The 56,827-nt window shown below is 71.8% G+C and carries 50 protein-coding genes, 1 tRNA gene, 1 pseudogene and 1 riboswitch; of the genes and pseudogenes, 33 read left to right on the top strand and 19 right to left on the bottom strand.

Annotated features, from left to right (window positions below):
• Positions 1 to 69: 69 nt before the first annotated feature.
• On the top strand, positions 70 to 783 hold the full coding sequence (locus SRB17_RS29010) for an HNH endonuclease family protein (protein ID WP_323376382.1): 714 nt from the start codon (positions 70 to 72) through the stop codon (positions 781 to 783).
• Positions 784 to 1,046: 263 nt separating this feature from the next.
• Positions 1,047 to 1,790: a GNAT family N-acetyltransferase gene (locus SRB17_RS29005; RefSeq protein ID WP_153543133.1), complete on the top strand. Its 744-nt coding sequence runs from the start codon at positions 1,047 to 1,049 to the stop codon at positions 1,788 to 1,790.
• A gap of 25 nt (positions 1,791 to 1,815) precedes the next feature.
• Here SRB17_RS29005 and SRB17_RS29000 read toward each other — a convergent pair whose 3' ends face one another.
• Both SRB17_RS29000 and SRB17_RS28995 read right to left on the bottom strand, forming a co-directional pair.
• Complete coding sequence (locus SRB17_RS29000; RefSeq protein WP_153543132.1) at positions 1,816 to 2,535, bottom strand: hypothetical protein; 720 nt, start codon at positions 2,533 to 2,535, stop codon at positions 1,816 to 1,818.
• 202 nt (positions 2,536 to 2,737) lie between these two features.
• Entirely contained in the window at positions 2,738 to 3,439 is a 702-nt protein-coding gene (locus tag SRB17_RS28995) for a hypothetical protein (RefSeq protein ID WP_153543131.1), read from the bottom strand.
• Between the two features lie 187 nt (positions 3,440 to 3,626).
• Here SRB17_RS28995 and SRB17_RS28990 point away from each other — a divergent pair, with 187 nt between their 5' ends.
• The 7 genes from SRB17_RS28990 (at position 3,627) to SRB17_RS28960 (ending at position 12,613) form a co-directional block, all read left to right on the top strand.
• Positions 3,627 to 6,053, top strand: a complete 2,427-nt coding sequence (locus SRB17_RS28990) for an N-6 DNA methylase (protein WP_323376381.1) — start codon at positions 3,627 to 3,629, stop codon at positions 6,051 to 6,053.
• Between the two features lie 111 nt (positions 6,054 to 6,164).
• Positions 6,165 to 6,794, top strand: a complete 630-nt coding sequence (locus tag SRB17_RS28985; protein ID WP_153543129.1) for a hypothetical protein — start codon at positions 6,165 to 6,167, stop codon at positions 6,792 to 6,794.
• A 38-nt stretch (positions 6,795 to 6,832) separates the two neighbouring features.
• The gene (locus SRB17_RS28980; RefSeq protein ID WP_153543500.1) at positions 6,833 to 8,323 is read left to right on the top strand and encodes a serine/threonine-protein kinase; all 1,491 of its coding nucleotides are present in this window, start codon (positions 6,833 to 6,835) and stop codon (positions 8,321 to 8,323) included.
• Positions 8,324 to 8,444: 121 nt separating this feature from the next.
• Positions 8,445 to 9,272 carry a glycoside hydrolase domain-containing protein gene (locus SRB17_RS28975; protein WP_153543128.1) on the top strand — a complete coding sequence of 276 codons (828 nt, stop codon included), beginning with the start codon at positions 8,445 to 8,447 and terminating at the stop codon, positions 9,270 to 9,272.
• Positions 9,273 to 9,408: 136 nt separating this feature from the next.
• Entirely contained in the window at positions 9,409 to 10,062 is a 654-nt protein-coding gene (locus SRB17_RS28970; RefSeq protein WP_153543127.1) for a SurA N-terminal domain-containing protein, read from the top strand.
• Between the two features lie 140 nt (positions 10,063 to 10,202).
• Positions 10,203 to 11,282, top strand: a complete 1,080-nt coding sequence (locus SRB17_RS28965; protein WP_416237098.1) for a nucleoside triphosphate pyrophosphohydrolase — start codon at positions 10,203 to 10,205, stop codon at positions 11,280 to 11,282.
• Positions 11,279 to 12,613: a cytochrome P450 family protein gene (locus SRB17_RS28960; protein WP_416237097.1), complete on the top strand. Its 1,335-nt coding sequence runs from the start codon at positions 11,279 to 11,281 to the stop codon at positions 12,611 to 12,613. The genes SRB17_RS28965 and SRB17_RS28960 overlap by 4 nt, the downstream gene beginning before the upstream one ends.
• Positions 12,614 to 12,714: 101 nt before the next feature.
• Here SRB17_RS28960 and SRB17_RS28955 read toward each other — a convergent pair whose 3' ends face one another.
• Positions 12,715 to 13,401, bottom strand: coding sequence for a DUF899 family protein (locus SRB17_RS28955; RefSeq protein ID WP_153543126.1), 687 nt, complete (start codon positions 13,399 to 13,401; stop codon positions 12,715 to 12,717).
• Positions 13,402 to 13,689: 288 nt separating this feature from the next.
• Between SRB17_RS28955 and SRB17_RS28950 the strand changes: the two genes are divergently transcribed.
• The 8 genes and pseudogenes from SRB17_RS28950 (at position 13,690) to SRB17_RS28920 (ending at position 23,030) form a co-directional block, all read left to right on the top strand.
• Positions 13,690 to 14,748: a transglycosylase family protein gene (locus SRB17_RS28950; protein WP_153543125.1), complete on the top strand. Its 1,059-nt coding sequence runs from the start codon at positions 13,690 to 13,692 to the stop codon at positions 14,746 to 14,748.
• Between the two features lie 194 nt (positions 14,749 to 14,942).
• Positions 14,943 to 15,117: riboswitch (cyclic di-AMP (ydaO/yuaA leader) on the top strand.
• A gap of 4 nt (positions 15,118 to 15,121) precedes the next feature.
• Positions 15,122 to 15,835, top strand: coding sequence for a transglycosylase family protein (locus tag SRB17_RS28945; RefSeq protein WP_153543124.1), 714 nt, complete (start codon positions 15,122 to 15,124; stop codon positions 15,833 to 15,835).
• Between the two features lie 348 nt (positions 15,836 to 16,183).
• Positions 16,184 to 17,491, top strand: a complete 1,308-nt coding sequence (gene eno / locus SRB17_RS28940) for a phosphopyruvate hydratase (protein ID WP_153543123.1) — start codon at positions 16,184 to 16,186, stop codon at positions 17,489 to 17,491.
• A 116-nt stretch (positions 17,492 to 17,607) separates the two neighbouring features.
• Positions 17,608 to 18,084, top strand: a complete 477-nt coding sequence (locus tag SRB17_RS28935) for an FtsB family cell division protein (RefSeq protein WP_153543122.1) — start codon at positions 17,608 to 17,610, stop codon at positions 18,082 to 18,084.
• A 29-nt stretch (positions 18,085 to 18,113) separates the two neighbouring features.
• A pseudogene (locus tag SRB17_RS46700) lies at positions 18,114 to 18,515 on the top strand (DUF501 domain-containing protein); the annotation flags it as partial.
• 204 nt (positions 18,516 to 18,719) lie between these two features.
• Positions 18,720 to 19,676, top strand: a complete 957-nt coding sequence (locus SRB17_RS46695; protein ID WP_228396367.1) for a Ppx/GppA phosphatase family protein — start codon at positions 18,720 to 18,722, stop codon at positions 19,674 to 19,676.
• Between the two features lie 444 nt (positions 19,677 to 20,120).
• Positions 20,121 to 21,503, top strand: coding sequence for an NAD(P)/FAD-dependent oxidoreductase (locus tag SRB17_RS28925; RefSeq protein ID WP_153543120.1), 1,383 nt, complete (start codon positions 20,121 to 20,123; stop codon positions 21,501 to 21,503).
• Between the two features lie 234 nt (positions 21,504 to 21,737).
• Positions 21,738 to 23,030 (top strand): SAM-dependent methyltransferase, encoded by a 1,293-nt coding sequence (locus tag SRB17_RS28920; protein WP_153543119.1) that lies wholly within the window; start codon positions 21,738 to 21,740, stop codon positions 23,028 to 23,030.
• Between the two features lie 58 nt (positions 23,031 to 23,088).
• On the opposite strand, the gene SRB17_RS28915 is transcribed toward SRB17_RS28920, so the two are convergent.
• Both SRB17_RS28915 and SRB17_RS28910 read right to left on the bottom strand, forming a co-directional pair.
• Positions 23,089 to 25,617, bottom strand: coding sequence for an ABC transporter permease (locus SRB17_RS28915; RefSeq protein ID WP_153543118.1), 2,529 nt, complete (start codon positions 25,615 to 25,617; stop codon positions 23,089 to 23,091).
• Positions 25,617 to 26,387: an ABC transporter ATP-binding protein gene (locus SRB17_RS28910; protein ID WP_323376379.1), complete on the bottom strand. Its 771-nt coding sequence runs from the start codon at positions 26,385 to 26,387 to the stop codon at positions 25,617 to 25,619. The genes SRB17_RS28915 and SRB17_RS28910 overlap by 1 nt, the downstream gene beginning before the upstream one ends.
• 423 nt (positions 26,388 to 26,810) lie before the next feature.
• Here SRB17_RS28910 and SRB17_RS28905 point away from each other — a divergent pair.
• Positions 26,811 to 26,897 (top strand) — tRNA-Leu (locus tag SRB17_RS28905).
• Between the two features lie 37 nt (positions 26,898 to 26,934).
• Here the strand turns inward: SRB17_RS28905 and SRB17_RS28900 are convergent.
• Positions 26,935 to 27,186, bottom strand: a complete 252-nt coding sequence (locus SRB17_RS28900; protein WP_323376378.1) for a hypothetical protein — start codon at positions 27,184 to 27,186, stop codon at positions 26,935 to 26,937.
• A 187-nt stretch (positions 27,187 to 27,373) separates the two neighbouring features.
• On the bottom strand, positions 27,374 to 27,781 hold the full coding sequence (locus SRB17_RS28895) for a helix-turn-helix transcriptional regulator (protein ID WP_323376377.1): 408 nt from the start codon (positions 27,779 to 27,781) through the stop codon (positions 27,374 to 27,376).
• A 232-nt stretch (positions 27,782 to 28,013) separates the two neighbouring features.
• Here SRB17_RS28895 and SRB17_RS28890 point away from each other — a divergent pair, with 232 nt between their 5' ends.
• The 6 genes from SRB17_RS28890 to SRB17_RS28865 all read left to right on the top strand — a co-directional run bounded on the left by SRB17_RS28890 (position 28,014) and on the right by SRB17_RS28865 (position 33,607).
• On the top strand, positions 28,014 to 28,229 hold the full coding sequence (locus SRB17_RS28890; RefSeq protein WP_153543116.1) for a hypothetical protein: 216 nt from the start codon (positions 28,014 to 28,016) through the stop codon (positions 28,227 to 28,229).
• Between the two features lie 42 nt (positions 28,230 to 28,271).
• Entirely contained in the window at positions 28,272 to 28,490 is a 219-nt protein-coding gene (locus tag SRB17_RS28885; protein ID WP_153543115.1) for a hypothetical protein, read from the top strand.
• A gap of 89 nt (positions 28,491 to 28,579) precedes the next feature.
• A complete protein-coding gene (locus tag SRB17_RS28880) occupies positions 28,580 to 30,502 on the top strand; it encodes a hypothetical protein (protein WP_153543114.1) in 1,923 nt (640 codons plus the stop codon).
• A 56-nt stretch (positions 30,503 to 30,558) separates the two neighbouring features.
• A complete protein-coding gene (locus SRB17_RS28875; RefSeq protein WP_153543113.1) occupies positions 30,559 to 31,233 on the top strand; it encodes a hypothetical protein in 675 nt (224 codons plus the stop codon).
• A 151-nt stretch (positions 31,234 to 31,384) separates the two neighbouring features.
• Entirely contained in the window at positions 31,385 to 32,560 is a 1,176-nt protein-coding gene (locus SRB17_RS28870; protein WP_153543112.1) for a 4-hydroxybenzoate 3-monooxygenase, read from the top strand.
• Between the two features lie 186 nt (positions 32,561 to 32,746).
• Positions 32,747 to 33,607, top strand: a complete 861-nt coding sequence (locus SRB17_RS28865) for a Bax inhibitor-1/YccA family membrane protein (protein ID WP_153543111.1) — start codon at positions 32,747 to 32,749, stop codon at positions 33,605 to 33,607.
• Positions 33,608 to 33,671: 64 nt separating this feature from the next.
• On the opposite strand, the gene SRB17_RS28860 is transcribed toward SRB17_RS28865, so the two are convergent.
• On the bottom strand, positions 33,672 to 33,902 hold the full coding sequence (locus SRB17_RS28860; protein ID WP_020940491.1) for a DUF4287 domain-containing protein: 231 nt from the start codon (positions 33,900 to 33,902) through the stop codon (positions 33,672 to 33,674).
• A 99-nt stretch (positions 33,903 to 34,001) separates the two neighbouring features.
• Here SRB17_RS28860 and SRB17_RS28855 point away from each other — a divergent pair, with 99 nt between their 5' ends.
• Positions 34,002 to 34,313: a hypothetical protein gene (locus SRB17_RS28855; protein WP_323376376.1), complete on the top strand. Its 312-nt coding sequence runs from the start codon at positions 34,002 to 34,004 to the stop codon at positions 34,311 to 34,313.
• A gap of 10 nt (positions 34,314 to 34,323) precedes the next feature.
• On the opposite strand, the gene SRB17_RS28850 is transcribed toward SRB17_RS28855, so the two are convergent.
• The 3 genes from SRB17_RS28850 to SRB17_RS28840 form a co-directional block, all read right to left on the bottom strand.
• Positions 34,324 to 35,115 (bottom strand): hypothetical protein, encoded by a 792-nt coding sequence (locus SRB17_RS28850; protein WP_323376375.1) that lies wholly within the window; start codon positions 35,113 to 35,115, stop codon positions 34,324 to 34,326.
• A gap of 283 nt (positions 35,116 to 35,398) precedes the next feature.
• Positions 35,399 to 36,619, bottom strand: coding sequence for an acetyl-CoA C-acetyltransferase (locus SRB17_RS28845; RefSeq protein WP_153543109.1), 1,221 nt, complete (start codon positions 36,617 to 36,619; stop codon positions 35,399 to 35,401).
• A gap of 208 nt (positions 36,620 to 36,827) precedes the next feature.
• On the bottom strand, positions 36,828 to 37,847 hold the full coding sequence (locus SRB17_RS28840; RefSeq protein ID WP_153543108.1) for an SGNH/GDSL hydrolase family protein: 1,020 nt from the start codon (positions 37,845 to 37,847) through the stop codon (positions 36,828 to 36,830).
• Positions 37,848 to 38,006: 159 nt separating this feature from the next.
• Here SRB17_RS28840 and SRB17_RS28835 point away from each other — a divergent pair, with 159 nt between their 5' ends.
• Positions 38,007 to 39,398, top strand: a complete 1,392-nt coding sequence (locus SRB17_RS28835) for a cystathionine beta-synthase (RefSeq protein ID WP_323376374.1) — start codon at positions 38,007 to 38,009, stop codon at positions 39,396 to 39,398.
• A 386-nt stretch (positions 39,399 to 39,784) separates the two neighbouring features.
• Here the strand turns inward: SRB17_RS28835 and SRB17_RS28830 are convergent, their stop codons facing one another.
• From SRB17_RS28830 to SRB17_RS28810, 5 genes are all read right to left on the bottom strand, one after another.
• On the bottom strand, positions 39,785 to 40,207 hold the full coding sequence (locus SRB17_RS28830) for a hypothetical protein (RefSeq protein WP_153543107.1): 423 nt from the start codon (positions 40,205 to 40,207) through the stop codon (positions 39,785 to 39,787).
• 81 nt (positions 40,208 to 40,288) lie between these two features.
• Entirely contained in the window at positions 40,289 to 41,221 is a 933-nt protein-coding gene (locus SRB17_RS28825) for an ABC transporter substrate-binding protein (protein WP_153543106.1), read from the bottom strand.
• 13 nt (positions 41,222 to 41,234) lie between these two features.
• Positions 41,235 to 41,897: an ABC transporter permease gene (locus tag SRB17_RS28820; RefSeq protein WP_153543105.1), complete on the bottom strand. Its 663-nt coding sequence runs from the start codon at positions 41,895 to 41,897 to the stop codon at positions 41,235 to 41,237.
• Entirely contained in the window at positions 41,897 to 42,538 is a 642-nt protein-coding gene (locus SRB17_RS28815) for an ABC transporter permease (RefSeq protein ID WP_153543104.1), read from the bottom strand. Before SRB17_RS28815 ends, SRB17_RS28820 begins: the two co-directional genes overlap by 1 nt.
• A complete protein-coding gene (locus SRB17_RS28810; protein WP_153543103.1) occupies positions 42,535 to 43,569 on the bottom strand; it encodes an ABC transporter ATP-binding protein in 1,035 nt (344 codons plus the stop codon). Before SRB17_RS28810 ends, SRB17_RS28815 begins: the two co-directional genes overlap by 4 nt.
• Before the next feature lie 141 nt (positions 43,570 to 43,710).
• Between SRB17_RS28810 and SRB17_RS28805 the strand changes: the two genes are divergently transcribed.
• From SRB17_RS28805 to SRB17_RS28795, 3 genes are all read left to right on the top strand, one after another.
• On the top strand, positions 43,711 to 45,219 hold the full coding sequence (locus SRB17_RS28805; protein ID WP_194294173.1) for an aromatic amino acid ammonia-lyase: 1,509 nt from the start codon (positions 43,711 to 43,713) through the stop codon (positions 45,217 to 45,219).
• Entirely contained in the window at positions 45,216 to 46,088 is an 873-nt protein-coding gene (locus SRB17_RS28800) for a MurR/RpiR family transcriptional regulator (RefSeq protein WP_153543101.1), read from the top strand. The genes SRB17_RS28805 and SRB17_RS28800 overlap by 4 nt, the downstream gene beginning before the upstream one ends.
• Positions 46,089 to 46,194: 106 nt before the next feature.
• A complete protein-coding gene (locus SRB17_RS28795) occupies positions 46,195 to 46,779 on the top strand; it encodes a hypothetical protein (protein ID WP_323376373.1) in 585 nt (194 codons plus the stop codon).
• 28 nt (positions 46,780 to 46,807) lie between these two features.
• Here the strand turns inward: SRB17_RS28795 and SRB17_RS28790 are convergent, their stop codons facing one another.
• A complete protein-coding gene (locus SRB17_RS28790; RefSeq protein WP_153543100.1) occupies positions 46,808 to 48,208 on the bottom strand; it encodes a diaminopimelate decarboxylase in 1,401 nt (466 codons plus the stop codon).
• A 121-nt stretch (positions 48,209 to 48,329) separates the two neighbouring features.
• Here SRB17_RS28790 and hutU point away from each other — a divergent pair, with 121 nt between their 5' ends.
• The 4 genes from hutU to hutI all read left to right on the top strand — a co-directional run bounded on the left by hutU (position 48,330) and on the right by hutI (position 53,966).
• Positions 48,330 to 49,994, top strand: coding sequence for a urocanate hydratase (gene hutU / locus SRB17_RS28785; RefSeq protein WP_153543099.1), 1,665 nt, complete (start codon positions 48,330 to 48,332; stop codon positions 49,992 to 49,994).
• Between the two features lie 215 nt (positions 49,995 to 50,209).
• On the top strand, positions 50,210 to 51,412 hold the full coding sequence (locus SRB17_RS28780) for an allantoate amidohydrolase (protein ID WP_194294172.1): 1,203 nt from the start codon (positions 50,210 to 50,212) through the stop codon (positions 51,410 to 51,412).
• A complete protein-coding gene (locus tag SRB17_RS28775; RefSeq protein WP_323376372.1) occupies positions 51,409 to 52,761 on the top strand; it encodes a formimidoylglutamate deiminase in 1,353 nt (450 codons plus the stop codon). The genes SRB17_RS28780 and SRB17_RS28775 overlap by 4 nt, the downstream gene beginning before the upstream one ends.
• Positions 52,762 to 52,790: 29 nt before the next feature.
• The gene (gene hutI, locus SRB17_RS28770; protein WP_153543097.1) at positions 52,791 to 53,966 is read left to right on the top strand and encodes an imidazolonepropionase; all 1,176 of its coding nucleotides are present in this window, start codon (positions 52,791 to 52,793) and stop codon (positions 53,964 to 53,966) included.
• 48 nt (positions 53,967 to 54,014) lie between these two features.
• Here hutI and SRB17_RS28765 read toward each other — a convergent pair whose 3' ends face one another.
• Complete coding sequence (locus SRB17_RS28765; protein WP_153543096.1) at positions 54,015 to 55,589, bottom strand: RICIN domain-containing protein; 1,575 nt, start codon at positions 55,587 to 55,589, stop codon at positions 54,015 to 54,017.
• Positions 55,590 to 55,902: 313 nt separating this feature from the next.
• Complete coding sequence (locus tag SRB17_RS28760) at positions 55,903 to 56,799, bottom strand: RNA polymerase sigma factor SigF (protein ID WP_153543095.1); 897 nt, start codon at positions 56,797 to 56,799, stop codon at positions 55,903 to 55,905.
• Positions 56,800 to 56,827: the final 28 nt, after the last annotated feature.

The following is a 56,827-nucleotide window of genomic DNA, read 5'->3' as shown; positions in this document are numbered from 1 at the left end:
CCGTTAAGGACGGAACGATTCCGCCGGCTGAACGACCGGCGGACCCGGGCGAGTGAGGGGGGACGCACCGTGGCGCGTCTGAGGGGTGGGGCGGTCACCGCCGTCGTCGTACTGGTCGCCGTGGCCGGCTGCAAGTCCGGGCAGAGCGGAGGGGCGTCCGGGCCCCAGGGCGGCGGCCACGGCGCAGTCCTGGCCGCCGTCGACTCACTGACCGTCAAGGGTCGTGCGCCGAAGACCGGTTACTCGCGGGACCGGTTCGGCACCGCGTGGGCGGACACCGACTCCAACTCCTGCGACACCCGCGACGACATACTCAAACGCGACCTGAAGGACGTGAGATTCACCGGCGGCAGCTGCAAGGTCTCCTACGGCCTGCTCGAGCCCGACCCCTACTCCGGCCAGGACATCACCTACCGGCGCGGCCGCAGCCAGGTCGACATCGACCATGTCGTCCCCCTCTCCGATGCCTGGCAGAAGGGCGCCCGGTACTGGGACGCGAGCAAGCGCATAGCGCTGGCCAACGACCCCCTCAACCTCATCGCGGTCGACGCGAGCACCAACCGCGGCAAGGGCGACGGCGACGCGGCCACCTGGCTGCCGCCCAACAAGAAGTACCGCTGCACCTATGTGGCCGACCAGGTCGCGGTGAAGAAGAAGTACGGCCTGTGGGTCACCGCCGCCGAGAAGGCCGCCATGAAGAAGGTCCTCACCGGCTGCCCCGCCCAGAAACTCCCCGCTGGCGGCAACCCCACCAAGGCACCGTCCCGTTTCCGGGCGCGCTGAGCTGCGGCGCCCCCGAGGAGATGGGTGCGCTGCCGGCGGCGCGAACACCTGGAGGGTGACGCCGTACGGCGTGCAGCGGACCGTCGGACGGCGCCTGCGCAGGCCCGTGCCGATGGACGCCGAGGGCTCCCACGGTCACCCGTTCCTCGGCTACGACCCGCACACCGACCGCGTGGCCCTCACGGCCGACGCGTCGCCGGCCCACGCCGCTGACCGGCAAAACCGTTACCCGGGCCGGGTGCCCGCCGCCTACCGTGGGGGCCATGGACGTCAGGGTGAGCAGCGTCGCCGAGCGGCCCCAGCGGGTGCCGGCGTTGTTCGAGATGGCCGACACCTGGCCCGAGTTCGTGACCAACGACCCGGTGGGCAACGCCCATTACGGCCGTATCCCCGCCGAACTGCCGCAGTACGCGCTGTTCGCCGAGGACGAGCAAGGCGAGATCGTCGCCCACGCCTTCAGCGTGCCCTTCGCCCTCGACGTCGACGGTCGGCGCACTCTGCCCGCGCGCGGCTGGGACCAGATCCTGCTCTGGGCCTTCGCCGACCTGCGCCGGGGCACCCGCCCCGACACGGTGAGCGCCGTCTCGGTCGTCATCGCCCCGCACGCCCAGGGCCACGGCCTGTCCGCCCTGATGCTCTCGGCAATGCGGGAGAACGCCCGCGCGCTCGGTTTTCGCGAGGTCGTCGCCCCCGTCCGCCCCAGCGCCAAGCACCGCGAACCGCACACCCCGATCTCCGAGTACGCCCACCGGATCCGCCCCGACGGCCTGCCCGCGGACCCCTGGCTGCGCGTCCACGCGCGCGCCGGAGCCACCATCGACTCCATCGCGCCGGCCTCCATGACCGTGGGCGCCTCCCTGGAGGAGTGGCGCCGCTGGACCGGGCTGCCGTTCGACACCGCGGCCGACGTCGAGGTGCCCGGCGCACTGGTCCCGGTCCGCTGCGAACCGGAGCGGGGTTACGCCGTCTACGTCGAGCCCAACGTGTGGATGCGGCACCCGCTGTGAGCGGCTGCCGCATCCTTTTCGCCGGTCAGGCGGTCTTCAGACCCTTCAAGTTGCCCAGGATCTGCGTCGTCACCTTCTTCGCGGTGGTGGCTCCGTCATCGGTGCCCGCCGTGGACAGCACGGTGATCACGGAGTTGCCGGAACGGGCCGCGACGAGCGTGGAGCCGTTCTCCCAGGCGCCGCTCGTCAGCGTCATCGTGTAGGCCTCGTCCCCGAGCCCGGCCGTGGAGCGGCCCGTGAGCTTCACCTTGGCGTGCGCGTCGGTGTCCGTGAAGGTGGCGCACTCGCCGGCGACGGTCTGCAGCTGCTTCAGCACCGCGCTCGCGGTGGTGCCCCGGAACGCGTCGACCTCCTGGGCCACCTCCTCGGTCTTGTCGTGGTTCACATAGTCGTTCTGCGCGAACGACACGCCTCCCTTGAACCCGGTCACCTGGATCCAGGACGTGCTCTCGAGCCGGGTGCAGTCCGGCTTCGCGGTGCTCCGGGCGGACGGGGAGAGGAACCGGCCGCCGCTGTCCGAGGCGCCGTCCGCCTCGGGGGCGAACCCGGACGGGAACGCCGACGCCGGCGCCAGCGCCTTCTTCAGCTGCGTACCGGTGGCGAGAGAGGCGTTCAGGTCCTTGGCCTTGGCCGGCTCGGGGCTCGCCCCGCCGGAGTCGGAGGAGGAACCGGAGGAGCAGGCGGTGAGGGCCAACGGGAGCGCCGCGACGGCGAACAGCGTGGCGACACGGGGGGTGAGGCGCATGACAGTCCTTCGGAGCTGGGTGTTACGGGGATGTGTGTACGGCGTGCCGTACGGCGTCCGGAACCGGTCCGGCCGCGCGGGGCCGGGAGCCCGGGCAGCCGGAGCCGACGGGACGACGGGTTCGGTGAGCGGTGGGTGCGTGTGCGTGTGCGTGTGCAGGTGAGCGGTGCGTGCTGCGTGTGCGGGTGAGGGGTGGGCCGGCTCAGGCCGCCTTCTTCCAGCCGCCGCAGCCGGTGGTCTTGAAGTAGGCGTCGCTCGGGCCGATGGTGACGACGGCTGTGCCGGTCACGTTGTTGTTGGCGATGATCGAGCTCAGCCCGTGCTCGGCGTCCTTGGTGCGCTCCCAGTAGCAGGAGTCGTCGGCATTGCCGGTCGACTTGTAGGTGCCCGGCGCGATGTCCGTGCCGACCTTGTACATGCCGCCGTCGCCGTCCATGGAGGAGGCGGGCGTGCCCTTCGCCTTGGGGTCGACGGCCTCCCAGTCCTTGCAGCCGCTGGACTTGAAGATCTTGTCGGTGGGCTTGATGGTCACGTAACTGGTGCCGGTGACGTTGTCGTTGGCCAGCAGCGAGTCCATCTCGCCCTTGGCGTCCTTGGCGCGCTCCCAGTAGCACATGTCGTCGGAGTTGCCGGTCGTGCGGTACGTGCCCGGCTTCACGTCCGAGCCGACCCGGTACTCGCCGTCGCCGGCGATGGCGGCCTTCTTCTTCCCGGCCGCCTGTCCGGCCCCCGTGCCCTTCTTGCCCGTCGTGCCGCCGGGCGTGTGCTCGGCGGAGGCGGAAGAGCTCTTGTCGCTGCCGGCGGAACCGCCGGCCTTGCCGTTGCTGCCGGCGTTCGCGGACACGGCACCGATGACGACGACCCCCACGACGGCGCCCAGCGCGACCTTGGCCTTCATGCCCATGGCGAATCCCTCCCCAAAGCGGCGGCCTCCCCCTCCGGTGGCCGCTCGTTCGCTGGGTCAATAAGAGCAGAGCCTGTGAACCGAGTCAACACGGTTCACAGGATCGGAAGCGTACACGCCGTGAATGCATGGATCTTGTGTACGCCGGTATGCTCGGCGCACACGCGGGACGAGGGGAGTGGGGCCGGTGCAGGACAACGCGACAGAGGTGACCGCGGCCGGAATCGCCCGGCTCGCCGGAGTGGGCCGGGCCGCCGTCAGCAACTGGCGCCGTCGGCACGCCGATTTCCCCAAACCGGTCGGCGGCACCGAGACCAGCCCGTCCTTCGCGCTCGCCGAGGTCGAGGCCTGGCTGCGCAAGCAGGGCAAACTCGCCGAAGTCCCGCTGCGCGAACGCGTCTGGCAGCAGCTCGTCGGACATCCCGAGGGCCCGCTGGCCGCCCTGGTGCACGCGGGTTGCGCCCTGCTGCTGATCCACGAGCGCCCCACCGTCTGGCTCGACGCGAGCGCCGGCTCCGACGTGCGCCTCGCCGCGATCCTGTCCGGCGCGCTGGACGAGGTGCTCACACCGCGTTTCGGCAGCGTGCGGGGCCGTCCGCGGCGCGGCGGGCGAAGTGGGGGCAGCGGGCGCGGGGGCGCGGGGCCGGCTGTGAACCCGCCTGGCGAGGCAGCCGGTGTGAACAGCGCGGCCATCGGGTCTGGTGTGAACGCTGGTCCTGTGGCGCCCGCTGTGAATGCTCGCCAAGGGGACTCCGGTGTGAACGCCGGCCCCGATGTCTCGGGTGTGAACGCCGGCCCCGAATCCTCCGGTGTGAACGCAGGGCTCACGGCACCCTCTGTGAACTCCTCACCCGTCGGCCGGCCTGTGAACAACCCGCCGACTGTTCACACCCCCGCCGCCGCGCACAGCACCCCCGAGTCCACTCCGAGCACCTCCACCCCAGACACCCCAACACCAAGCACTCCCACCCCCGACACACCCGACACCCCCGCCCTCCGCACCCCCACCGGCCCCCAGCTCCTCCTCTCCGCCCCGCTCCTGCGTGGCGCGGCCGAGCTGGCCGCCGAGATCGGGGCGCGGCAGGCCTTCGAGTTCCTGCTGGGCCGGCACCTGGACGCCAACCCCCGCCAGTACACGCTCACCCCGGCCGAACTCGCCGGTCTCATGGCCGACCTCGCCGGCCCCGCCCGCACCGTCCTGGACCCCGCCTGCGGCACCGGCGCCCTGCTGCGGGCCGTCGACACCCGCCCCGAGCAGCAGCTGTACGCCCAGGACAGCGCACCCGAGCTGGCCGCGCTCACCGCGCTGCGGCTCGCCCTGCACTCCCGGGCCGACGTGCGCGGCGCCGCCTGCGACACCCTGCGTGCCGACGCCTACCCCGAGCTGCACGCCGACGCCGTGCTGTGCCATCCGCCGTTCAACGAGCGCAACTGGGGCCACGACGAACTCGCCTACGACCCCCGCTGGGAGTACGGCTTCCCGGCCCGCACCGAGTCCGAACTGGCGTGGGTGCAGCACGCGCTGGCCCGGCTGGCCGACGGCGGCTGCGCCGTGCTGCTCATGCCGCCGGCCGCCGCCTCCCGCCGTTCCGGGCGCCGGATCCGCGCCGACCTGCTGCGCCGGGGCGCGCTCCGGGCGGTGGTGGCGCTGCCGGTCGGGGCGGCGCCGCCGTACAACATCCCGCTGCACGTGTGGGTGCTGCGCAGGCCGGACCGGACACCGGCGTCGCCCGAGGTGCTGCTCGTGGACACCGGGAGGTTCGCCGGGGAGGGGCGCGGCGGCCCGGACTGGCCGGCGGTGCGCGAGGCCGTCCTGGACGCCTGGCGTGCCTTCGAGCGTGAGGGGCGGCCGGCGGAGCGGCCGGGGCTCGCCCGTTCCGTGCCGGTCATCGAACTCCTCGACGACGACGTGGACCTCGCCCCCGCCCGCCATCTGCCGCCGGCAGCCGTGGCCGACGGTGCGGAGCAGCTCACGGCGGTGCGCGAGCGCCTCGGTGAGACCCTGCGGCTGACCGCCGACCTCACTCCGCCGCCCGCCGCCCCCGCGCCGGGCGCGCGCTGGCCGCTCACCACCGTCGGTGAACTCGCGCGCGGGGGCGCGCTGGTGATGCGCACCGGCGGAAACGGCGGCCACGCGCGCGTGCCCGTGCTCACCGACCACGACGTCCTCGCCGGCACGGCGCCCTCCGGGACGCTTCCGGAGAGCGAGGAGGAGGCCGTCCTGACCGAGCCGGGCGATGTCGTCGTACCGGTACTCGGCGGCGGCTCTGTGGCGCGCGTGATCGACGACGCGACAGGGGGCGCCGCCCTGGGGCGCAACCTCGTGCTGCTGCGCCCCGATCGCACGGCGCTCGACCCGTGGTTCCTCGCCGGGTTCCTGCGCGGCACCGCGAACAACCGGCAGGCCAGCAGCTACGCCTCCACCGCGACCCGGCTGGACGTGCGCCGGCTGCAGCTGCCCCGGCTCCCGCTGGACGAACAGCGGCGCTACGGCGCACGCTTCCGCGCGCTCGACGAGTTCGAGCGGGCACTGCGCCACGCGAGCCGGCTTGGGGAGCACCTCGTGCGCGGGATGTACGACGGGTTGACGGACGGGACGGTGACACCGGACTGAGGGCCCGGGACGCGGCAACGGTTCGGTACACCCGGGACCGGCTGTCCCTGGCGGCCTATACGCTCGGACCCAGCACACACGTCCGCACGCATCAGGCCTCCAGGAGCAGCCATGCAAGGCCACGGCTACGCGCCGCCTCCGCCGCAGCCACCCTCGACCGGGGTGCTGGTCGTGTTGCGCGTGATCTTCGTGGCGGTGGCGCTCTTCAGTATCGGATTCCTGGCCTGGGTGGCGCCGCTGCGAGCGGCGATCGTGACCCGCAGGCCCGCCGAGTGGTGGTTCTTCGGCGGATCCGTGACCGTCCTCGGCATCTGCTTCGCACTCTTCAGCACCGACCACACCGACGACTTCAGCTCGCCGAACGGCTCTCTGGGCATGAGCATGCTGCTGCTGAACGCCGTCGCCTGCGTCGCCTACTACCTCTACGCGGACATACGCCACTTCCAACGGCTCCGCCAGGCCTACACCGGGCAGGTGCCGTTGGGGCCGGGCTACGGATATCCCCAGTCCGTCTCGCCGTTCACCGCGACAACCGCGCCGAGCAGGCCGAGCACGCCGCACCCCCCGCACATCCCGCCCCCGATGCCGCATACGCCCGTGCCCCAGCCGCCGGTGACCACCCCGCCGCCGCAGCGCCCGGCGCCCAGCCACATCGACCAGGTGCGCGCCGAACTGGACGAGCTGAGCGACTACTTGCGCAAGCACGACGGCCGGCCCGACGGCCCCGAGGGCGGAAGGTGACCGTGACGACAGGACGTGTCGTCGCCGGCCGGTACGAACTGTCCACGCTCATCGGGCAGGGCGGCATGGGCCAGGTGTGGACGGCGTACGACCGGCGGCTCGACCGGCGCGTGGCGGTGAAGCTGCTGCGCCCCGACAAGGTGGCCGGCCAGGAGGCGGACGAACTGCGCCGCAGGTTCATGCGCGAGTGCCGGGTGACCGCGCAGGTGGACCACCCGGGCCTGGTGACCGTGCACGACGCGGGCAGCGAGGGCGAGGAGCTGTTCCTCGTCATGCAGTACGTCGACGGCGCCGACCTGTCCGACCATCTCGCCGAGCACGATCCGTACCCGTGGCAGTGGGCGGTCGCGGTGGCCGCGCAACTGTGCGCCGTGCTGAGCGCCGTGCACGCCGTGCCGATCGTGCACCGCGACCTCAAGCCGCGCAACGTGATGGTGAAGCAGGACGGTACGGTCACCGTGCTCGACCTGGGCGTGGCCTCGGTGATGAACACCGACACCACTCGCCTCACCCACACCGGCTCCCCGATCGGCTCGCCCGCGTACATGGCGCCGGAGCAGGCGATGGGCGGGGCGGTCGGCCCCTACACCGACCTGTACGCGCTCGGTGTGCTGATGCACGAACTGCTCAGCGGTGACGTGCCGTTCGCGGGCTCCACGGCGCTCGGGGTGCTGCACCGGCACCTGTACGAGCCTCCGCTGCCCGTGCGCCGTATCCGCCCCGAGGTCCCCGAGGCGCTGGAGACGCTCGTGCTGCGGCTGCTCGCCAAGGACCCGCAGCACCGGCCGGCTTCCGCGCAGGAGGTCTACGAGCACTTGGCGGCGCTCCTGCCCGCGCGCGGCACGCCCACCGGGGCGCCCCTGGACCCCACGCGCCCCTTCCTGCGCCCGCACGCCCCCTGGCCGGACCGCGCACGGACCCCCGCGCCCCGGCCCGCCCCCGTGGCGCCGCCGCCGATGGCCGAGAAGCCCGACGTCGCCGCCGCCGTGGACGAGGTCAAGCGGCTGCTGGGGGAGGGACGCATCACCCAGGCCGTGGACATCCTGGGCGCGATCCTGCCCGCCGCCGCCGAGCAGCACGGCGAGCACTCCCCGGTCGTGCGCACCCTGCGCAAGCAGTACGCGGCCACGCTCATGGACGACGGCCAGTACCGGCGCGCGCTGCCCGAACTGCGCCGCCTCGCCGACGAACGCGCCGCGGAGGCCGGTCAGGCCGACCCGCAGTCCCTGCGCTACCGCTACGAGGCCGCGCAGTGCCTGGAGCAGCTTGGCCAGCCGGCGGCGGCGCTCGCCGAGTACCGCGCGCTGCTGCCGTACTACGAGAACCAGTACGTCTCCGGCGACCCGCAGCTCGCCCACGACGTCCGCCGGCGCATCGGCCATCTACTGCTCGCCCTGGGCGACCGGCCGTCGGCCCACGACACCCTCGCCCGGCTGCTGATGGACGTGGAGCGGCTGCACGGCCCGGGTTCTCCGATGGCCGTGGAGATCCGGCGCACGCTGCAGTGGCTGGGACAGGTGCGCGGATAGTTCTTTGCCGTTCCCTGGCGAAACTTTGTGATCATCGGGGGATTGGGTTTCCCGAAGGCTTGATCAACGCGGGATAGGTTGCGCTTCGCTTTGCCAGGCACGTACGACAGGGGTGGGTTTCATGGCCGGTCATAGGCAGTCGAAGAAGCGCAGATACATCACGTGGGCGGTGGCCGGGGCCGCCGTCCTCGCCGGCGCCGGAATCGCCGCGCAGACCTCCATGGCCGCCACCACCTGGCCGGCGCAGAAGACCTTCACCGGCCACGCGTTCGACACCTGCGCCGCGCCCTCGCTGTCGGCGATGAAGGCCTGGCACACCGGCTTCTACGGGGCCGCCGCCGTCTACGTGGGCGGCAGGAACCGCGGCTGCTCCCAGCCCAACCTCACCGCCTCCTGGGTGAAGTCGGTCAGTGCCGTCGGCTGGAAGCTCATCCCGATCTACGTCGGCGCCCAGCCGCCCTGCCAGTCCGGTTCCAACCCGGAGAAGCTCACCGCCACCACGGCCGCCTCGCTCGGCAAGACCGACGCGGACGACGCGGTGTCCAAGGCGTCGGCCCTCGGCATGAAGGCCGGCAGCCCAGTCTTCCTCGACATGGAGCCGTACGACATCACCAACACGTCGTGCAACAACGCCGTGCTGACGTACGTCCGGGCGTTCGACAAGGAACTGCGCGCCAAGACGTACCGCAGCGGCTACTACGGCTTCACCAGTTCCAGCGCCAAGGCGATCGCCACCGCCACCGACAAGACGGATCTGCCGGGCAACCTCTGGTACGCGCTGTGGGACAAGGAATACACCACGACCAGTGACTGGCCGTGGGGTTCCACCCAGTTCACCGACCACAGCCGCGGTCACCAGTACCTCGTGAACAGCAAGGAGACGCGCAACGGCTACACGATCACCGTGGACCGTGACGCGTGGGACGGCCCGGTGGCCATCACGGGCTGAGCGCGCGAGGGTGCGACGGTGCCCGAAGTCGTGGTGAATCGTTGGTCGAATGGGTTGGCCTGAGCTGAGGCGCTGCCTACCATCGATCACCGCAAGACTTTGTGCACCGTCGCACAATCTCCCCCAGGAGGTCTCCTTGCACCGCCGCCGTCGCACCGCGCTCGTCCTCACCGCCGCGATCGCCGCCGCGGCACCCCTGCTGACCGCCTGCGGAAACGATGCGCATCCGGGCGCCGCGGCCGTCGTCGGAGGGCAGCGGATCACCGTCGCCCAGCTGGAGAACCGGGTCGACGAGGTCCGCCGGGCACAGCGTGCCGCGGTGCCGGACGAGACCCAGTACCAGCAGGTCCTGGCCTCCACCAGCAGCCTCACCCGGGACACCCTGCACAACATGGTCCTCGACCGGGTGCTGAACCGTGCCGCGCAGGACGCGGGCATCACGGTCAGCCGCGAGGAGATCCAGCAGATGCGCACCGGGCTGGAGCAGCAGGCCGGCGGCGCCAAGGGGCTGCAGATGGCCTGGCTGCAGAAGTACGGCATCGCCCCGGCCCGCCTGAACGACAACCTCCGGCTCCAGCTGGAGGCGCAGAAGCTGGCCAGGCAGCTGGGCACCGACACCACCCAGCCCGACTTCTGGAAGGCGCTGTCCAAGGCGTCCCAGGAACTCCACATCGACGTCAACCCGCGCTACGGCGCCTGGGACGTGCAGAAGAGCAGCCGTGTGGACGCCAGGACGCCCTGGGTACGGGAGGTCACGACGGCCTCGGGCGGACAGCCGGCGACGGCGTAGCGAGGGGCCGGCCCGGGCGCCGGAACGGTACGGCACGTACGGCGGGTCAGCCGGGCCTGCTCGGGCAACCGAGCAGGCCCGGTCATACGATCACACGACCGTCCCCGCCCTGTGGACAACCAAATCCGCTCCCCGCCGCCGTGGGTTACGTTCGGATCGTGAACGCATCCAGCTCCGGCCTCGCCCCCGCCGCCGACCCCGGTCGCATCGTCCTGCTCACCACCAGCCACCGCGTCGCCCCCGGCCTGTTGTCCTGGCCCGCCTGGCAGGCCCTGCGCGCCGCCGACGCCGTGCTGTGCGCGGACGGAGCGCATCCGCAGCTGCCGTATCTGCGCGAGGCCGGCATAGCGGTGCAGGAGGCGTCCCCCACCGCGCAGGAGCTCGTCGACGCCTGCGCCGGCGGGCGGACGGTGGTGGTCGTGGCCACCGGCGAGGGGGAGCCCGCGCTCACCGACGGCCTGGCCCGGCTGGCCGGCTCCGGCCGTGTCGCCATGCCCGATCTGGAACTGCTCCCGGCCTCCTACGACCTGCCCGGCGCCCGTCTGCTGGACCTCGTGCAGGTCATGGACCGGATCCGCGCCGAATGCCCCTGGTCCTCCCGGCGGACCCACGAGGGCCTGGCCAAGTACGCCATCGAGGAGGCGTACGAACTTGTCGAGGCGATCGAGGCCGGCGACCGCGAGGAGCTGCGCGAGGAGCTGGGCGACGTCCTGCTCCAGGTCGTCTTCCACTCCCGGATCGCCGAGGAGCACCCGGACGCGCCGTTCTCCGTCGACGACGTGGCCGGCGGCATCGTCGCCAAGCTCGTCCACCGCCACCCGCATGTGTTCGGCGACGAGAAGGCCGAGACACCGGAGGACGTCAAGGCGCACTGGCTGCGCACCAAGGCCGAGGAGAAGCAGCGGACCTCGGTCACGGAGGGCGTCCCGCTCGGCCAGCCCGGCCTGGCCCTCGCCGCCAAGCTCGCCTCCCGCGCGCGTACGGCGGGCCTGGACGTGCCGCTTCCGCAGGGCGAGGGCATCGGCTACCAGCTGCTGGCGCTGGCGGCCCGCGCCGAGACGGAGGGCGTGGACCCGGAGGCGGCCCTGCGCGCGGCGGCGCGCGCGTACCGGGAGGCCATCCGGGAGGCGGAGGGGGTCGCCCCAGAGGCGATACCCACGGCTCCCGGCGACCACCGGGACGCGGAGGCCCACCCGGATCCGGATACGGTCGACGAGTGACCGACCAGCCCGACCCCCAGCCCGACCCCCAGCCCCACCCCCAGTCCGCCCCCGGCCCGGCCCCGGACCCCGCTCCCGCCCTGTTCACCTGGGAGTTCGCCACCGACCCCTACCCCGCCTACGCCTGGCTGCGCGAGCACGCGCCGGTGCACCGGACGCGGTTGCCCAGCGGTGTCGAGGCCTGGCTGGTCACCCGGTACGCCGATGCCAAGCAGGCCCTCGCCGACCAGCGGCTGAGCAAGAACCCGGCGCATCACGACGAACCCGCGCACGCCAAGGGCAAGACCGGCATCCCCGGCGAGCGCAAGGCCGAGCTGATGACCCATCTGCTGAACATCGACCCGCCGGACCACACCCGGCTGCGCCGCCTGGTCAGCAAGGCGTTCACCCCGCGCCGGGTCGCCGAGTTCGCGCCCCGGGTGCAGGAGCTGACCGACCGCCTCATCGACGGGTTCACGGCGAAGGGCTCCGCCGACCTCATCCACGAGTTCGCCTTCCCATTGCCCATCTACGCGATCTGCGACCTGCTCGGCGTCCCGCGCGAGGACCAGGACGACTTCCGGGACTGGGCCGGGATGATGATCCGACACGGCGGAGGACCGCGGGGCGGGGTCGCGCGGTCCGTGAAGAAGATGCGCGGCTACCTCGCCGAGCTGATCCACAAGAAGCGCGAGGCGCTGCCCGCCGAGCCCGCGCCCGGCGAGGACCTCATCTCCGGTCTCATCCGCGCCTCCGACCACGGTGAGCACCTCACCGAGAACGAGGCCGCGGCGATGGCCTTCATCCTGCTGTTCGCGGGCTTCGAGACCACCGTCAACCTGATCGGCAACGGCACCTATGCCCTGCTCACGCACCCCGCGCAGCGCGAACGCCTCCAGGACTCCCTGGCCAGGGGGATAAGGGACCTGCTGGAGACCGGAGTGGAGGAACTCCTGCGCTACGACGGCCCGGTGGAGCTGGCCACCTGGCGGTTCGCCACCGAGCCGCTCACCATCGGCGGACAGGACATCGCGCCGGGGGATCCGGTGCTCGTGGTGCTCGCGGCGGCGGACCGGGACCCGGAGCGGTTCGCCGCCCCGGATGTGCTGGACCTCGCCCGCCGCGACAACCAGCACCTCGGATACGGCCACGGCATCCACTACTGCCTCGGCGCGCCGCTCGCCCGGCTGGAGGGCCAGACCGCGCTCGCCACCCTGCTCACCCGCCTGCCCGACCTGCGGCTCGCCGTCGATCCGGCCGACCTCCGGTGGCGCGGCGGGCTCATCATGCGGGGCCTGCGCACCCTGCCCGTGGAGTTCACGCCGGTCCGGGCAGGCACCGGCGACGAGTAGTCACGGCACCGGCGACCGGAGTCCGGACACCGGCGACCAGTGGTCCAGGCACTGGCGACCAGTGGTCCAGGCACCGGCGATCGGTGGTCCAGGGGCGGCGCTCAGTAGTCCAGGCTCGCGAACCAGTCGCCACGGCCCTGCGGCGTCAGGTCGAGGAGGTGCCAGACGGGGTTGAGGAGGTCGATGCCGCGCTGGTCGATGTCCTCGGCCATGCGCGGGTGGGCGGAGTAGAAGTGGCGGACCGTGCTGTCCGCGTCCCGGGTGAAGACCGAGACGGTGGAGTCCTGCACACCGTCCTCGTCCTCGCTGCCCAGGTCGTACTTGAAGGTGCTGTCCCCGGCGCTCAGCAGCCGCAGCCGGGACCAGCCGCGAGCGCGGGCGTGCCGGCGCAGGGTGGGCGGGTCGGCGGCCGTCACGACGACGAGGTCGGCGTTCCGGGCGACGTGGTGGGCGACGCCGTTGAAGCCGTCGATCCACAGGGTGCACATCGGGCACGGGTCGGTCTGCCGTTTGCCGTACATCAAGTGGTAGACGATCAACGGCCGGCCGGGGCCGCCGGTGAACAGTTCGCTCAGCCGGACCTCGTGGACGGGCGTGTCGCCGGCGTCGAGGCCGGAGGGGCCCTCCAGAAAGACGTAGTCGCCCACTTCGGCGCCCTGCGGAAGCGCTCTGCGCAGGGCCGCGACCCTCTCGCGGTGGCGCATGAGGTCGATCTCGGCGTCGCGGAGTTCCTCGCGTGCGGCGAGGTACTCCGCGGACTCGCCGGGCAGCCGGGTGTGCCGCGCCATCGTGTCCTCCTGGACGGGAAGCCCCCGGGGTCATGTCGAGTCCATCGTCGCCGCCGCCCCGCGCGCGGCGCGTGAGGCATCGCCGTTCCGACGGGTGACATAACGGACGAGCGGGGATATCGGGGGCCGTTCACAAGGAGATGACAAACATTCAACTCCGTGATCTTCACGTGATCTGCGCGGCATGAACTTGTGACTAGTGATCGTCTGCCGATACGTTCACCCATCAGCGTGGCGAGAAGCACGACGTCGCCACGCCGGCCCCGCTGTCGCACGAAAGGCTCCCGCATGCTCTCCGGGAACGGTCGTCACCGTCGCCCCCGCCAGGCTCCGGCCCTCCTCGTCGCGGCCGGCGTGACCGGCTCCGCCATCGCCATCCCGCTGCTCGGCGCCGCGAGCGCCAACGCGGCCGACGGCACCACGTGGGACAAGGTCGCCGAGTGCGAGAGTGGCGGTTCCTGGAGCGCGGACACCGGGAACGGCTACTACGGCGGTCTGCAGATCTCGCAGGACGACTGGGGCAAGTACGGCGGCACGCAGTACGCCGAGAGCGCCGACCAGGCCAGCCGCTCGCAGCAGATAGCCGTCGCCGAGAAGATCCTCGCCGACCAGGGCACCACGCCGTGGGCCATGTGCGCGCTGACCGCCGGGCTGACCTCCCACTCCGGTTCGGTCGACGTCGACCCCGGTGTCGGCGGCTCCGGCGACGGCAGCGGTTCGAGTGACGCCTCCGGCTCGACCGACGGCTCCGACTCGTCCGGTCTGCCGGATTCGTCCTCGTCCGGCTCCGGTTCCGGCTCCAACTCCGGTTCGGGCGCCTCCGGCTCGGACTCGGCCGGTTCCTCCTCGGATGCGAGCGCCACGCCGGCCCCGAGCCGGAGCAAGCACGGCGCCGGGACCACGGACGGCACCGGCGACTCCGCCGGGACCGCAACCCCCAAGTCCGACAAGACTGACAAGTCCGGCTCGCCTGACGGCGGAAGTTCACAGGGAGGCGACAGCTCTCCCACAGCGACCCCGAGTGCCGACAACCCGGACAAATACCAGCAGAGTGCGGGTTCCTGGAGCCTGGTCGACACCGGTGCGCTCAGCAGTGGCGGACGTCACCGCGGCGAGAGCGCGGACGAAAGTGTGACAAACGGTCAGAACGCCGCATCGTCGGGCCGTCACGCCGGCGGTGCGCCCGGCACCTACACCGTCCGCGAGGGCGACTCCCTCGCCTCCATCGCCGACTCCCTTGACGTCGACGGCGGGTGGCATGCCCTCTATGCCGGCAACAAGAAGGTCATCGGCGCCGACCCGGATCACATCACCGCCGGTCAGACCCTGAAAGTCCCGGGCGAATAGGGCGACGACCAGCGGGAGTTGACGCCCCACTTCGCGACTGATGTCCGGTTTGGTGAAAGTGTGGGATGAGTCTCAGAAGCCCTGATCGTCTTTGAAATTCCGCCGAACGCATGTCTACGGTCAGGACCGCTCGTCACCACGAGCCCCGGCAGTCGCAACGCCGAATCCTGCCAGCGACCGCCCGGGAACAGTCGTCGCGTCAAGCGCCGTAGGCAGGAGCGGGGGACCCAAGGTAAGTGCCGGGCCCAGCGGTTGACGCTGGACCGGCTCGGGGTGAAGCCGCGCCTCGCGAGAGAGCGAGTGTGCGGCCGGGCAACTCAACCGGCCCGAACCCGACAGCTCACCTCGCAGGCGTCGGTGAGGGGATCGATCCATGCTGTTCTCCGGCAAGGGCAAGCACCGTCGTCCGTCCAAGGCCGTTCGCGCCGTCACGCTCGTCGGTGTCACCGGCGCCGCCGTCGCCGCCCCGCTGATGGCGGCCGGCAACGCCTCCGCCGCCACCGCCTCCCAGTGGGACGCGGTCGCCCAGTGCGAGTCCGGCGGCAACTGGTCCATCAACACGGGCAACGGCTTCTACGGCGGCCTGCAGTTCACCAACTCCACCTGGGCCGCGTACGGCGGCACCGCCTACGCCGCGCGCGCCGACCTCGCCACCAAGGCGCAGCAGATAGCCGTCGCCGAGAAGGTCCTCGGGGGCCAGGGCAAGGGCGCCTGGCCGGTCTGCGGCACGGGCCTGTCGAGCACCCCGTACAACGGCTCGGCCCCGACGACCACCAAGAGCACCACCACCAAGAGCACCACCACCAAGAGCACGAGCACCGGCGCGGCCGCTCGCTCCACCGACCAGCACGCCACGCGCTCCACCACGCGCACGGCCCCGAAGGCGAGCAAGACCGTCACCACGCCGGCCGGCAAGACGGTCAAGAAGGGCGACGGCGAGTACAAGGTCGTCAAGGGCGACACGCTCAGCGCCATCGCCGAGAAGCACCACGTCGCGGGCGGCTGGCAGAAGCTGTTCCAGCTGAACAAGGACATCGTCCAGGACGCCGACCTCATCTACCCGGGCCAGCAGCTGCACCTGAAGTGACACCCGGCTCCGAGCGGACCCACAGTGCCCTCACATCCCCGGCCCGCACACTGAAGGCCTCGTGAGGGCCACCCCCGTCCCCACGGACTCCCCGCCCCGGCGCGTGTTCCCCCGTACGCGCCGGGGCGGGGTCTTTCGTTTCTCCGCGCTGTTTCCCCACTCTTCAGCCGGGCCTCACCGCGCGGCCCCTTTGTTCCGTGGGTGAACAATGGGTACCGTCTGCGTGTCTCTCCCGTCCACGGGACGGTCGGTCGGTGGCCGGCGCCCCGGGGACGGTTAGGCTCTAGTCGCAAGGCACAGCCGTAAGGCACCACGCCCCGCACTTCCAGCGTCACATCCAAGAAGGAGATGCTCGTGCCGTCCATCGACGTCGTCGTAGCCCGGGAAATCCTGGACTCCCGAGGCAACCCCACGGTCGAGGTCGAGGTCGGCCTCGACGACGGCAGCACGGGTCGTGCCGCCGTCCCGTCCGGCGCCTCCACCGGCGCCTTCGAGGCCATCGAGCTCCGCGACGGTGACCCGAACCGCTACCAGGGCAAGGGCGTCGAGAAGGCCGTCCTCGCCGTCATCGAGCAGATCGGCCCGGAGCTGGTCGGCTACGACGCCACCGAGCAGCGCCTGATCGACCAGGCCATGTTCGACCTGGACGCCACCGACAACAAGGGCTCCCTCGGCGCCAACGCCATCCTCGGCGTCTCCCTCGCCGTCGCCCACGCCGCCTCCGAGGCGTCCGACCTCCCGCTCTTCCGCTACCTGGGCGGCCCCAACGCGCACCTGCTGCCGGTGCCGATGATGAACATCCTCAACGGCGGCTCGCACGCGGACTCCAACGTGGACATCCAGGAGTTCATGATCGCCCCGATCGGCGCGGAGTCCTTCTCCGAGGCCCTGCGCTGGGGCGCCGAGGTCTACCACACCCTCAAGTCCGTCCTGAAGGCCAAGGGTCTGTCCACCGGCCTCGGCGACGAGGGCGGCTTCGCCCCGAACCTGGGCTCCAACCGCGAGGCCCTCGACCTCATCCTCGAGGCCGTCAAGCAGGCCGGGTACGTCCCCGGCGAGCAGATCGCCCTCGCGCTCGACGTCGCCGCCTCCGAGTTCTACAAGGACGGCAAGTACCTCTTCGAGGGCAAGGAGCGCTCCGCCGCCGAGATGACGGAGTACTACGAGGAGCTCGTCGCGGCCTACCCGCTCGTCTCCATCGAGGACCCGCTGTTCGAGGACGACTGGGCCGGCTGGAAGGTCATCACGGACAAGCTCGGCGACAAGGTCCAGCTGGTCGGCGACGACCTGTTCGTCACCAACCCCGAGCGCCTCGCCCGCGGCATCGAGGAGGGCACCGCCAACGCCCTGTTGGTGAAGGTGAACCAGATCGGCTCGCTGACCGAGACCCTGGACGCCGTCGAGCTGGCCCAGCGCAGCGGCTTCAAGTGCATGATGTCCCACCGCTCCGGCGAGACCGAGGACGTCACCATCGCCGACCTCGCCGTCGCCACCAACTGCGGCCAGATCAAGACCGGCGCCCCGGCCCGCTCCGAGCGCGTCGCCAAGTACAACCAGCTGCTGCGCATCGAGGAGATCCTCGACGACGCCGCGGTGTACGCCGGCCGCAGCGCGTTCCCGCGCTTCAGGGGGAACGCGCAGATCTCCAAGGGCTGAGCCCGTAGAGGCTACGTCTTAGCCAGTCGTACGTACGTCCCCGGACCCGGTCCCGTACCGTGTCCGGGGACGTACGCACGTGTGAGACCCGGACACAAGGGGAGGCGGAGGGGCCGATGGCCGTGAAGGACCGGGACCGTTTCTCCACCGCGACCAGGCTGCGGCAGCTCGGCGAGCAGACGGCGGCGCGGGTCTACCGCTCCCAGACCAGGCGCCAGGCCCGCCGCTCCCGGCTCACCGGCCGCGCGGCGCTGCTCGCGCTGGTGCTGTGCTCGATGGTCGTCGCGCTCGCCTATCCGATGCGGCAGTACGTCTCCCAGCGCGCCCAGATCTCCGACCTCCAGCGGCAGCAGGAGCAGGCCCGCAAGCGGGTCGAGCAGCTGCGCGACCTCAAGGCGCGCTGGCAGGACGACTCCTACGCCGAGCAGCAGATCCGGCGCCGGCTGCACTACGTGATGCCCGGGGAGACCGGGTACATCGTCGTCGGCCCCGGCGCGGCCAGGCAGTCCCGCGCCGAGTCCGGGGCCGCCCGCCGGCCCTGGTACGCGAACGTCTGGGACGGCGTCGACAAGTCCGACGCCTCCGACCAGTGAACCGACAGAAAGTCATTCGAGAAGCAGTCATGCACACGCCCCCGCCGCCCACTGAGCGCACCGAGCCCACCGACGCGGACGTCGAGGCCTTCAAGCAGCAGCTGGGCCGCCCGCCGCGGGGCCTGCGGGCCATCGCACACCGCTGCCCGTGCGGTCAGCCGGACGTCGTGGAGACGGCGCCCCGGCTGCCCGACGGCACGCCCTTCCCGACGACGTACTACCTGACGTGCCCGCGCGCCGCCTCGGCGATCGGGACGCTGGAGGCGGACGGCGTCATGAAGGAGATGACCGAGCGGCTGCAGACCGATCCCGAGCTGGCCGCCGCCTACCGGGCCGCGCACGAGGACTACATCCGGCGCCGGGACGAGATCGAGGTCCTGGAGGGCTTCCCGAGCGCGGGTGGCATGCCGGACCGGGTGAAGTGCCTGCACGTGCTGGTGGCCCACTCGCTGGCCGCCGGCCCGGGCGTGAACCCGCTCGGCGACGAGGCGATCGCCATGCTGCCGGAGTGGTGGCGCAAGGGGCCGTGCGTGCAGCCGCTCCAGGCGCCCGACCCGGCGGACGAGCACCCGGGTGAGGAGGGTGCCGTCCTCGACCCGACCGAGGTCCGCAGCGGATTCTTCGCGGAGCGGCCGATGGTTCCGGCCGGCTTCTCGCGGGTCGCCGCCGTCGACTGCGGCACGAACTCCATCCGGCTGCTGGTCGCCGACGTCGACCCGGCCACCGGCGAACTGCTGGAACTGGACCGGCGCATGACGATCGTGCGGCTCGGCCAGGACGTGGACCGCACCGGCCGGCTGGCGCCGGAGGCGCTGGAGCGGACCTTCGCCGCGTGCCGGGAGTACGCCGGGGTCATCCGTGAACTCGGCGCCGCCACGGTGCGGTTCGTCGCCACCTCCGCCTCCCGGGACGCCGAGAACCGGGACGACTTCGTGCGGGGAGTCGTGGACATCCTCGGCGTCGAGCCCGAGGTCATCTCCGGCGACCAGGAGGCCGAGTTCTCCTTCACCGGCGCGACCAAGGAACTGAAGGGCCGGGACGACCTCGTCAAGCCTTATCTGGTGGTGGACATCGGCGGCGGCTCCACCGAGTTCGTCGTCGGCGAGGAGCACGTCCGGGCGGCGCGGTCCGTGGACGTCGGCTGCGTGCGGATGACCGAGCGGCACCTGGTGCAGGACGGCAAGGTCTCCGACCCGCCCACCGAGCAGCAGATCGCCGCCATGAGGGCCGACATCGAGGCGGCCCTGGACCTCGCCGAGGAGACGGTCCCGCTGCGCGAGGCGCGCACCCTGGTGGGCCTCGCCGGGTCCGTCACCACCGTCTCGGCGATCGCTCAGGAGCTGCCGGAGTACGACTCCGCGCGCATCCACCACTCCCGGATCTCCCGCGACCGGGTCCGCGAGATCACCGAGTGGCTGCTGCGCTCCACGCACGCCGAGCGCGCCGCGATCCCGTCGATGCACCCCGGCCGGGTCGACGTCATCGGCGCGGGCGCCCTCGTGCTGCTCGCGATCATGGAGCGGACCGGCGCCGAGGAGGTCGTGGTGAGCGAGCACGACATCCTGGACGGCATCGCGTGGTCGGTGGCGTAGCTCTCTTTTGTTACTGATTGGTAGCCATCCGCTGAGCAGGTCGGATAACGTTTGAGCGGCGTCGGGGGCCCTTCGGGGCCCCTTCGTCGCACGCGCTCCGGAAAAGTTCGTGAAGTTCTTCACAAGGAATTGGGCCCGGCCGGGCCGCGAATGGGTGCCGGTTGGCCCTTCCGGGGGCCCAAAGGTCGTTTGAACATGTTCAGATGAAGGGTGTGGGCCGCTGCGGAACGGGTTGTTCCCGGGGCTGTCACGGCACCCTCACCACCGCCCCGTCGACCCGGAGAGGCAGCTCACGCGGCATTGACAAGGGTGCAAAGGGGGCTGCGGTTCCCGTCGTCCGCCATGAGCTGAGTCACGCGGGTCGCGCAGTGTAGCACAGGGCCTGTCAGACCTTGTGAAGGGGCGCACGAGCACCCCCTCCGAGGCAGGTGGATACTCGATGGCATGAGCACCACGGAGCGTCCCAGGATCCTCGTAGTAGGCGGTGGGTACGTAGGCCTGTACGCAGCTCGGCGCATTCTCAAGAAGATGCGCTACGGCGAGGCGACCGTCACGGTCGTCGACCCCCGGTCGTACATGACCTACCAGCCCTTCCTCCCCGAAGCCGCCGCCGGCAACATCTCCCCTCGCCACGTCGTCGTCCCGCTGCGGCGCGTGCTGCCGAAGGCGGAGGTCCTCACCGGTCGGGTCACCACCATCGACCAGGACCGCAAGGTCGCCACGATCGCCCCGCTCGTGGGCGAGGCGTACGAGCTGCCCTTCGACTACCTCGTCATCGCGCTCGGCGCGGTCTCCCGCACCTTCCCGATCCCCGGCCTCGCCGAGCAGGGCATCGGCATGAAGGGCATCGAGGAGTCCATCGGCCTGCGCAACCACGTCCTCGAGCAGTTGGACAAGGCCGACTCCACGACCGACGAGGAGATCCGCCGCAAGGCGCTCACCTTCGTCTTCATCGGTGGTGGCTTCGCGGGCGCGGAGACCATCGGCGAGGTCGAGGACCTGGCCCGGGACGCGGCCAAGTACTACAAGAACGTGTCCCGCGAGGACATGCGCTTCATCCTCGTCGACGCCGCCGACAAGATCCTCCCCGAGGTGGGTCCCAAGCTCGGCCAGTACGGCAAGGAGCACCTCGAGGGCCGCGGCGTGGAGATCTACCTCTCCACCTCCATGGACTCGTGCGTCGACGGCCACGTGGTGCTGAAGAACGGCCTCGAGGTCGACTCCAACACGATCGTCTGGACCGCCGGCGTCAAGCCGAACCCGGCCCTCTCCCGCTTCGGTCTGCCCCTCGGCCCGCGCGGCCACGTCGACTGCGAGCCGACGCTCCAGGTCAAGGGCACGGACTACATCTGGGCCGCCGGTGACAACGCACAGGTCCCGGACCTCGTCGGCCGCAAGGCGGGCAACGAGAACGCCTGGTGCCCGCCGAACGCCCAGCACGCGCTGCGCCAGGCCAGGGTGCTCGGCGACAACGTGGTCTCCGGCATGCGGGGCTTCCCGCAGAAGGACTACGAGCACGCCAACAAGGGTGCGGTCGCCGGTCTCGGCCTGCACAAGGGCGTGGCGATGATCGTCATGGGCAAGATGAAGATCAAGCTCAAGGGCCGCCTCGCCTGGTACATGCACCGTGGCTACCACGGCATGGCGATGCCGACCTGGAACCGCAAGATCCGCGTCTTCGCGGACTGGACGCTCGGCATGTTCCTCAAGCGCGAGGTCGTCTCCCTGGGCGCCATGGAGAACCCGCGCGAGGAGTTCTACGAGGCCGCGAAGCCGGCGCCGGTCGCTGCCGCGCCGAAGACCGAGGAGAAGGCCAAGGCCTCCTGACCCCGGTCGGCTGAACACGCCGAAGGGGCCGCCCGCCATCCGTGGTGCGGGCGGCCCCTTCGGCGTGTGTGCGCACCGGCTCCCGCGACAGCACGCCCGGCCCCTCCGCTCCCCATCTGTATGGCCCGTACAACTGTTTTGCTGAGTTGTAACTCCTTTGCGGGACTGCGCAGGAGGGCCGACGGTGTTTACGTGGTTACCGGCATCCGGGATCTCGTCTTGGAGGTGTGCGCCATGGCCGACGCCGCGTCGCGGCTGAGGAGTGTTGCCGAGCAGTTGCTGGGAGCTCCGCTCCCGCTACGGATCCGTGCCTGGGACGGCTCGCAGGCCGGGCCGCCGGACGCGCCGGCGCTCGTCGTGCGCAATCGCCGGGCCCTGCGCCGCATGCTGTTCAAACCGGGCGAACTGGGCCTCGTCCGCGCCTGGGTGTCCGGGGACCTGGGCATCGAGGGCGACCTGTACACCGCGCTCGACGCGCTGGCGGGGCTGGTCTGGGAGCGCGACGAGGACGCGCCCGGCCTCCTGCAGACCCTGCGCGACCCCGCCGTCCGGGCCGCGGTCCGCGAGCTGTTGAAGCTGGCCGGGCCCCCGGTCCCGCCCGCCCCGCCGCGCGAGGAGATCCGCCGGCCGCGCCGGCATCTGCACACCCGGCGCACCGACAAGCGGGCGATCAGCCACCACTACGACGTCGGCAACGACTTCTACGAGATCGTCCTCGGCCCGTCCATGGTGTACTCCTGCGCCTACTGGGAGGACGACGGGACGCTGGAGGACGCCCAGCGCGACAAGCTGGAACTCATCAGCGCCAAACTCGGCCTGACGCCCGGTCAGCGGCTGCTGGACGTCGGCTGCGGCTGGGGCTCGATGGCGATCCACGCGGCCCGCGAGCACGGCGTGAGCGTCGTCGGGGTCACCCTGTCGCAGGAGCAGGCGGCGTACGCCCGTAAGCGCGTCGCCGACGAGGGGCTGACCGACCGGGTGGAGATCAGGGTCCAGGACTACCGGGACGTGGCGGACAGGCCCTTCGACGCCATCTCCTCCATCGGCATGGCGGAACACGTCGGTGCCGAGCGGTACCTGGAGTACGCCCGCCGGCTGCACGACCTGCTGAAGCCCGGCGGGCGGCTGCTCAACCACCAGATCGCCCGCCGCCCGCAGCACGACGAAGCGGCGTACGCCGTGGACGAGTTCATCGACTCCTATGTCTTCCCGGACGGCGAACTCGCCCCGATCGGCACCACCGTCACCCAGCTGGAGCGCGCCGGGTTCGAGGTGCGGGACGTGGAGTCGATCCGCGAGCACTACGCCCGCACCCTGCGCCGGTGGGTCGCCAACCTGGAGGGGGAGTGGGCCCGCGCGGTCCGCCTCACCAGCCCCGGCCGGGCCCGTGTCTGGCAGCTGTACATGGCCGCCTCCGCACTCGCCTTCGAACACAACCGGATCGGGGTCAACCAGGTCCTGGCGGTCCGCACTCCGGAGTCGGGCGCGTCCGGCCTGCCGCTGCGCACCCGCACCTGGAACACCTGACCCGGGTACGGCAGAAGGGGGGCCCTTTTCCGGGCCCCCCTTCACCGTCGTACCACCGCTACTCGGCCTTGATCGCCGCCAGCATGTTCAGCCGGGCCGCGCGCCGGGCCGGCCACAGCGCGGCGAGGACGCCGACCGTTCCCGCCAGCAGCAGGAAGACCGCCATCCGGCCCCAGGGCAGGACCAGTTCGTACGTCGGCATCTTCGTGCCCAGCAGCTGACCGGCCGCCCAGCCGAAGAACACGCCGAGGCCGATGCCGAGCACCCCGCCGAACAGGGAGATCACCAGGGACTCCAGGCGGACCATCCGCTTGACCGCCTTGCGGTCCAGGCCGATCGCGCGGAGCATGCCGATCTCCTGGGCGCGTTCGAAGACGGACATGGCCAGGGTGTTGATGACGCCGAGGACCGCGACGATCACCGCCATGCCGAGCAGGCCGTAGAGCATGTTCAGCATCGTCGTGAAGATCTGCGCGATGCTGTTGGAGATGTCCTGCTTGTCCTGGATCTTGATGGCCGGGTTGGTGCCGAGAACCTTCGTCAGCCTGGTCTTCGTCGCGTCGGAGGCGCCGTCCATCGTCTTGACCATGACCTGCATGTCGGCGGGGTCCTTCAGGTGCGGGGTGAGGACGCCGTTGTCGAGCATGATCCCCTGGATCATGTCGTTGCCCTCGTAGACACCGGCGACGGTCAGCGTGCGTGCCTTGCCGTCCTCGAAGTGCGCCGTGAAGTGCGAACCGGGCGTCCAGCCGTACTCCTTGGCCCGGTCCTTGTCCACGACGACCCGCGTGCCGCTCACCGTGAACGAGCCCTCGTCCACCTTCAGATCGGTGAGCTTCCCGATGGACGAGCCGTTGACGCCGGTCAGGAACTCGGTCTTGCCGTCGATGCGCGAGGGCGCGTTGCGCAGCGGGCTGCTGGCGGTCACGCCGTCGGCGGTGGCGAGCTTGTCCGCCACGTCCGGGGAGAGCGGGGAGCGGTTGGCCATCGAGACGACGTAGTCCGCGCGGATCGCCGAGGAGGCCATCTTGTCGATGGCGGTCTGCAGACTGCCCGCCATCACCGTCATGCCGGTGATCAGGGTCAGGCCGATCATCAGCGCGGAGGCGGTGGCCGCCGTACGGCGCGGGTTGCGCACCGAGTTCTGGCGGGCCAGCTTGCCCGAGACACCGAAGGCGCGCAGCACCGGGGCGGCGGCCGCGATCAGCGGGCGGGACAGCAGCGGGGTCAGGATGAACACGCCGATGATGAGCAGGACCGCGCCGATGCCCATCGGGCCCTGGGCGGAGTCGGCGTCCATCGACGTGGCCGCGAGGACCACCGCGACGCCGGCCGCCGCGAACAGCGCGCCGAGCGTGTTGCGCAGCACCAGCGACTTGGTGGTGGCCTTGGCGTGCACGCTGCTCATCGCCGCCACGGGCGGGATCTTCGCGGCCCGGCGGCCGGGCAGCCAGGCGGCGAGCATGGTGATGAGGATGCCGACCGCGAGGGCGGCCACCACGGTGCCGGGGCTGATCACCAGCGGCCCGTCGGGCACGCTCGCGCCGAAGGAGCCCAGCAGCGAGCGCAGGCCCGCGCCGATGCCGACGCCGGCGGCGAGCCCCGCCACACCGGCGACCGCGCCGACCGCGAACGCCTCGATCAGCACCGAGCGGGTCACCTGGCGGCGGGAGGCGCCGACCGCACGCAGCAGGGCCAGTTCCCGGGTGCGCTGGGCGACCAGCATGGTGAAGGTGTTGGCGATGATGAACGTGCCGACGAACAGCGCGATACCGGCGAACACCAGCAGCGCCTGCTTCAGGCCGCTCATCGAGTCGGCGATCTGCTTGGCCTGGTCGTCGGCGAGCTGCTTGCCGGTGGTGGTCTCCACCAGGCGGGTCGGCAGGGCCTTGTCCAGCTCGGCCTTCAGCGCGCCCTGGCCGGTGCCGGCCGCGGCCTTGACGTCGATCTCGTCGAAGGCGCCCTTCTTGCCGAACAGCTTCTGCGCGGTCGGCGTGTCGAACAGGGCGAGGCTGCCGCCCGCGGAGACGTTGCCGTCGTCGGTGGTGAAGACGCCGGCGAGGGTCGGGGTGAGGACCGGGCCGTTCACGGACAGGCGCACGGTGTCGCCGACCTGGTAGCCGGCCCGCTTGGCGGTCTTGGAGTCGAGCAGCACCTCGCCCGCGCCGCGCGGGGCGTGACCGCTGACCAGCGGGTACCGGGCGTCCTTGGTGCCCCAGTAGTTGCCGCCGGCGGACTGCCAGTCGCCGCCGACCAGCTTGCCGTCCTTGCCGGCGACGGCGGTGAAGCCACTGACGACACCGGTCGCGGAGGCGGCACCCGGGACCTTGGTGGCCTTGTCCAGCGTGGCCTGGGTCAGATCCGGCGTCTTGCCGACCTTGTCGCCCGACGACTCCTGGTACTTGGGCTGTACGGCGACGTCGACCCGGTCGAAGCCCTTGGCGGAGCTCTTCTGGTAGGCGTCGGAGATGGTGTTGGTGAAGACGAGCGTCCCGGCGACGAAGGCCACGCCGAGCATCACGGCGAGCACGGTCATCAACAGCCGGGCCTTGTGCGCGAGAACGTTGCGCAGGGCGGTGCGGAACATCAGGAGGTACGGCCCTTCGCGTCGAAATGCTTCATGAGGTCGAGGACCGAGTCGGCCGTAGGGCCGTGGATCTCGTCGACGATCCGGCCGTCCGCCAGGAAGACCACGCGGTCCGCGTACGCCGCCGCCACCGGGTCGTGGGTCACCATGACGACGGTCTGGCCGAGCTCGCGCACGGAGTTGCGCAGGAAGCCGAGGACCTCGGCGCCGGAGCGTGAGTCGAGGTTTCCGGTCGGCTCGTCACCGAAGATGATCTCGGGCCTGGAGGCCAGGGCGCGGGCGACGGCCACGCGCTGCTGCTGGCCGCCGGAGAGCTGCGAGGGCCGGTGGCCGAGCCGGTCGGACAGTCCGACCATCGAGATCACCTGGTCCAGCCAGGCCTTGTCCGGCTTCCGTCCGGCGATGTCCATGGGCAGGGTGATGTTCTCCAGGGCGGTCAGCGTCGGCAGCAGGTTGAAGGCCTGGAAGATGAAGCCGATCTTGTCCCGGCGGAGCTTGGTGAGCTGCTTGTCCTTCAGGGAGCCCAGCTCGGTCTCGCCGATGCGCACGGATCCCGAGGAGAAGGTGTCGAGCCCGGCCACGCAGTGCATGAGCGTGGACTTGCCCGAGCCGGACGGACCCATGATCGCGGTGAACTCGGCCTGCCGGAAGTCGACGGAGACCCGGTCCAGGGCGACCACCCGGGTCTCACCCTGCCCGTAGATCTTCGACAGCTCCGTGGCGCGGGCGGCCACGGCTGTGGTGCGGTCTGCGGTGGGTGTGGTGGTCACGGGACGGTGCTCCTGTCGGGACGACGTGTGTTCCATGGGGACCGTTCCATCGTCCCGGTGCCGGGGGCGCGTGTAGTCAGTCGCTGTTCCGGTTCCGGAGGCCGACTCGGGTCGGACGGGAGAGGGCCGTGTCATACCTGGGGAGGACGGCGGACCCTGAGAGCGGCACCGTCGGATCGCCGTCGAACCGCTGTCCGGCGATGTCGAGAACGGGTGGAACACCCTCGTTAGGACGGTGAAATTCCGTCATTCCGCGTACGGGCGTACCCCCGTCACGTCAGGCTGCTGGCAAGTGCGGATGGCGCGTTCCGCGGGCTGATGCACCCTCAGACCTCAATAAAATAAGACAACATCGGGACACCCGTCGGCTGTTCGAGGGATGCGTCCCGATAGGCTCGAAGCTCGAAGCGGAGCCCATGGCCTGCCCGGATGGTGGAATGCAGACACGGCGAGCTTAAACCTCGCTGCCCCTTCGCGGGCGTGCCGGTTCAAGTCCGGCTCCGGGCACCAACCGCGCCCCTGACGCAGGGGCGCACTCCGCGGCTCATCACCCTTCGTACACCGTCAGTACCGCTCCGTCCACCTCGATGCGCCGGCCCGCCCGGAGCCCGTCCGTGCGCAGGGTGCGCAGGCAGGTGTCGAACAGCTCCAGCTCGTCCGCGTCCAGGATCGCGGCGGCCAGGTCGAGCAGCTCGGTCACCGCCTCCTCGGTGAGCACCTCGGGCAGTTCGCCGGAGAGCAGGACGACCGATTCGCCGGCGGGGCCCCGGACCACCGCGGTGGCCGGTCCGCCATGCACGAACAACACGTTCCCCCCAAAGAGCCCGGGGTGGTCGTGCGGCTCTCGCTCCTCGGGCAGGACGAGAGACTAGCGGGGGATCTCGGTCCATTCGGGCGCAGTTGCAATTTTTCCGGCGCCGTACCGGTGCGGCGCCACTCCGGTTGAGCGGCATCGTCCGGCACCGGCCGGGAAGCGGAGGGCCGGCCTACTTCTCCGGCGCCGGCCGCGCGGAGCGGCCCAGCAGCGACTCGACCAGGGCGGCGACATGCCGGCGGTCCTCGGCCGACAGCTGCTGCACGCTGGCGATGAGCAGTTCCACCTCGGGGTCGGTGCCGCGGGGGGCCGCGGCATCGGCGTCCCGGGTGTCCGGGCCGCCGTAGACGTGGATGCCGCAGGCCTCGGCCGCGGCCCGGCGCACGGTGTCGAGCGGCAGCTCAAGGCCCTTGGCCAGGCCTTCCAGAGTGGTGGCCTGGGGCATGCGGACGACCCGGTCGGTGGTGGCCAGGTGGTGGACCGTGGAGCGGGGCACACCGCCGCGCCGTGCCACGTCGCCGTAGGACCAGCCCTTGCGGTCGAGACGCTCACGGATCAACTGCTGCAGTGCGTTGGCCACCGAAGTCCACTTCCTGCTCGCCGCTCGACCGAACCGTCCCTGTCGGCGCCGATTCTACGGTCGGGCAGCGGGGCCGCCGAAAGGGTGATTCACCGAACGGGTTGCGCGACGGTGCCGCGAGGCCCTAGTGTCCAATCTCGTTGGACAGCTCGTCCGACCAAGTTGGACAGAGTCCGGGGGGATCCTGACTCTCTCCGACCGGAACCGCCTGTTTCCCGAGGGGGAATCGACCATGTTGAACGCCCATGAGCTCGACGCCGAGTCCGCGGAGCTGCTGCCGGGCCGTGAGGCCCTCGGCCGGCTGAAGTTCAGCTTCGGCAAGACGGTCAACGTCACCAAGCACGTCGCGAACATCAGCGCCCACAACGAGTCGGCGGCCCTGAACGACCACTCCTCGTGGTCCGTGGCCGACTCCGGCGCCGGCCAGACCATCAGCGTCAGCCAGTAACCCTCGCGCACCCGACCCACCCACCACGAAAGGACGACCACCATGAGCATGGACATGCGCGAGCTGGACGGCGAGTCCGCGGAGCTGCTGCCGGGCCGTGAGGCCCTCGGCCGGCTGAAGTTCAGCTTCGGCAAGACGGTCAACGTCACCAAGCACGTCGCGAACATCAGCGCCCACAACGAGTCGGCGGCCCTGAACGACCACTCCTCGTGGTCGGACGCCGAGTCGGCGGCCCAGCAGACGATCACCGTCACGCAGTAACGGCACTACGGCCGCGGGGGCGGATCGCACGCGTGCGGGGCGGTCCGCCTCCGCGGCTTTTGCGGGGGGAACGTGGGGGGAGACCACAGATGACGGTGCTCGACGACGGCGCGAGCGCGTTGTACGACACCGGTCCGGTGCCCGGGCCCGGGGGCTGGCCGGTGACGTACGAACAGGTGACGACCGGCAGCCTGCCGGCCGTCGGAACGCCGGCCCGGCCGGCCCCGCGGCTCAGCGCGGGACTGCGGCTGCACGGCGAGTACCAGGGCTCGGGCTTCACCGAACCGAAGTACATCGCCCGTCGGGGGGACGGGCAGGTCGTCCAGTTGTCGCGGCTGCTGTACCTGGTGGCGTCGTCCGTCGACGGCGTCCGTGACGTCGAGACGATCGCCCACCGGGTCAGCGCGCGCTACGGCCGCGAGGTCAGCGGCGAGAACATCGGCTATCTGCTGGAGAACAAGCTCCAGCCGCTCGGCGTGACCGTGCCCGAGGGCCAGGAGGACGACGAGGTCGACGCCCCGCGCTCCGACCTGCTGCTCGCCCTCAAGGGCCACCGGGTGATCTTCGACGAGCGCCGTACGGCACGGATCGCGCGCACCCTGGCCTGGCTGCACCGCCCGGCCGTGGTCGCCGCCGTCCTGCTCACGGCGCTCGCGATGGACGTCTGGCTGTTCGGCTTCTTCGGGGCGATCGAACCGGTGCTGGAGGTCCTGGACCAGCCGGTGCTGATCCTCATCGTCTTCGGCCTCACCGTGGCCTCGCTCGTCTTCCACGAGTTCGGCCACGCCTCCGCCTGCCGCTACGGCGGCGCCCGGCCCGGCTGCATCGGCTGCGGGCTGTTCCTCATCTGGCCGTCGATGTACACCGACGTCACCGACGTCTACCGGATCTCCCGCGGCGGCCGGCTCCGCACGGACCTCGGCGGGGTGTACTTCAACGTCGTCTTCATGCTCGCCATGGCCGGGGCCTACTTCGCCACCGGGGCGCAGTTCTTCCTGGCGGCCGTCTACCTCGGGCACTTCGAGATCCTGGAACAGCTGATGCCGGCCGTCCGCCTGGACGGCTACTACATCCTCGGTGACCTCGCCGGAGTGCCCGATCTCTACGGCAAGATCAAGCCGATCCTGCTTTCGCTGCTGCCGGGCGGGAAGGGCCGGGCGGCCCGCGCGGAGGTCGCCGGGCTGAAGAGGTCCGCGCGCACCGTCGTGGCCGGCTGGGTGCTGACGATGGTGCCGCTGATCGTCGGCGAGATGGGCTACGCGCTGTGGAACCTGCCCCGGATCCTCACCACGATGGTCCGCTCGCTGGCCGAGCAACTCCTCGGCACCGGCGGGGCGTTCGCACACGGACAGATCCTTGCCGGGCTCGTCGGGGTGATCGGCAGCGTGATGCTGCTGTGCCCGATGGCCGGTGTCGTCTATCTGTCCGTGAAGATCGGCGGCCGGCTCTGCCGGGCCGCGAACCGCTCCACCGCCGGACGGCCCCGGCTGCGGCTGGCCCTGTGCGTGCTCGCCCTCGCCGGACTGACCGGGCTCTCCTACGCCTGGGTGTCCGGGATGACCCCGAAGCCGCTGCCGAAGAAGCCCCCGATCGCACCGATCCTGCAGCCCGGGGTGCCGACCGAGGCGCCCGCGCCGCGGGACGCCTCGACCCCGGGCCACAGCGGGCACGGCGGGTACGGCACCGGCGGCGCCTCCGTGTCGCCCTCCGCGGTGCCGGGGGCGTCCGCGTCGGCGTCGGGCGCAGGGCCGTCGCCGGGCACCTCCCTGAGCGCGACCGCCTCCGCGCCGCAGTCCGCGGCGTCGGATCCGGCACCGGGCGCGCCGACCGGCTCCCGGTCCCATCAGCCGGACTCCTCCACCGGCGGCGTCACCGCGAGCACGCCCCCGCCCACCACCGCGGATCCCGGCCCCCCGGCCTCCCCGACCCCGTCGGAGAGCGTCCCCGTGTCACCGACCGGAAGCCCCGCACCCACCTCGTCAGGCGACTCGCCCGCACCCGCGTCGTCCTGACACCTCGTCCGTCACAACCGGCCCACCCGGGCCGGCCGACATCTTACGGAGACCCCATGAGCAGCCACCGCAAGGCACGCTCCAGCAACCATCCCCTCGCCCGGCGCGCCCTGGGCATGGGCCTGTTCGCGGCCGGATTCGCCGGCGTGGCCACCGCCGTACCGGCCCAGGCGGCGACCGGCGCGTCGCACGCGGCGTTCGCGTCCGACCACGTCTTCAGCCACGCCGACCGGGCCCATCACACGCAGGCCGAGGACTCCTTCACCATCCGCCAGTTCGGCACCGTCAACGCGGCGGGGGTGCGCAACCAGGCCAACGCCGTCTCCGCCGGCTGCTCGGCCGACGACCACTGCCGGTCGGTCGCCCTGTCCTTCCAGATCGTCACCGTCGCGGGCGTGCACACGCATCTGAACGCCGTGAACCTCAGCGACGCGGCCAACAAGGAGTGCACCGGCTGCCAGACCCTCGCCGGCGCCTATCAGTTCGTCGTCTCCACGCCGGCCCCGCTCACCCTCGACGCCGGCGCCCGGCAGCGGCTCGCCGACATCCATCGCCGGCTGGACGCGCTGACCCGCTCCACGCTGCCCGCGGCCGAACTCAGGACCCGGGTCGACGGCCTGGCGGGCGAGGTGAGCGCGGTGCTGCGCGACGCCGTCGCCCACGCGCCGAAGGCGGACGCGCAGCCCACCGTCACCCTGCACCGCCATCTGGACGGCTGGCCGGGTCACTGAACCGCGCGAACGCCTCGGAGGCCCGAGAGTGCCCCCGCGGGGGCACTCACCCATTGACATCGGATGTCCCCCGGCGCAGACTCTGGCGCAGCTTGAGTGAATAAAACTTCACTCTGCGAACGCTCTAGAGTCGATCCGAAGGGACGAACCGATGCGCACCACCGTCGGGATCATCGGAGCCGGGCCGGCCGGACTGCTGCTCGCGCGGCTGCTGCACCGCGCCGGCATCGACTCGGTCGTCCTGGAGAGCCGCGACCGCGCCTACGTCGAACATCGGCAGCGCGCCGGAATCCTGGAGCAGGGCACCGTCGACGTGCTGCGCGCGGCCGGCGCCGGGGAGCGGATGGACCGGGAGGGCCTGCGGCACGACGGCATCGAGCTGCGCTTCGCCCGGCGCCGCCACCGCGTCGACTTCCCCGGCCTGACCGGCGGCCGGTCGGTGATGGTGTACGCCCAGACCGAGGTCTGCAAGGACCTGATCGCCCTTCAGCTGAAGGAGGGCGGACCGCTGCTGTTCGAGGCGGAGGCGCTGGCGGTGGAGGGCGCCGACGGCGGCCGGCCGCGCATCCGCTTCCGGCACCAGGGCCGCGAGGACGTGCTGGAGTGCGACTACGCCGTCGGCTGCGACGGCTTCTGGGGCGTGGCCCGCAGGGCCTTCCCGGCCGCCCTGTCCCGCGTGTTCGAGCGGACGTACCCCTACGCCTGGCTCGGCATCCTCGCCGACGTCGCGCCCTCGCACGACGAACTCGTCTACGCCCGCCACGACCGCGGCTTCGCCCTCCTGTCCATGCGCTCCCCGTCCGTATCCCGCCTCTACCTCCAGGTCCCCGCGGGAACGGACGCCGACGACTGGACCGACGACGAGATCTGGTCGGAGCTGGAGCGCCGCCTCGAGACCGACGACGACTGGCGGCTGGAACGCGGCCCCATCACCCAGAAGTCGGTCACGCCGATGCGCTCCTTCGTCCACGAGCCGATGCGCCACGGCCGGCTCCTCCTCGCCGGTGACGCCGCCCACATCGTGCCGCCGACCGGCGCCAAGGGCCTGAACCTCGCCGTCGGGGACGTCGTCACCCTCGCCCGCGCCCTCGCCCACGAGAGGGAGACCGGCTCGGCGGACCTCCTCGACGCCTACTCCGCGACCTGTCTGCGCCGCGTCTGGCAGGCCGAGCGGTTCTCCTACGACATGACGACGATGCTCCATCCGGCTCCGGACGCCACCCCCTTCGACGCCCGCCTCCAACTGGCCCGGCTGGAGCGGATCGCCTCCTCCCGCGCGGCCGGGACCGATCTGGCCGAGGCGTACACCGGGTTCCCGCTGGGTTAGCGGCACGTCTCGGTGTGGTAGCAGGTTCGTCATGGAAAGCGATCACCCATGGCCGGGAATCACCGGTACGCGTAGCGTGTTGGGCAGCACGGCAGGGGAAAGATCCTCCTCAGGTATCATGGTCGGTCCTTTGCCAATCCATTACTCTTGAGCCAAGGCTGCGCACGGCAGCCATGGAGGAGTGAAATGAGGAGCAGTAACCCGGTCTTCTCGCGACGGGGGTTCAGCCGCGACAACGGCTACGCCGGCTTCAACACCGCACCGCAGGCCGGGTACGCGCAGGGCAACCCGTACGCGCAGAACCCCTACGCCCAGAACCCGTACGCGCAGGCGGGCGTTCAGTACGGCGCCCCGCCGCAGGCCCCCGCCACGACCGACCGGATGACGATGGACGACGTCGTCGTCCGCTCGGCCATCACGCTCGGCACCGTCGTCGTCGGCGCCGTCCTCGCCTGGGCGCTGCTGCCGGTCACGGCGACCAGCTACGGCCTGGCCGTCGGCTCGGCGATCGTCGCGTTCGTGCTGGCGATGGTCCAGAACTTCAAGCGCACCCCGTCGCCCGCGCTGATCCTCGGGTACGCCGCCTTCGAGGGCGTCTTCCTCGGCGTCATCAGCGAGATGTACAACAGCCGCTGGAGCGGCGCCCCCTTCCAGGCGGTGCTCGGCACCATGGCGGTCTCGGCCGCGACCCTGCTCGTCTACAAGGCCGGCTGGATCCGCGTCACCGCCCGCTACGCCCGCATCGGCATGGCCATCGCCCTGGCGTTCCTGGTGGTCATGGCGGTCAACCTGCTGCTGGTCGTGTTCGGCGTCGCCGAGAACGGCGGCCTGCGCAGCTTCGGCCCGCTCGGCGCACTCGTCGGCATCATCGCGATCCTGCTCGGCGCGTTCTTCCTGACCCTCGACTTCAAGCAGATCGAGGACGGCATCGCCTACGGCGCCCCGCGCAACGAGTCCTGGCTCGCCGCGTTCGGTCTCACCGTGACCCTGGTGTGGATCTACCTGGAGATGCTGCGACTGGTGGCGATCTTCACGAACAACGACTAGCGCCTGCGCCGGTCATGAGAAGGGCCCCGGGTTCCGACCTGGGGCCCTTCGCCGTCTGCGGCGGCTAGAGCAGCTTGCGTGCTGCCCTCCTCAGGTCGTACTCGTGGACGATCGCCTTCGCGTGGCCGTACGCGAGGTCGTACTCGTGCCGGAGCCAGCTGACCTTCTCCTCGAAGCGGAACAGGGCGGGGCCTTCTTCAACGGTGCGCAGCCAGTCGGAAACCTCGCGACCGGTGCAGTGGGGAATGCGGGCGAGCAGATTGCGGTGGGTCTCCTCCGAGAAGAGCTGGGACATCGGCGCCTCCGAACGCAAAGGGGATGTAAGCCGGTCCTTCACGTCACCGTGCCTGAGCGTTCGCGTATTGGCAACAGTGCGGCACGTTACGCTCGGCGCGTGGTTGATACGACGCCCTTGACCCGAGCAGTGGATCACTTCGCCGACCGGTTGCGCGCGGCCCCGCAGAGCCGGCTTCAGCGGGGCGCTGCCGCGGAGGCGCTGACGCTGGCCCGGGAGTTGGCCCGGCGGGCCCAGGCCGTCGAGGAGCCGGGGAGTGAGCCCCGGGAGATGCCGGATGCGGGGATGTTCGCAGCGGCTGATCAAATCCTCGTGGCCGCACATGACTTGGCGGTGGTGCTGCAGAGTGACGACGAGGTCGCCGAGGCGGTGCAGGTGGTGGAGGAGGCGCGTCAGAGGGCGGGGGTCTGAGCGCCGTTCCCTACAGGGACGCGATGACCCGGTCCGCCAGGATGTAGACCATGTTCGTGGCGTCCTCGCCGTAGGCGAAGGTGAGGGTGTAGGCGCCGGAGATGCCGGAGCCGCCCAGGAGGTACGGGGCCTCACCCGCGTCCACGGCGGCGGCGAGGCGTTCGGCGGTCTCCCGGTGGCCCGGGGTCATGCACAGGGTGGTGCCGTCGGCGAAGACGTAGACGTCGAGGGTGCCGAGCGGGCCCGGGCGGACGTCGGAGAGCTCGACGCGTTCGGCGGCCAGCTGCTCCAGCGTGGTCACGGTGCGCTCGTGGTCGTTCACCGCCGGCGACTGCACCGGGACGAAGTCGGGGTGCGAGGGGTGACGGCGGCGGGCCGCGGCCAGTTCCGGGGACTCCCCGGCGAACTCGTCGGCGTCGGCGGTCGGCTCGGACACCGGCTCCAGGCCGGCGAAGTCGGTCTGCCGGGGCAGGAACAGCTCGGTGTCGGGCAGGCCGAGCAGGGTCGGGGTGTCGGAGGCGTCACGGACCTCCTGTGCGGCCCAGAAGGCGCGCGCCTCTGCCAGCTCGCGCTCCCGCTCCTCGGCGAGCGCGTCGGCCACGGCCGCACGTATCTGGTCGGCGTCGGCGCTGCTGCGGGCGTTCGGCAGCAGCGCGCGCATGGCGGCCGACTGGTTCTCCGCGAGCTGGGTCTGCAGCTCGGCCAGCTGGCGGCGCAGCTTCAGAACGGTGCGCAGGACGGCGACGCCCACGGCGCCGGTGGCGGCCGTGGTGAGCAGCAGGGCGATGGGCATGGCGCTCACTGACGTACTCCCGGTTCAAAGTCGACCCCCGACTTCCTACATCAGCTTGAAGGGCGGACTATCCAGCTGTCAGTGCGTAACGTCACGAAACGGACAGGGCTTTGGCCTTGTGGTGTCGTCGCGAACCGCTCCGACCTGCGTTGACCTGCGCCGATGTGTCCGTCGAGCGAGATAGGTCACATCCTGGGGGAGATTGGATCACGAAAAGGCCCGGAACCGAGGAGTTTCCTCGGTTCCGGGCCCTTTCCTGACGTAAAGTGCCTGCCCCGCTACGGACGGTGGGTCAGCTGAGGCGCTCGATGACCATCGCCATGCCCTGGCCGCCGCCGACGCACATCGTCTCCAGACCGAACTGCTTGTCGTGCCACTGCAGGGAGTTGATGAGCGTGCCGGTGATCCGGGCGCCGGTCATGCCGAAGGGGTGGCCGACGGCGATGGCGCCGCCGTTGACGTTCAGCCTGTCGATGTCGATGCCGAGCTCGCGGTAGGAGGGGATCACCTGGGCGGCGAAGGCCTCGTTGATCTCGACCAGGTCGATGTCGCCGATGGTGAGGCCGGCGCGCTGCAGCGCCTGCTTGCTCGCCTCGACCGGGCCGAGGCCCATGATCTCGGGGGAGAGGCCGGAGACACCGGTGGACACGATCCGGGCGAGCGGGGTCAGGCCCAGCTCGCGGGCCTTGGTGTCGCTCATGATGACGACGGCGGCGGCACCGTCGTTGAGCGGGCAGCAGTTGCCGGCGGTGACCAGTCCGTCCGGGCGGAAGACCGGCTTGAGGCCGGAGACGCCCTCCAGGGTGACGCCGGGGCGCGGGCCGTCGTCCTTGCTGACGACCGTGCCGTCCGGGAGGGTCACCGGGGTGATCTCGCGCTCCCAGAAGCCGTTCTTGATGGCCTGCTCGGCGAGGTTCTGCGAGCGGACGCCGAACTCGTCCATCTCCTGGCGGGTGATGCCCTTGGCGCGGGCCAGGTTCTCGGCGGTCTGGCCCATCGCGATGTACGGGTCGGGCAGCAGGCCGTCCTCGCGCGGGTCGTGCCAGGTCGTGCCCTCCTGCTGGGCGATGGCCTCGGTACGGGCCTCGGCGTCGGCGAACAGCGGGTTGTGCGTGTCCGGCAGACCGTCGGAGCTGCCCTTGATGTAGCGGGAGACCGTCTCGACACCGGCCGAGATGAAGACGTCGCCCTCGCCGGCCTTGATGGCGTGCAGGGCCATGCGGGAGGTCTGCAGGGACGAGGAGCAGTACCGGGTGATCGTGCAGCCCGGCAGGTGGTCCATGCCCATCTGCACGGCGACGATCCGGCCGAGGTTGTGGCCCTGCTCGCCGCCGGGGAGGCCGCAGCCGAGCATCAGGTCGTCGATGTCCCTGGGGTCCAGCTGGGGGACCTTGGCGAGGGCGGCCTGGATGATCGTGGCGGTCAGGTCGTCGGGGCGCAGGTCCTTCAGGGAGCCCTTGACGGCGCGGCCGATGGGGGAGCGGGCGGTCGAGACGATGACGGCTTCGGGCATCACGGCTCCAGTGAACGATGTTTGCTTTTCGGGCAGGGCCGGTTGGGAAGTTACCGCTACGTATGGCCAAGGTCACCGGTATTGGTGTGTGACACTGACCGCAGTTTACTAAGCGCTTGCTTGGCCTGGGTTGTCCGCCCAGGGGCTCCGCCCCCGGACCCCCGGCCCATGCCCAGGGTGGGGGCCGGGGGCGGAGCCCCCTGGTGGGTCACAAGGACGGGTGGGCCGGCTCGGCCTCCGGTACGCGGCGCCGGCGCCGGCGTTTCAGCAGCGCCCACGGCCCACGCGGCCCCGTCGGCATGGCCGCCGTGACCTCCGTACCCGCCTCCGACGCAGCCTCGGCCGCCGCGCGAGCCACCGGCAGGAAGCCCTCGCGCCGCGACACGTCGGGCCGTTCCTCCTCCGCCGGCCACAGGCCCAGGGCGGCGCACACGGTCGGCAGCACCGCCATCGCCGCCGTCGCGTACCCCTCCGCCGAGGGGTGGTAGTTGTCCGGCCCGAACAGCTCCCGGGGGTTCGCCTCGAACTCCGGGCCCAGCAGGTCACCGAGGGACACGGTCCGGCCCCCCTGCTCCACCACCCCGATCGTCTGCGCCGCCGCCAGCTGCCGCGAGGCCCGCCGGGCCAGCCAGCGCAGCGGCTGTTGCACCGGCTCGATGGTGCCGAGGTCGGGGCAGGTGCCGACCACCACCTCCGCACCGGCCGTGCGCAGCCGTCGTACCGCCGCCGACAGATGCCGTACCGAACGGGTCGGCGGCATCCGGTGGGTCACGTCGTTCGCGCCGATCATGATCACGCACACGTCCGGGACCGGCGTCGCCCCCGACAGCACCGACGCCACCTGGCGGTCCAGGTCGTCGGACCGGGCGCCCGGCAGCGCCACGTTCCGCAGCTCCACCGGGCGTTCCGCCACCGCCGCCAGGCCCGAGGCCAGCAGCGCCCCCGGCGTCTGGCCCGCGCGGTGCACGCCCTGCCCGGCCGCCGTGGAGTCGCCGAGCATGGTCAGGCGGAGGGCTGGTTCTCCGGGGGCGTCGTACGCGTGGCCGTACACGCCGTCGGCCACGGGGACGCGGCCGCCGCTGTGGTTGCCCACATGGCGCCGGGCCAGCCGTACCTCCGCGAGCAGCAGACCGACCGCGGCCGCGCCGACCAGCCCGACCCCGCCACCGCCGTACGCCGCACCGGCCGCGATGCGCCGGGCCACTCTCGCCCTGGACATGCTCGTCATGCGTCGCCGCCACCTCCTCGTAGCCGTACACCCACTCCTTGCCCCGTACGGACCGTGCGTCAATCTCAACGGGGAGTGAACGACCGCGTCGGCCACACACCTGGCCTTAGGCTGGCGACACCACTAAGACCACATCTTTTGCAGCAACCGGAGACAACGGTGCGATTCCACGACTCGATGATCAGCCTCGTCGGCAACACCCCGCTGGTGCGGCTCAACAGCGTGACCCAGGGCATCCGGGCCACCGTCCTGGCCAAGGTGGAGTACTTCAACCCGGGCGGCTCCGTGAAGGACCGCATCGCCCTGCGCATGATCGAGGCCGCCGAGCAGAGCGGTGAGCTCAAGCCGGGCGGCACGATCGTCGAGCCGACCAGCGGCAACACCGGTGTGGGACTGGCCATCGTGGCCCAGCAGAAGGGCTACAAGTGCATCTTCGTGTGCCCCGACAAGGTCTCCACCGACAAGATCAACGTGCTGCGGGCCTACGGCGCCGAGGTCGTCGTGTGCCCGACCGCCGTCGCCCCTGAGCACCCGGACTCCTACTACAACGTCTCCGACCGCCTCGTCCGCGAGACCCCGGGCGCGTGGAAGCCCGACCAGTACTCCAACCCCAACAACCCGCTCTCGCACTATCACTCGACCGGCCCCGAGCTGTGGGAGCAGACCGAGGGGAAGATCACCCACTTCGTGGCGGGCGTCGGTACGGGCGGCACCATCTCCGGTACCGGCCGCTATCTGAAGGACGTCAGCGACGGCAAGGTCAAGGTCGTCGGCGCCGACCCGGAGGGGTCCGTGTACTCCGGCGGCTCCGGGCGGCCGTACCTGGTCGAGGGCGTCGGCGAGGACTTCTGGCCGACCGCCTACGACCGCACCGTGGCGGACGAGATCGTCGCCGTGTCCGACAAGGACTCCTTCCAGATGACCCGTCGCCTCGCCAAGGAGGAGGGGCTGCTGGTGGGTGGCTCCTGCGGCATGGCCGTCGTCGCGGCGCTGCGGGTCGCCGAGCGGCTCGGGCCCGACGACGTCGTGGTCGTGCTGCTCCCGGACAGCGGGCGCGGCTACCTCAGCAAGATCTTCAACGACGAGTGGATGGCCGACTACGGCTTCCTGGAGGACGAGGGCCCGAGCGCCCGCGTCGGCGACGTCCTGAACGACAAGGCGGGCGGCACCATCCCCTCCCTGGTGCACATGCACCCGGAGGAGACCGTCGGCCAGGCCATCGAGGTGCTGCGCGAGTACGGCGTCTCGCAGATGCCGGTCGTCAAGCCGGGCGCCGGTCACCCGGACGTGATGGCCGCCGAGGTCGTCGGGTCCGTGGTGGAACGGGAGCTGCTGGACGCCCTCTTCAACAAGCGCGCCTCCCTCGAGGACCCGCTGGAGAAGCACATGTCCGCCCCGCTGCCCCAGGTCGGCTCCGGCGAGCCGGTCGGCGACCTGATGTCCGTGCTCGGCTCGGCCGACGCGGCGATCGTCCTGGTCGAGGGCAAGCCCACCGGCGTGGTCAGCCGGCAGGACCTGCTGGCCTTCCTGGCCAAGGGGGGAAAGCAGTAGCGAACCCCCGGTGAACTGCGGGTTCACACGCGTTTCTTGGGGTGAGGCGGGTTCGCGGAAGTGGTACGAGCGTGTCACGTGCGCGCAGCACCCGCTTAACACGGGTCCGGCACATTGGTGGATGTCGGCAGGGCGGGAGCGGCTCCCCGCCCCGGCCGGCGCCGAACGGCGCCAAGGACCTCCGGAGCGGCTCCCGGACCTCCATGGACGCCACGGACGCGCAGCCCGGTCCTGACCCGGCCCGCGTCCCTCGCGGGGACCGCCGTCGTCCCGCCCCCCGGCAACGGGGGTGCGGCGGTCCCCGCGCATATCTTTTTCAGGGGAGCATCGAGTCCTTTTCAGGGGAACGTCGAGCCGGGGCTGCCGCCGACGGAGACCGAGAGCGGTCAGTCGTCCTCGGACGGACGGCGGCGACGGCCGAACAGGTCCGGACGGGTGCGTGCGGCCTGGACGACGTTGACGCCGACGACGCCGGCCCAGGAGATCAGCAGGCCGGACAGGCCGGCGTTGTGGGCGCCGATCGCCGACAGCGGGATCGCCAGTACCAGCGAGACGACGGCCAGGCCGAACCGCTCGGCCCAGGAGTCCGCGCCGTACCCGGGGCGGGTGCCGCGCGCCACCTGCGTCCGCTGCTCGGCCAGCGTCCTGCGCAGCCGCCGCTCCACCGCGCCGTCGATGCGCTGGTCGACCTTCTCCAGGAAGGAGTCGACCAGCGCCGACTCGTACTCCTCGCCCAGCTCCCTGCGGGTCTGCAGGGTGGCGTCGAGTTCGTCTCTCAGGTCGGTTTCCCGCCCGTCCGTTCCGGTCATGACGGACACGTTAGGGAGCGATCACGCCCTCCGCACTGGGGACAACCCCCCTCTTGCAGCGGTCTGCCGGGGGCCGCCCGTCTACCGCACCAGCCCGTGCTGCTTCGCGTAGGCGTTCGCCACGTCCTCGGGGTCCTTCTTGTCCTTGTCCACCTGCCGGTTGAGCTCGGTGAGCTGAGCGGTGGTCAGCAGGTTGCCGAGCCGGGCGAGGGCCTTGCGGACGGTGTCGTCGGCCTTGCGGTCGGCGATGAGCGGGACGATGTGCTGGCTGGGGATCAGGTGTTCGGGGTCGGTGAGCACCACCCAGTCGTTGGCCTTGATGTCGGTGTCGGTGGTGAACAGGTTCGCCACGTCCACGTCGCCCTTCTTGAGCGCGCCCTTGACCAGCGGCCCGTCGGAGTCGAGCGACTTGAACTCCCTGAACTCCACGCCGTACACGTCCTTCAGGCCGACCGCGCCGACCTGGCGCTTCTTCACCTCGGGGGCGGCGCCGATGACCAGCTTGCCGTTCTGCTTGCGCAGGTCGGCGAGGGACGTCAGCCCGTACTTCTTCGCCGTCTCGCGGGTGACGACGAAGGCGTCGGAGTCCTCCGCCATGCCGTACGGCAGCACCTGGAGGCCGGCCGGGAGGGCCTGGGTGAGGGCGTTCTGCATCTCGCCCGACTCGGAGACCGTGACCTTCGGGGCGAGGTAGTTGAGGAGGGCGCCCTGGTACTCGGGCAGCAGGTCGATGTCGCCGCCCCTGAGGGCCGGGATGACGATCTCGCGTGTGCCGAGGTTGGGGCGGACGGTCGTCTTCACTCCGGCGCCCTGCAGGGCGGCCGCGTAGAGGTAGCCGAGGACCTGGTTCTCGGTGAAGTTGGCGGTGCCGATGGTGACTCCGCCCTTGCTGGAGCCACCGCCGCCGGCGGCGGAGCCCTGGCCGTTGAGGGAGGTGATGCCACCCGCGCAGGCGGAGAGGGCGGGGACGGAGGCGACCGCGAACAGGCCGCCGAGGACAGTACGTCGGTTCATTGGTCGTTTTTCCCTACGCGGTGCGGTGACGGAAGAGGAAGCGCTGGAGCGAGGCCAGGGCCACGTCCAGGACGACGGCGACGACCGCGACCAGCACCGCGCCGCCGAGCACCTGGACCAGGTCGCGCTGGGCGAGGCCGTCGAAGACGTAGCGGCCCAGGCCGCCGAAGGAGACGTACGCGGCGATGGTCGCCGTGGCCACCACCTGGATCAGGGCCAGCCGCAGGCCGGTCATGATCAGGGGGAGGGCCAGCGGCAACTCCACCTGGAACAGGACCTGGTGGCCGCGCATGCCCTGGCCACGGGCCGCGTCCTTCACGTCCGGGTCGACGGCGGTCATGCCGGCGTAGGTGTTGGTGACGATCGCCGGGACGGCGAGGGCGACCAGCGCGACGTACACCGGCAGCATCGACAGGCCGCCGGCCAGGAAGACCAGCACGACCAGGCCGACGGTCGGCAGGGCCCGGCCGAAGGAGGCGAGGTTGATCGCGATGAACGCGCCCTTGCCGGTGTGGCCGATCAGCAGCCCGAGCGGCAGGCCGATGGCGGCGGCGATGAGGGTGGCCAGCAGGGAGTACTGGAGGTGTTCGGCGAGGCGGTGGGCGATGCCGTCCGGGCCGGTCCACTGGGAGCCGCTGGTCAGCCACGTCCCGAGGTTCTTGATCAGTTCGTACATCAGGCTCGCCTCCTGGTCCAGGGGGTGAGGGCGTACTGGACGGCGACCAGCGCCGCGTCCGCGACGACCGCGAGGAGCAGGGTGAGGACCACTCCGGCGATCACCGGGGTGGGGAAGTTGCGCTGGAAGCCGTCGGTGAAGAGCTGGCCGAGGCCGCCGTCGCCGATGTAGGTCGCGACGGAGACCAGGGAGATCGACATGACGGTGGCGATCCGGACGCCCGCCATGATCACGGGGAGCGCGAGGGGGAACTCGACGGTGAGGAGCGTGCGCAGGGGGCGCGTGCCCATCGCCTTCGCCGCCTCCTTCACCTTCACGGGGACCGAGTCGAGGCCCTCGACGGTGTTCCGCAGCAGGACGACCAGGGTGTAGACGGTCAGGCCGGTCACGGTGGTGGTGCGGGTCAGGCCGCTGACCGGCAGCAGCAGGACGAAGATCGCGATCGACGGGATCGTGAACAGGACGTTGGAGGCGCCGAGGAGGAAGCCGCGCAGCCGGGGGATCCGGTGGGCGACCACGGCCAGCGGGAGCGAGATCAGCAGGCCGAGGGCGACGGCGGTCAGCGCGGCCTGGAGGTGGGAGAGCGTGAGCGTGGTGAGGTCGTCGGTGTGGGCCGTTATCCAGGACCAGTCGATCGTCATGCGGCCACCCTCACTTCGGCGTGGGCACGGCCGGCGTGCTCATGGATGTCGTCGCGCGAGGAGACGCCGGTGAGGACGCCGTCGGCGTCGACGCGGGCGATCAGTCCGGTGGGGGAGGCGACCGACTCGTTCAGGGCGGAGAGGAGGGAGTCGCTGTCCTTCAGCGGGCGTACGGGGAGCTCGGCGTCCTTCGAGGCCCAGTGCAGGGGCTTGTTCGCCGCGTCGAGGACGAGGGTCCAGGCGGCGCCTTCCGGTGCCGGGCCCTGGGGGACGTCGGCGAGGGTCTTCAGGGACAGCAGCTTCAGGCCACGCTCGGCGCCGAGGAAGCCGGCCACGAAGTCGTCGGCGGGGCGGGCCAGGAGTTCGGCGGGCGGGGCGCACTGGACCAGGTGGCCGCCGGTGCGGAACACGGCGATCCGGTCGCCGAGCCGTACGGCCTCGTCGATGTCGTGCGTGACGAAGACAATGGTCTTGCTCAACTCCGCCTGCAGCCGGAGCAGTTCGTCCTGCAGCTGGGTGCGGACCACCGGGTCGACCGCGCCGAACGGCTCGTCCATGAGCAGCACCGGCGGGTCGGCCGCGAGGGCGCGGGCGACGCCGACGCGCTGCTGCTGGCCGCCGGAGAGCTGGTGCGGGTAGCGCTTGCCGGCCTCCGGGGTCAGGCCGACGGTCTCCAGGAGTTCGGCGGCGCGGGCCCGGGCCTTCCTGCGGTTCCAGCCGAGCAGCAGCGGGACGGTGGCGATGTTGTCGAGCACCGTGCGGTGCGGGAAGAGGCCGGCCTGCTGGATGACGTAGCCGATGGAGCGGCGCAGCTCGGCCGCGTCCTGCCGGGTGACGTCCCTGCCGCCGACGCGGATGGTGCCCGAGGTCGGCTCGACCATCCGGTTGATCATCCGCAGGGTGGTGGTCTTGCCGCAACCGGAGGATCCGACCAGGACGGTGATACCGCCTTCCGGCATCTCCAGGCTGAGGTCGTGGACTGCTGTCGTGCCGTTGGGGAAGCGCTTGTGGACCGCGTCGAACTGGATCATGAGATGTCCCTTGCCCGGCTGCATAACGTCATGCAGAGTTCTTGGTGTGTGAATAGCTTGTCAACGGGTTGGCGTTAATCCGAGGTAACGGTTGACCGGTGGGCGAGATCGAATGTCCGAATTGAGGGGAGTATGGGCGTGATGTCGTCTCGCATCGTGGACGCGCCGGAGATCTTGCGCTCCGCGACCGTGGTCCTGAACGGGTCCCGACTCGGCGTCGAGGACGTCGTACGGCTCGCCGACGGCGCCGCGCACCCCGTCCCCGATCCCGCCGGGATGCGGCGCGTCGAGCACTCCTGGAACGCCGCCCGGCAGATCGCCGCCACCGGACGCGTCTACGGCCGCTCCACCGGCGTCGGCGCCAACCGGAACGAGGACGTGCCCACCGAGGCCGCCGCCGGGCACGGCCTGCGCCTGCTGCGCAGCCACGCCGGCGCCATCGGCGAACAGCTCCCCGCCCGCCAGGTCCGCGCCATGCTCGCCGTCCGTGCCAACCAGCTGCTGGCCGGCGGCGCGGGCCTCAGGCCCGGCGTGGTCACCGCCCTGTGCGAGGCACTGGACAGCGGCGCGTACCCGGTCGTCAACGAGTTCGGCTCCGTCGGCACCGGCGACATCGCGGCCCTCGCCCAGGTCGGTCTCGCGCTCGCCGGGGAACACCCCTGGCGCGGCACGGGCGCACCCGGGCCGCAGCCCCTCGACAACAACGACGCCCTCGCCCTGATCAGCAGCAACGCCCTCACCCTCGGCCAGTCCGCGCTCGCCCTGCACGAACTGCGCGGGCTCATCGGCGCCACCCAGGTCGTCGCGGCCCTGTCCCTGCTCGCCGTCGACGGCTCCCATGAGGCGTACGCCGCACCCGTGCACGCCGCCCGCCCGCACCGGGGCAGCACCGAGGTGGCCCGGCGGATGCGGGAGCTGATCGGCGCCGCCGACCGGCCCACCCCGCCGCTCGGCCGGATCCAGGACCCCTACGGCTTCCGCTGTCTGCCCCAGATCCACGGCCCGGCGCAGGACGCGGCCGACGCCCTGGAGCAGGTGCTGGACGTGGAGATCAACGCGGCCGCCGAGAACCCGCTCATCGCCCCCGAGGACCTGGCCGCCTACCACCACGGCGGCTTCTACCAGGCCCAGCTGGCCCTCGCCCTCGACCACTTCAGGCTCGCCCTGACCCAGGTGGCCCGGCTGTCCACGTCCCGCCTGTCCACCCTCAACGAGCCCGCCTACACCCGGCTGCGCCCCTTCCTCGCCGACCACGAGGCGGCCTCCTCGGGCGTGATGATCCTGGAGTACGCGGCCGGAGCGGCCCTCGGCGATCTGCGGGCCTTCTCCGCCCCCGCCTCGCTGGGCCACGCTGTACTCTCCCGGGGCGTCGAGGAACAGGCCAGCTTCGCCTCGCTCGCCGCGCGGCAGACCCTGCGCGCGTGCGGTGCGTATCGTCTGGTGGTCGGCTGTGAACTGGTCGCCGCCGTCCGCGCGCTGCGCCAGCGCGATCTGCGGCCCGACCCCGGGCTGCCGGCCGGCCGGGCGTTCGCGCTCGCCGAGTCGGTCCTCGACGCCGACCCGGCCGACCGGCCGCTCACGGACGACGTGACGGAGGCGGCCGCACTGCTCGACCGGTTCACGGACATCTGGAGGGGGAGCGCGTCATGAGCGTGGACAGGAGTACCGAGGCGGCACCGGGCATGACCGACAGCCCCGCCAACCGGCTGCAGGCGCTCTTCGAGGGCCACCGGCTCACGCCGACCCAGCGCCGGATCGCGCACAGCATGGTCCGGCGGGCCGCCGACGTCCCGTTCCTGTCCAGCGTGGAGCTGGCCGAGCTGGCCGGGGTCAGCCAGCCGTCGGTGACCCGGTTCGCCGTGGCGCTGGGCTTCGACGGCTATCCGGCGCTGCGCAAGCACCTGCGTGAGGTCGTCCCCACCGAACCGGCCGCCGATGCGGGTGCCTTCAACGAGTACCAGCAGGCCGTCGAGGCCGAGATCGAGAACCTCAGGCACCTCGCCGACCTGCTCGCCGACCCGCGCCCGGTGCAGCGGGCCGGCCGGATCCTGGCCGCCTCCCGCCCGCTGCCGGTGCTCGGCCTGCGCGCGGCCGCCTCCCAGGCCTACGGCTTCGCCTACTTCGCCGCCAAGGTCCACCCGGACGTCCGGCTGCTCAACGAGGGCGGCACCATGATCCAGGACCGGATCGACGCGGCCGTCCGCGCCGGCGCCTCCGCGTTGCTGTGCTTCGCCCTGCCCCGGCATCCGCGCGAGGTCGTGGACACCCTCGCCTACGCCAAGGACGTCGGCCTGACCACGGTCACGGTCGCCGACTCCGCGTTCGCGCCGGTCGCCAAGTACTCCGACCTGCTGCTGCCCGCCGCCGTCGGTACCGGGCTCGCCTTCGACACCGCGTGCGCGCCGATGCTGCTCGGACGGGTGCTGCTGGAGGCGGTCTGCGACGACCTGCCCCAGGCGCAGGCCCGGCTGGAGGAGTTCGACGCGAAGGCGGCGTCCCGCGGGCTCTTCGTGGAGTGACGGCCCGTGCCGACGTCCGCCCGCTCTCATGTTCGTCTCACGTTCGGCCACTAGCGTCCCCAGGAGACTCAAGGCGCTTTACGGACACGTGACACGGGAGGCTGACGTGGCGCGCGGAGGACAGGGGCTGGCCCGGGTGGCCGTCGTCGTACGGGCGGGGGCCGCTCCGCTGTGGTGGTCCGGGGTGTTCGCCGCGGGGATCGGGGCGCTGCCGCCCGGGCTGACCGGGCGCCGGATCGGGCTGCTCGCCGGGGCGGCGCTGTTCCTCGCCGGCGCGGCGGTGGTGGCGCTGGTGCGGCGGGGCCGGTACGGCGCCCTCGCCCGCGGCCCGGCCCGCGCGGGCAAGTACGACGTGCTGCAGGACCGGGCGGTGACCGTGCGCAACTGGCGCCGGGGCCATCGCTGGTGGCTGCTGTCGGCCTTCGCCGCCGCGCTCGGCTCCTCCTTCGCGGTGCCCGCGGCCGGCGGCATGCTGCTGGCCGGGCTGGGCACCGGGCTCAGGGTGAAGGCCGCCTGGATCGGGCGCCGCGAACGCGCCGAGGAGACGCTGCTGTGGGTGCGCGTCGACTGGCTCGACCGGCGCGGCGGGAGCCCGGCGGGCAAGGCCGTCAAGGGCCTGCGCGGCACGGGCATCGCGGCCGGCGACGCCGCCCCGGGCGGGTCCCGCCGCCGTACCGCGGCGCTGGTCTGACGCTTTGTCGAGGGTGCCCGGGGGTGTGTCAACGGCCTCCCGGCGCCCGGAGCGTCGTGAGCGCGTCCGCGTGCGCCCCGCCGGACTCCGCCACCACCTCGGCGATGGTCTGCGGCTCCCGTACGGTCCCGAAGGCGATGCCTGACGAGCCGTCCGGTGCGAAGCCGTAAATGCCCGGCCGGACCAGGGAGTTGTAGGCGTAGTGGTGGGCGAAGTAGTACGCGCCCGTGTCGAGCGCGGCGGCGTAGTCGCCCTGCTCCAGCAGGGGCAGCGTGCGTCCCTCCGCCAGCAGGTCGCCCGAGAAACAGGCAGGCCCGGCCACGTCCTGCACCGCCTCCGGCCCCGGCTTCGGCCGCCCCTTGGCGTCGTACGCGGCGATCCGCAGCGGCCACGCCCCCGGCGCGTACACGGTCCGCGTCGCCACCTGCACGCCGGCGTGCGTCACCGCGATCCGCCGCCCGCCCGCGCTCTTGGCGTACTCCACCCGGGCCACCACCGTCCCGTGCTTGGCCAGCAGCGACCGCCCGAACTCGGTCACCAGCCCGTACCGCCCGTCGAACAGCCCCGGCACCTGCTCGGCCAGCAGCCGGGCGTACCGCGCGTACGAGGGTGCCGTCGCCTCGGCCGCGAAGTTCACCGGCAGCCCGCCGCCGATGTCGAGCGTGTCGACCTGCCGCCGGCCCGCCCGCCGGTTGATCTCCTCCGCGAGCGCGTACGTCTCCGCCACGCCCCGCGCCAGCAGCGTCAGCGGAATGCCCTGCGAGCCGGTGTGCGCGTGCAGCCGGGTCAGCCACGGCCGGTCCAGATACGCCCGTACGACCCACTCGCGCGCCCCCTCGTCGCGCAGCGCCACCCCGAACTTGGAGGTCTCCGTCGCCGTCGAGGTGGCCCCGATCGCGCCGCCGCCGACCTGCGGGTTCACCCGGACGCCGAGCGGGGACCCGGTCGCCGAGGACCGCACCAGGGCGTCCAGGCGGTCCAGCTCCTGCGGATTGTCGGCGTTCACCGCGATGCCCAGCGCCAGCGCCTCGCGCAGCTCGGCCGGGGTCTTGGCGGGCGAGTCCAGCACGGTCCGGGCCGTCGGCACCCCGGCCGCCCGCGCCAGCGCCAGCTCGCCCGGGCTCGCCACCTCCGCGCCGATGCCCGCCTCGTGCAGCAGCCGCAGCACAGGCACCAGCGGGGTCGCCTTCACCGCGAAGGCGTGCAGCACCGGCGTCCCGGGCGGCACGATCGCGTCGAACGCCGCCCGCAGAGCCGCCGCCGACTCCCGGATCCCGGTCACGTCCAGCAGCCCCACCACGGCCGCGTCCGGCCCCAGCAGACCCTGCTCCACGGCGGCGCGCACCGCCTCGTCCCGCCGCGCGGCGCGCTCCCGCGCCTCCATTTCGAGCTCCCGCTCCACCGTCTCTCCCCTCGTGTCCCCTCGCATTCGTCTCGCGTGCATCCAGCCAAACACCGACGGCGCGCGGACGGGGCCACCCCCATGTATTGACTAGTTCTATTCAGATAGACAGGATGTGAATAGACAGTGCAACAGGAGGAGGCAGACGATGTCGGGACCCCGCCCCGTACGAGCACCGCGCGGCACGGAACTGAGCGCCCTGGGATGGCAGCAGGAAGCCGCCCTGCGCATGCTGCAGAACAATCTCGACCCCGAGGTCGCGGAGCACCCCGACAAGCTCGTCGTCTACGGCGGCACCGGCAAGGCCGCCCGTGACTGGCGCTCCTTCGACGCGATGGTCCGCACGCTGAAGACCCTCAAGCAGGACGAGACCATGCTGGTCCAGTCCGGCCGCCCGGTCGGCGTGATGCAGACCCACGAATGGGCCCCGCGCGTCCTGATCGCCAACTCCAACCTCGTCGGCGACTGGGCCAACTGGGAGGAGTTCCGCCGTCTGGAGGCCCTCGGCCTGACCATGTACGGCCAGATGACCGCCGGCTCCTGGATCTACATCGGCACCCAGGGCATCCTCCAGGGCACCTACGAGACCTTCGCCGCCGTCGCCGCGAAGAAGTTCAACGGCACCCTCGCCGGGACCATCACCCTGACCGCCGGCCTCGGTGGCATGGGCGGCGCCCAGCCGCTCGCCGTGACCATGAACGACGGCGTCGCCATCTGCATCGACGGCGACCCGCGCGCCATCGAGCGCCGCATCGAGCACCGCTACCTGGACGTCAGGGCCGACTCCCTCGACCACGCGCTCCAGCTGGCCACCGAGGCCCGCGACGCCCGCCGCCCGCTGTCCATCGGCGTCCTCGGCAACGCGGCCGACCTGGTCCCGCAGCTGCTCGCGATGAACGCCCCCATCGACATCGTCACCGACCAGACCTCCGCCCACGACCCGCTGTCCTACCTGCCGGTGGGCGTGGCCTTCGAGGACATGGCCGACGAGGCGGCGAAGGACCCGGCCGGCTTCACCACCCGTGCGCGGGAGTCCATGGCCAAGCACGTCGAGGCCATGGTCGGCTTCATGGACGCCGGTGCCGAGGTCTTCGACTACGGCAACTCCATCCGTGGCGAGGCCCAGCTGGCCGGCTACGACCGGGCGTTCGCCTTCCCCGGCTTCGTCCCCGCCTACATCCGCCCGCTGTTCTGCGAGGGCAAGGGCCCGTTCCGCTGGGCGGCCCTGTCCGGCGACCCCGCGGACATCGCCAAGACCGACAAGGCGATCCTGGAGCTCTTCCCGGAGAACGAGTCCCTGGCCCGCTGGATCAAGATGGCCGGTGAGCGCGTCCACTTCCAGGGCCTGCCCGCGCGTATCTGCTGGCTCGGCTACGGCGAGCGCGACAAGGCCGGCGAGCGCTTCAACGACATGGTGGCCTCCGGTGAGCTGGCGGCTCCGCTGGCGATCGGCCGCGACCACCTGGACTGCGGGTCGGTGGCCTCGCCGTACCGCGAGACCGAGGCCATGCTCGACGGGTCCGACGCGATCGCCGACTGGCCGCTGCTGAACGCGATGGTCAACGTGGCCTCGGGTGCGTCGTGGGTGTCCATCCACCACGGTGGTGGCGTGGGCATGGGGCGGTCCATTCACGCAGGGCAGGTCACCGTGGCCGACGGTACGAAGCTGGGTGGCGAGAAGATCCGGCGGGTGCTGACCAACGACCCGGGTATGGGTGTCATCCGGCATGTGGACGCCGGGTACGACATCGCGGAGTCGGTCGCCGGCGAGCGCGGGGTCCGGGTGCCTATGCGTGAGGGTGGCGAGGCGTGACCCAGGGTTCTGGTGAGCCGAGCGGCAACGGTCCGGTGGGGGTTGGTCTCCCGTCGCCGTCTGCCGCTTCGGCTGTGCCCATCCTCCCCCACTCTCAACTTCGTTCGAGCGGGGGGACCCCCATCGCCCTGCGGAACGACTGCCCACAGCCTGTAGGGCCTGCGGGTTCGAGCGGCGACGCCTCACAGCCCGTACGTGGTGCCTCCTTCCACGAGATGTGGCGCGAGCTGCTCCCCATCGGGCGGCACCCCGACTCCGGTGGCTACCGCCGTTACGCCTGGACCGGGGCCGATGTCGAGTGCCGGGCCTGGTTCAGGCAGCAGGCCGAAGACCGTGGGCTTACGCACGAGGTGGACCGGAACGGGAACCAGTGGGCCTGGCTCGGCGACCCCGCTGCCGGGGACGCCGTGGTCACCGGGTCCCACCTGGACTCCGTGCCCGACGGTGGCGCCTTCGACGGCCCTCTCGGTGTGGTGTCCTCTTTCGCGGCCCTCGACGAGCTGCGGAGCAGGAACGCGCGGTTCGCGAGGCCCCTGGCCATCGTCAACTTCGGTGACGAGGAAGGGGCCCGGTTCGGGCTCGCCTGTGTCGGGTCGCGGCTCACCGCCGGGCAGCTGACCGTCGAGCAGGCCCACCGGCTCATCGACGCGGACGGGATCAGCCTCCCGCAGGCCATGGAGGCCGCCGGGTACGACCCCGAGGGCCTCGGGGCCGACCCCGAGCGACTGGCCCGGATCGGCGCCTTCGTCGAGCTGCACGTCGAGCAGGGACGGGCCCTGGACCTGTCCGGCGACCGGGTGGGCATCGCCAGTGCCATCTGGCCGCACGGGCGCTGGAGGTTCGACTTCCGGGGCGAGGCCAACCACGCCGGCACCACCCGGCTGGTCGACCGCCGCGACCCGATGCTGTCGTACGCCGAGACCGTGCTCGCCGCCCGCCGCGAGGCCGAACTCGCCGGCGCCGTCGCCACCTTCGGGAAGATCGCCGTGGAGCCCAACGGGGTCAACGCGATCCCCTCCCTCGTGCGCGGCTGGCTCGACTCCCGCGCCGCCGACCAGGACACCCTGGACACGGTGGTCGGAGGCATCGAGAAGGCCGCACGGGAGTACGCGGACGCCCACGGCATCGATCTCGACGTCGTCCGGGAGTCCTTCACCCCGGTCGTCGAGTTCGACCACGCCCTGCGCGACGAGCTCGGCCGCATCCTGGGCAAGGACACCGGCCTGACGGTGCCCGTCCTCGGGACCGGTGCCGGACACGACGCCGGAATCCTCTCCGGCAGCATTCCGACCGCCATGCTGTTCGTGCGCAACCCCACCGGTGTCTCGCACTCCCCGGCCGAGTCCGCCGCCGAGGACGACTGCGTGGCCGGGGTGCGCGCGCTCGCCGACGTACTGGAAGGGCTGGCCTGCAGGTGACCAAGCGGACCTACTGGTTGGAGCACGCCTGGCTCGGCACCGAAGTCGAGCCGGGGGTGGTCGTCGAGACCGAGGGTGGGCGGATCGGTGCCGTGCGCACCGGGGCGCCCACCCCGCCGCCCGGCGCCGAGGTGCTGCGCGGGCTCACCCTGCCGGGGCTCGCCAACGCCCACAGCCATGCCTTCCACCGGGCGCTGCGCGGCACCGTCCAGGTCGGCTCCGGCACCTTCTGGACCTGGCGCGAGGTGATGTACTCCGTCGCCGACCACCTGACCCCGGACACCTACCACGCCCTGGCGCGCGCGGTGTACGCCGAGATGGCCCTGGCCGGCGTCACCTGCGTCGGCGAGTTCCACTACGTGCACCACGCGCCCGGCGGCACCCCCTACGCCGACCCCAACGCCATGGGCGAGGCGCTGATCGCGGCCGCCGCCGAGGCCGGCATCCGTATCACCCTCCTCGACACCGCCTACCTCGCCTCCGCCATCGTGAACAAGCACAGCGGTGAGCCGCCCAACCACCACCAGCTGCGGTTCTCCGACGGCAGCGCGGAGGCCTGGGCCGAACGCTGTTCAGTTCTCAAGGAACGGGATCACGCGCGGATCGGGGCGGCGATCCACTCCGTGCGGGCCGTCCCGGCCGGGCAGTTGGCGACCGTGGCGGGGTGGGCTCAGCAGCGTCGGGCCCCGCTGCACGTGCACCTGTCGGAGCAGACCGCCGAGAACGACGCCTGCCTCGCCGCGCACGGCTGCACCCCCACCCGGCTGCTCGCCGACCACGGCGTCCTCGGGCAGCGCACCACCGGTGTGCACAACACCCATCTCACCGACGAGGACATCGCCCTGCTCGGCGGGTCGGGCACCGGCACCTGCATGTGCCCGACGACCGAGCGGGACCTGGCCGACGGCATCGGCCCGGCCGTCGCCCTGCAGCGGGCCGGCTCCCCGCTCTCCCTCGGCTCCGACAGCCACGCCGTCATCGACCTGTTCGAAGAGGCACGCGCGATGGAGCTGAACGAGCGGCTGCGCACCCGCACCCGGGGGCACTGGACGGCCGCCGCCCTGCTGCGGGCCGCCACCGCCGACGGCCATGCCGCCCTCGGCTGGGACGAGGCCGGCACCCTCGAACCCGGCGCGCTCGCCGACTTCACGACGATCGCCCTGGACTCGGTCAGGACGGCGGGTCCGCTGCCCCGGCTGGGCGCCGAGACGGCCGTATTCGCTGCGGGCGCGGCGGACGTACGGCATACGGTCGTGGGCGGGCGGCATGTCGTACGGGACGGGGCGCACACGCTCGTACCCGACGTGCCGCAGGCGCTGTCCGCTGCCGTCGACGCCCTCCGCGGCTGAACCCCATCGCCCCCCACAAGGACGAGACCATGAGCAGCAGCACCGTCATCACCAACATCGCCACGCTGGTCACCAACGATCCCTCCCTCGGTGCCGGCTCCCCCCTCGGTCTGATCCAGGACGCGGCCGTCGTCATCGACGGCGACCGTGTCGCGTGGACCGGTGAATCCAGCAAAGCACCCGCCACTGACAATCGGGTCGACGCGGGCGGCAGGGCGGTGCTGCCGGGGTTCGTGGACTCCCACTCGCATCTGGTCTTCGCCGGCGACCGCACGCAGGAGTTCAACGCCCGCATGTCCGGCCGCTCCTACACGGCGGGCGGCATCCGCACCACGGTCGCGGCCACCCGGGCGGCGAGCGACGCGGACCTGGAGGCCAACCTCACCCGTTACCTCGGCGAGGCCCTCCGCCAGGGCACGACGACGTTCGAGACCAAGTCGGGCTACGGCCTGACCGTCGAGGACGAGTACCGCGCGCTGCGCCTCGCGGCGCGGCACACCGACGAGGTGACGTACCTGGGTGCGCACGTCGTCCCGCCGGACTACGCCGACGACCCGGCCGCCTATGTCGCCCTGGTCACCGGCGCGATGCTGGACGCCTGCGCGCCGCACGCCCGCTGGATCGACGTGTTCTGCGAGAAGGGCGCCTTCGACGGCGACCAGGCCCGCGCGATCCTCACGGCGGGCAAGGCCAGGGGCCTCCACCCCCGCATCCACGCCAACCAGCTCTCCTACGGCCCCGGCGTCCAGCTGGCCGTCGAGCTGGACGCGGCCAGTGCCGACCACTGCACCCATCTGACGGACGCGGACGTGGACGCCCTCGCGAACGGTGACACGGTGGCCACGCTCCTCCCGGGCGCCGAGTTCTCCACCCGCGCCGAGTGGCCGGACGCCCGCCGCCTGCTGGACGCCGGCGTGACGGTGGCCCTCTCCACGGACTGCAACCCGGGCTCGTCCTTCACCTCCTCCGTCCCCTTCTGCATCGCCCTGGCCGTGCGCGACATGCGGATGACCCCGGACGAGGCGGTCTGGTCGGCCACGGCGGGCGGCGCGGCGGCCCTGCGCCGCACCGACATCGGCCGGCTCACCCCCGGCGCCTACGCCGACCTCACCCTCCTGGACGCCCCCAGCCACGTCCACCTCGCCTACCGCCCTGGCGTACCCCTGGTCAGCGGGGTGTGGCGGCGCGGCGTACGCGTGGTCTGAGCGGGGACCGCCGACCGAGAGCGGCCCGCCTCACCGCGCCCCGCCGCCTCACCGCGCTCCCGCTCCCCACCGCTGCTCCCGTCCGCCGTCCAGGGGCTCCAGGGAGACGCCGTAGCGGCCGTCCGGGGTCACCGCCGTCTCGATGGCGATGTCGGGGCGGATCGTGCCGTCGGCGTCGACGGTGAAGCGGAGGTTGTCGCCGTTGCCGCCGTACACCGAGTCGCACGTCCAGATGCCCACGCCACGGTCGGTCGAGCCCCGGCTGTCCAGGCAGAAGTCGTCGTCGGCGCCCGAGCGAAGGACGCCCAGGTAGGTATCGAACCGCCAGCGCTGGGTGTCGGCGGAGGAGCAGGGGGCCGTGATGACGTCGTTGCCCTGGGACAGGTCGCCGTCGCGGATGTCCAGGCAGCGGCCCGTGGCCAGGTTCACCACCTGGGCGAAGGAGGTGCCGGGCGGTGTGAACGAGGGCGTCGGCTCGGGAGTGGGCTTTTGGGTGCGCGGCGGTCGCGTGGCCGTGCGGGACGGACTCGGCGTGCGGGAAGGGGGCCTGGAGGAGGGGGAGTTCGTGGGGGAGGGCGACGGGGGCGGGGTGACGGAGACCGTCGCCGTCACCGTCACCGGCGGCGGCGCGGGCGTCGCGGCCGTCGGCTGCTGGTCGTCGGTGTGTGCCGGGACGAGGACGAACACCAGCAGCGGGGTCAGGGCCACGCCCAGGGCCGCCGAGGCCAGCAGGACGCGGCGCCGGGGCGGCCAGGACGGACGTACGGTGGCGGGGCCCGGGGCGGCAAGAGGCTCCCCGGCGCGTATGTACGCCGTTCCGCTCCACGGCAGCAGGCCCTCCGCCAGGGTCTGCCGCGGCGCGTCCCGCAGGGCCCGCAGATCCTCGAACGCGGCCGTGCAGTGCGGGCAGCGGGCCATGTGGGCGTCCAGGTCGGCGCTGTGGCGCGGGCCGTCCGGCCGTACCGCCTCCTCGATCAGCCGGCGGAAGTCGGCGCAGTGCGGGTCGTCGGAGGCGGCGAGACGGTCACGCAGGCAGGCCTGGGCCAGGGCCTTGAGGGCCTGCGGGGTGCCGTAGGCCACGTCGACGCCGCTCAGGCCGAGGTAGGCGGCGGTGCGGTCCTGCGGCTCCGCCTCCAGCACGCCGTACCAGATCAGGCCCTGGGTACGGGAGGGCAGCGAGCGGAACGCCGGGAGCAGGGGCGGGGTGGGTCCCTCGGGCAGGCCGGACGCGTTCAGGACGAGCAGCAGCCCGGGGTCGACGCCGGCGGAGCGCTCGTCGCGTGCCCAGCCGGCCGCCAGCCGCGCGGTGAGCAGCAGCAGCCGGTGGCGCAGCGGGACGGCCGGGTCGACACCCCGGGCCGTCTCGCGGGCCGCCGTGGTGACGGCCTCGGCCGCCAGCCGGCGGGCGGCGGACTCGCTCGCGGCGCACAGCCGGGCGTAGGCCAGGACCGCCGGATGGTGCCGGCGGCGCAGCTCCTGCAGGGCGGGGTACGCCGTCGCCGTGGGGGAGCGGAGCAGTTCGGTCAGCCGGGCGTCCGGCGCGTCCTCGTGCTCCCCGCCCGTCGCGGTGTCTCCCGGACCGGTGCCGCCCGCCTCGGTTCCGCCCCCGTCCCCCTGAGCCATGCGTCCAGCCTCCTCGCACCCCCGGGGCACCGCGCCGTTGCGGCCCCCGGTCTGACATACCGGCCAGTAGCCAGTTCGGGGGGCCATAGTGGTCGAGGGGGACCGCCGGGAAAAGAGGTTTCCGCCGGTAACCACATAACGGTTGGGACCACGGGGGCAGTTGGCCCGGAGGTCCGGCCGGGAACCGGGAATGGCGGTCGGGATCAGGGATACCCGTGCCAACCGGACAGGTGGGTCCGGCCGCGCGGACGCCGCGGCGGCCCGGCACCGTGGCCGGGCCGCCGCGAAGGCGTCACAGCGGCGGACGCGGAGGTCACTCCTCGACCGTCAGACCCTTGCGCAGCCGTACCAGCGTGCGCGACAGCAGCCGGGACACGTGCATCTGGGAGATGCCGAGTTCCTCGCCGATCTCCGACTGGGTCATGTTCGCCACGAAACGCAGCGAGAGGATCTTCCGGTCCCGTGGCGGCAGTTCGGCGATCAGCGGCTTGAGGGACTCGACGTACTCGATCCCCTCCAGCCCGTGGTCCTCGTACCCGATGCGGTCCGCGAGGGCGCCCTCGGTCTCGTCCTCCTCGGGCTGGGCGTCCAGCGAGGAGGCGGTGTACGCGTTCGAGGCGGCCATGCCCTCGACGACCTCGTCGTCGGAGATGCCGAGCTGCTCGGCCAGCTCCTGGACGGTCGGGGCCCGGTCCAGCCGCTGGGCCAGCTCGTCCCCGGCCTTGGCCAGGTCCAGGCGCAGCTCCTGCAGCCTGCGCGGAACCCGCACGGACCACGAGGTGTCGCGGAAGAAACGCTTGATCTCGCCGATGATGGTCGGCATCGCGAAGGTGGGGAACTCCACGCCGCGGGTGAGTTCGAAACGGTCGATCGCCTTGATCAGGCCGATGGTGCCGACCTGGATGATGTCCTCCATCGGCTCGCTGCGGGAGCGGAAGCGGGAGGCGGCGAACTTGACGAGCGCGAGGTTGAGCTCGACGAGGGTGTTGCGGACGTACGAGTACTCGTGCGTCCCTTCCTCCAGCGACTCCAGGCGCTCGAAGAGGGTCTTGGACAAGGCCCGCGCGTCGACCGGGCCGATCTCGTCGTACGGGGGGATCTCCGGGAGTCCCTCGATGGGGTCGAGGGCGTCGATGGGATGATCCAGTTGTTCCGGTGGGGGTGTCGACGTCGCGATCGGGGTATGCGATGCGTCGAGCCGGGGTGACATGGCTGGTGTCCTCCATCGTTCTCGGCAT

Source organism: Streptomyces sp. RB17 (genome assembly GCF_009604455.1).
GTDB lineage: Bacteria > Actinomycetota > Actinomycetes > Streptomycetales > Streptomycetaceae > Streptomyces.
The sequence above is the reverse complement of the archived record's forward strand: the minus strand, read 5'-3'. Positions and strand labels throughout refer to the sequence as shown.

Excerpts from the sequence above, each read along its gene's own strand:
- SRB17_RS29005 (WP_153543133.1), top strand. The coding sequence starts at position 1,047 with ATGGACGTCAGGGTGAGCAGCGTCGCCGAGCGGCCCCAGCGGGTGCCG.
- SRB17_RS29000 (WP_153543132.1), bottom strand. The coding sequence starts at position 2,535 with ATGCGCCTCACCCCCCGTGTCGCCACGCTGTTCGCCGTCGCGGCGCTC.
- SRB17_RS28995 (WP_153543131.1), bottom strand. The coding sequence starts at position 3,439 with ATGGGCATGAAGGCCAAGGTCGCGCTGGGCGCCGTCGTGGGGGTCGTC.
- SRB17_RS28985 (WP_153543129.1), top strand. The coding sequence starts at position 6,165 with ATGCAAGGCCACGGCTACGCGCCGCCTCCGCCGCAGCCACCCTCGACC.
- SRB17_RS28975 (WP_153543128.1), top strand. The coding sequence starts at position 8,445 with ATGGCCGGTCATAGGCAGTCGAAGAAGCGCAGATACATCACGTGGGCG.
- SRB17_RS28955 (WP_153543126.1), bottom strand. The coding sequence starts at position 13,401 with ATGGCGCGGCACACCCGGCTGCCCGGCGAGTCCGCGGAGTACCTCGCC.
- SRB17_RS28950 (WP_153543125.1), top strand. The coding sequence starts at position 13,690 with ATGCTCTCCGGGAACGGTCGTCACCGTCGCCCCCGCCAGGCTCCGGCC.
- SRB17_RS28945 (WP_153543124.1), top strand. The coding sequence starts at position 15,122 with ATGCTGTTCTCCGGCAAGGGCAAGCACCGTCGTCCGTCCAAGGCCGTT.
- eno (WP_153543123.1), top strand. The coding sequence starts at position 16,184 with ATGCTCGTGCCGTCCATCGACGTCGTCGTAGCCCGGGAAATCCTGGAC.
- SRB17_RS28935 (WP_153543122.1), top strand. The coding sequence starts at position 17,608 with ATGGCCGTGAAGGACCGGGACCGTTTCTCCACCGCGACCAGGCTGCGG.
- SRB17_RS46695 (WP_228396367.1), top strand. The coding sequence starts at position 18,720 with ATGGTTCCGGCCGGCTTCTCGCGGGTCGCCGCCGTCGACTGCGGCACG.
- SRB17_RS28925 (WP_153543120.1), top strand. The coding sequence starts at position 20,121 with ATGAGCACCACGGAGCGTCCCAGGATCCTCGTAGTAGGCGGTGGGTAC.
- SRB17_RS28920 (WP_153543119.1), top strand. The coding sequence starts at position 21,738 with ATGGCCGACGCCGCGTCGCGGCTGAGGAGTGTTGCCGAGCAGTTGCTG.
- SRB17_RS28915 (WP_153543118.1), bottom strand. The coding sequence starts at position 25,617 with ATGTTCCGCACCGCCCTGCGCAACGTTCTCGCGCACAAGGCCCGGCTG.
- SRB17_RS28890 (WP_153543116.1), top strand. The coding sequence starts at position 28,014 with ATGTTGAACGCCCATGAGCTCGACGCCGAGTCCGCGGAGCTGCTGCCG.
- SRB17_RS28885 (WP_153543115.1), top strand. The coding sequence starts at position 28,272 with ATGAGCATGGACATGCGCGAGCTGGACGGCGAGTCCGCGGAGCTGCTG.
- SRB17_RS28880 (WP_153543114.1), top strand. The coding sequence starts at position 28,580 with ATGACGGTGCTCGACGACGGCGCGAGCGCGTTGTACGACACCGGTCCG.
- SRB17_RS28875 (WP_153543113.1), top strand. The coding sequence starts at position 30,559 with ATGAGCAGCCACCGCAAGGCACGCTCCAGCAACCATCCCCTCGCCCGG.
- SRB17_RS28870 (WP_153543112.1), top strand. The coding sequence starts at position 31,385 with ATGCGCACCACCGTCGGGATCATCGGAGCCGGGCCGGCCGGACTGCTG.
- SRB17_RS28865 (WP_153543111.1), top strand. The coding sequence starts at position 32,747 with ATGAGGAGCAGTAACCCGGTCTTCTCGCGACGGGGGTTCAGCCGCGAC.
- SRB17_RS28860 (WP_020940491.1), bottom strand. The coding sequence starts at position 33,902 with ATGTCCCAGCTCTTCTCGGAGGAGACCCACCGCAATCTGCTCGCCCGC.
- SRB17_RS28845 (WP_153543109.1), bottom strand. The coding sequence starts at position 36,619 with ATGCCCGAAGCCGTCATCGTCTCGACCGCCCGCTCCCCCATCGGCCGC.
- SRB17_RS28840 (WP_153543108.1), bottom strand. The coding sequence starts at position 37,847 with ATGACGAGCATGTCCAGGGCGAGAGTGGCCCGGCGCATCGCGGCCGGT.
- SRB17_RS28830 (WP_153543107.1), bottom strand. The coding sequence starts at position 40,207 with ATGACCGGAACGGACGGGCGGGAAACCGACCTGAGAGACGAACTCGAC.
- SRB17_RS28825 (WP_153543106.1), bottom strand. The coding sequence starts at position 41,221 with ATGAACCGACGTACTGTCCTCGGCGGCCTGTTCGCGGTCGCCTCCGTC.
- SRB17_RS28820 (WP_153543105.1), bottom strand. The coding sequence starts at position 41,897 with ATGTACGAACTGATCAAGAACCTCGGGACGTGGCTGACCAGCGGCTCC.
- SRB17_RS28815 (WP_153543104.1), bottom strand. The coding sequence starts at position 42,538 with ATGACGATCGACTGGTCCTGGATAACGGCCCACACCGACGACCTCACC.
- SRB17_RS28810 (WP_153543103.1), bottom strand. The coding sequence starts at position 43,569 with ATGATCCAGTTCGACGCGGTCCACAAGCGCTTCCCCAACGGCACGACA.
- SRB17_RS28805 (WP_194294173.1), top strand. The coding sequence starts at position 43,711 with ATGTCGTCTCGCATCGTGGACGCGCCGGAGATCTTGCGCTCCGCGACC.
- SRB17_RS28800 (WP_153543101.1), top strand. The coding sequence starts at position 45,216 with ATGAGCGTGGACAGGAGTACCGAGGCGGCACCGGGCATGACCGACAGC.
- SRB17_RS28790 (WP_153543100.1), bottom strand. The coding sequence starts at position 48,208 with ATGCGAGGGGACACGAGGGGAGAGACGGTGGAGCGGGAGCTCGAAATG.
- hutU (WP_153543099.1), top strand. The coding sequence starts at position 48,330 with ATGTCGGGACCCCGCCCCGTACGAGCACCGCGCGGCACGGAACTGAGC.
- SRB17_RS28780 (WP_194294172.1), top strand. The coding sequence starts at position 50,210 with ATGTGGCGCGAGCTGCTCCCCATCGGGCGGCACCCCGACTCCGGTGGC.
- hutI (WP_153543097.1), top strand. The coding sequence starts at position 52,791 with ATGAGCAGCAGCACCGTCATCACCAACATCGCCACGCTGGTCACCAAC.
- SRB17_RS28765 (WP_153543096.1), bottom strand. The coding sequence starts at position 55,589 with ATGGCTCAGGGGGACGGGGGCGGAACCGAGGCGGGCGGCACCGGTCCG.
- SRB17_RS28760 (WP_153543095.1), bottom strand. The coding sequence starts at position 56,799 with ATGTCACCCCGGCTCGACGCATCGCATACCCCGATCGCGACGTCGACA.